Annotated in this window: 58 protein-coding genes and 1 rRNA gene (1 of these 59 running past the window's edge); 23 read left to right on the forward strand and 36 right to left on the reverse strand. The window is 70.6% G+C overall.

Annotated features, from left to right (window positions below):
* Positions 1–87 (reverse strand): 16S ribosomal RNA (locus AB0F13_RS18145); the annotation flags it as partial.
* 558 nt (positions 88–645) lie between these two features.
* Positions 646–1,308, reverse strand: coding sequence for a DNA-3-methyladenine glycosylase (locus AB0F13_RS18150; RefSeq protein WP_362082693.1), 663 nt, complete (start codon positions 1,306–1,308; stop codon positions 646–648).
* A 56-nt stretch (positions 1,309–1,364) separates the two neighbouring features.
* On the opposite strand from AB0F13_RS18150, the gene AB0F13_RS18155 reads away from it, so the two are divergent.
* Positions 1,365–2,147, forward strand: a complete 783-nt coding sequence (locus tag AB0F13_RS18155) for a sporulation protein (RefSeq protein ID WP_362082696.1) — start codon at positions 1,365–1,367, stop codon at positions 2,145–2,147.
* A gap of 75 nt (positions 2,148–2,222) precedes the next feature.
* Here AB0F13_RS18155 and AB0F13_RS18160 read toward each other — a convergent pair whose 3' ends face one another.
* Positions 2,223–2,654: a barstar family protein gene (locus AB0F13_RS18160; protein WP_362082699.1), complete on the reverse strand. Its 432-nt coding sequence runs from the start codon at positions 2,652–2,654 to the stop codon at positions 2,223–2,225.
* A complete protein-coding gene (locus AB0F13_RS18165) occupies positions 2,651–3,091 on the reverse strand; it encodes a ribonuclease domain-containing protein (protein WP_362082702.1) in 441 nt (146 codons plus the stop codon). The genes AB0F13_RS18160 and AB0F13_RS18165 overlap by 4 nt, the downstream gene beginning before the upstream one ends.
* A 142-nt stretch (positions 3,092–3,233) precedes the next feature.
* On the opposite strand from AB0F13_RS18165, the gene AB0F13_RS18170 reads away from it, so the two are divergent.
* The gene (locus tag AB0F13_RS18170; protein WP_362083109.1) at positions 3,234–3,773 is read left to right on the forward strand and encodes a YbhB/YbcL family Raf kinase inhibitor-like protein; all 540 of its coding nucleotides are present in this window, start codon (positions 3,234–3,236) and stop codon (positions 3,771–3,773) included.
* Positions 3,774–4,072: 299 nt separating this feature from the next.
* Here the strand turns inward: AB0F13_RS18170 and AB0F13_RS18175 are convergent, their stop codons facing one another.
* From AB0F13_RS18175 to AB0F13_RS18190, 4 genes are all read right to left on the reverse strand, one after another.
* Positions 4,073–4,846 carry a sulfite exporter TauE/SafE family protein gene (locus AB0F13_RS18175; protein WP_362082705.1) on the reverse strand — a complete coding sequence of 258 codons (774 nt, stop codon included), beginning with the start codon at positions 4,844–4,846 and terminating at the stop codon, positions 4,073–4,075.
* 181 nt (positions 4,847–5,027) lie between these two features.
* Positions 5,028–5,975 (reverse strand): SPFH domain-containing protein, encoded by a 948-nt coding sequence (locus AB0F13_RS18180; protein ID WP_362082708.1) that lies wholly within the window; start codon positions 5,973–5,975, stop codon positions 5,028–5,030.
* A 164-nt stretch (positions 5,976–6,139) separates the two neighbouring features.
* Positions 6,140–6,562 (reverse strand): NfeD family protein, encoded by a 423-nt coding sequence (locus AB0F13_RS18185; RefSeq protein ID WP_362082711.1) that lies wholly within the window; start codon positions 6,560–6,562, stop codon positions 6,140–6,142.
* Positions 6,563–6,629: 67 nt separating this feature from the next.
* Positions 6,630–7,439, reverse strand: a complete 810-nt coding sequence (locus AB0F13_RS18190; RefSeq protein WP_362082714.1) for an ABC transporter ATP-binding protein — start codon at positions 7,437–7,439, stop codon at positions 6,630–6,632.
* A gap of 92 nt (positions 7,440–7,531) precedes the next feature.
* Between AB0F13_RS18190 and AB0F13_RS18195 the strand changes: the two genes are divergently transcribed.
* Positions 7,532–8,338, forward strand: coding sequence for a hypothetical protein (locus AB0F13_RS18195; protein WP_362082717.1), 807 nt, complete (start codon positions 7,532–7,534; stop codon positions 8,336–8,338).
* 112 nt (positions 8,339–8,450) lie between these two features.
* Here the strand turns inward: AB0F13_RS18195 and AB0F13_RS18200 are convergent, their stop codons facing one another.
* The 4 genes from AB0F13_RS18200 to AB0F13_RS18215 form a co-directional block, all read right to left on the reverse strand.
* The gene (locus AB0F13_RS18200) at positions 8,451–8,840 is read right to left on the reverse strand and encodes a chaplin (protein ID WP_362082720.1); all 390 of its coding nucleotides are present in this window, start codon (positions 8,838–8,840) and stop codon (positions 8,451–8,453) included.
* 187 nt (positions 8,841–9,027) lie between these two features.
* The gene (locus AB0F13_RS18205) at positions 9,028–9,279 is read right to left on the reverse strand and encodes a chaplin (protein ID WP_362082723.1); all 252 of its coding nucleotides are present in this window, start codon (positions 9,277–9,279) and stop codon (positions 9,028–9,030) included.
* A gap of 176 nt (positions 9,280–9,455) precedes the next feature.
* Positions 9,456–10,106, reverse strand: coding sequence for a response regulator transcription factor (locus AB0F13_RS18210; RefSeq protein ID WP_362082726.1), 651 nt, complete (start codon positions 10,104–10,106; stop codon positions 9,456–9,458).
* Positions 10,099–11,277, reverse strand: coding sequence for a GAF domain-containing sensor histidine kinase (locus tag AB0F13_RS18215; RefSeq protein WP_362082729.1), 1,179 nt, complete (start codon positions 11,275–11,277; stop codon positions 10,099–10,101). Before AB0F13_RS18215 ends, AB0F13_RS18210 begins: the two co-directional genes overlap by 8 nt.
* A gap of 157 nt (positions 11,278–11,434) precedes the next feature.
* Between AB0F13_RS18215 and AB0F13_RS18220 the strand changes: the two genes are divergently transcribed.
* Together AB0F13_RS18220 and AB0F13_RS18225 are read left to right on the forward strand one after the other, a co-directional pair.
* Positions 11,435–12,133 (forward strand): nitroreductase family protein, encoded by a 699-nt coding sequence (locus tag AB0F13_RS18220; RefSeq protein WP_362082732.1) that lies wholly within the window; start codon positions 11,435–11,437, stop codon positions 12,131–12,133.
* Between the two features lie 360 nt (positions 12,134–12,493).
* On the forward strand, positions 12,494–13,195 hold the full coding sequence (locus AB0F13_RS18225) for a transglycosylase SLT domain-containing protein (RefSeq protein WP_362082735.1): 702 nt from the start codon (positions 12,494–12,496) through the stop codon (positions 13,193–13,195).
* 92 nt (positions 13,196–13,287) lie between these two features.
* Here the strand turns inward: AB0F13_RS18225 and AB0F13_RS18230 are convergent, their stop codons facing one another.
* Positions 13,288–15,870: an FHA domain-containing protein gene (locus tag AB0F13_RS18230; RefSeq protein ID WP_362082738.1), complete on the reverse strand. Its 2,583-nt coding sequence runs from the start codon at positions 15,868–15,870 to the stop codon at positions 13,288–13,290.
* A gap of 239 nt (positions 15,871–16,109) precedes the next feature.
* Between AB0F13_RS18230 and AB0F13_RS18235 the strand changes: the two genes are divergently transcribed.
* Together AB0F13_RS18235 and serB are read left to right on the forward strand one after the other, a co-directional pair.
* A complete protein-coding gene (locus tag AB0F13_RS18235; protein WP_362083112.1) occupies positions 16,110–17,759 on the forward strand; it encodes a streptophobe family protein in 1,650 nt (549 codons plus the stop codon).
* Positions 17,760–17,928: 169 nt separating this feature from the next.
* Positions 17,929–19,161 (forward strand): phosphoserine phosphatase SerB, encoded by a 1,233-nt coding sequence (gene serB / locus AB0F13_RS18240; RefSeq protein ID WP_362082741.1) that lies wholly within the window; start codon positions 17,929–17,931, stop codon positions 19,159–19,161.
* A 48-nt stretch (positions 19,162–19,209) separates the two neighbouring features.
* Here serB and AB0F13_RS18245 read toward each other — a convergent pair whose 3' ends face one another.
* The 6 genes from AB0F13_RS18245 to fabG form a co-directional block, all read right to left on the reverse strand.
* Positions 19,210–19,728 carry a histidine phosphatase family protein gene (locus tag AB0F13_RS18245; RefSeq protein ID WP_362082744.1) on the reverse strand — a complete coding sequence of 173 codons (519 nt, stop codon included), beginning with the start codon at positions 19,726–19,728 and terminating at the stop codon, positions 19,210–19,212.
* Between the two features lie 89 nt (positions 19,729–19,817).
* On the reverse strand, positions 19,818–20,039 hold the full coding sequence (locus AB0F13_RS18250; protein WP_362082747.1) for a hypothetical protein: 222 nt from the start codon (positions 20,037–20,039) through the stop codon (positions 19,818–19,820).
* 203 nt (positions 20,040–20,242) lie between these two features.
* Positions 20,243–20,359 (reverse strand): SGM_5486 family transporter-associated protein, encoded by a 117-nt coding sequence (locus AB0F13_RS18255; protein WP_362082750.1) that lies wholly within the window; start codon positions 20,357–20,359, stop codon positions 20,243–20,245.
* A 33-nt stretch (positions 20,360–20,392) separates the two neighbouring features.
* On the reverse strand, positions 20,393–20,734 hold the full coding sequence (locus AB0F13_RS18260) for a hypothetical protein (RefSeq protein WP_362082753.1): 342 nt from the start codon (positions 20,732–20,734) through the stop codon (positions 20,393–20,395).
* 161 nt (positions 20,735–20,895) lie between these two features.
* Positions 20,896–21,666: an enoyl-ACP reductase FabI gene (gene fabI / locus AB0F13_RS18265; RefSeq protein ID WP_362082756.1), complete on the reverse strand. Its 771-nt coding sequence runs from the start codon at positions 21,664–21,666 to the stop codon at positions 20,896–20,898.
* A gap of 5 nt (positions 21,667–21,671) precedes the next feature.
* Entirely contained in the window at positions 21,672–22,376 is a 705-nt protein-coding gene (gene fabG, locus AB0F13_RS18270; protein WP_362082759.1) for a 3-oxoacyl-[acyl-carrier-protein] reductase, read from the reverse strand.
* Between the two features lie 206 nt (positions 22,377–22,582).
* Here fabG and AB0F13_RS18275 point away from each other — a divergent pair, with 206 nt between their 5' ends.
* Both AB0F13_RS18275 and AB0F13_RS18280 read left to right on the forward strand, forming a co-directional pair.
* A complete protein-coding gene (locus AB0F13_RS18275; protein WP_362082762.1) occupies positions 22,583–24,112 on the forward strand; it encodes a TldD/PmbA family protein in 1,530 nt (509 codons plus the stop codon).
* A 178-nt stretch (positions 24,113–24,290) separates the two neighbouring features.
* Positions 24,291–24,515 (forward strand): hypothetical protein, encoded by a 225-nt coding sequence (locus AB0F13_RS18280; RefSeq protein ID WP_362082765.1) that lies wholly within the window; start codon positions 24,291–24,293, stop codon positions 24,513–24,515.
* A gap of 154 nt (positions 24,516–24,669) precedes the next feature.
* Here the strand turns inward: AB0F13_RS18280 and AB0F13_RS18285 are convergent, their stop codons facing one another.
* The gene (locus AB0F13_RS18285; RefSeq protein ID WP_362082768.1) at positions 24,670–25,632 is read right to left on the reverse strand and encodes an RICIN domain-containing protein; all 963 of its coding nucleotides are present in this window, start codon (positions 25,630–25,632) and stop codon (positions 24,670–24,672) included.
* A 476-nt stretch (positions 25,633–26,108) separates the two neighbouring features.
* On the opposite strand from AB0F13_RS18285, the gene AB0F13_RS18290 reads away from it, so the two are divergent.
* The 5 genes from AB0F13_RS18290 (at position 26,109) to tyrS (ending at position 33,635) form a co-directional block, all read left to right on the forward strand.
* Positions 26,109–26,516 (forward strand): peptidase inhibitor family I36 protein, encoded by a 408-nt coding sequence (locus AB0F13_RS18290; RefSeq protein ID WP_362082771.1) that lies wholly within the window; start codon positions 26,109–26,111, stop codon positions 26,514–26,516.
* A gap of 1,079 nt (positions 26,517–27,595) precedes the next feature.
* Positions 27,596–27,976 carry a hypothetical protein gene (locus AB0F13_RS18295; RefSeq protein ID WP_362082774.1) on the forward strand — a complete coding sequence of 127 codons (381 nt, stop codon included), beginning with the start codon at positions 27,596–27,598 and terminating at the stop codon, positions 27,974–27,976.
* 89 nt (positions 27,977–28,065) lie between these two features.
* A complete protein-coding gene (locus AB0F13_RS18300; RefSeq protein ID WP_362082777.1) occupies positions 28,066–30,573 on the forward strand; it encodes a DUF6185 family protein in 2,508 nt (835 codons plus the stop codon).
* A gap of 178 nt (positions 30,574–30,751) precedes the next feature.
* Positions 30,752–32,155, forward strand: coding sequence for a metallopeptidase TldD-related protein (locus tag AB0F13_RS18305; RefSeq protein WP_362082780.1), 1,404 nt, complete (start codon positions 30,752–30,754; stop codon positions 32,153–32,155).
* Between the two features lie 76 nt (positions 32,156–32,231).
* On the forward strand, positions 32,232–33,635 hold the full coding sequence (gene tyrS / locus AB0F13_RS18310) for a tyrosine--tRNA ligase (RefSeq protein WP_362082783.1): 1,404 nt from the start codon (positions 32,232–32,234) through the stop codon (positions 33,633–33,635).
* A 79-nt stretch (positions 33,636–33,714) separates the two neighbouring features.
* Here the strand turns inward: tyrS and AB0F13_RS18315 are convergent, their stop codons facing one another.
* The gene (locus tag AB0F13_RS18315; protein ID WP_362082786.1) at positions 33,715–33,993 is read right to left on the reverse strand and encodes a GlsB/YeaQ/YmgE family stress response membrane protein; all 279 of its coding nucleotides are present in this window, start codon (positions 33,991–33,993) and stop codon (positions 33,715–33,717) included.
* A 222-nt stretch (positions 33,994–34,215) separates the two neighbouring features.
* Between AB0F13_RS18315 and AB0F13_RS18320 the strand changes: the two genes are divergently transcribed.
* Positions 34,216–34,599, forward strand: a complete 384-nt coding sequence (locus AB0F13_RS18320) for a DUF3099 domain-containing protein (protein ID WP_362082789.1) — start codon at positions 34,216–34,218, stop codon at positions 34,597–34,599.
* Positions 34,600–34,828: 229 nt separating this feature from the next.
* Positions 34,829–35,056 (forward strand): hypothetical protein, encoded by a 228-nt coding sequence (locus tag AB0F13_RS18325; RefSeq protein WP_362082792.1) that lies wholly within the window; start codon positions 34,829–34,831, stop codon positions 35,054–35,056.
* Here the strand turns inward: AB0F13_RS18325 and moaA are convergent.
* From moaA to AB0F13_RS18340, 3 genes are all read right to left on the reverse strand, one after another.
* Positions 35,039–36,028: a GTP 3',8-cyclase MoaA gene (moaA, locus tag AB0F13_RS18330; RefSeq protein WP_362082795.1), complete on the reverse strand. Its 990-nt coding sequence runs from the start codon at positions 36,026–36,028 to the stop codon at positions 35,039–35,041. The genes AB0F13_RS18325 and moaA overlap by 18 nt on opposite strands.
* Positions 36,029–36,207: 179 nt before the next feature.
* Entirely contained in the window at positions 36,208–37,833 is a 1,626-nt protein-coding gene (locus AB0F13_RS18335; protein ID WP_362083115.1) for a cation acetate symporter, read from the reverse strand.
* Between the two features lie 17 nt (positions 37,834–37,850).
* Positions 37,851–38,138: a DUF485 domain-containing protein gene (locus AB0F13_RS18340; RefSeq protein WP_362083118.1), complete on the reverse strand. Its 288-nt coding sequence runs from the start codon at positions 38,136–38,138 to the stop codon at positions 37,851–37,853.
* Between the two features lie 523 nt (positions 38,139–38,661).
* Here AB0F13_RS18340 and AB0F13_RS18345 point away from each other — a divergent pair.
* On the forward strand, positions 38,662–40,212 hold the full coding sequence (locus tag AB0F13_RS18345) for a S8 family serine peptidase (protein WP_362082799.1): 1,551 nt from the start codon (positions 38,662–38,664) through the stop codon (positions 40,210–40,212).
* Here the strand turns inward: AB0F13_RS18345 and AB0F13_RS18350 are convergent.
* Positions 40,173–40,892: a lysoplasmalogenase gene (locus AB0F13_RS18350; protein ID WP_362082802.1), complete on the reverse strand. Its 720-nt coding sequence runs from the start codon at positions 40,890–40,892 to the stop codon at positions 40,173–40,175. The genes AB0F13_RS18345 and AB0F13_RS18350 overlap by 40 nt on opposite strands.
* Entirely contained in the window at positions 40,889–41,782 is an 894-nt protein-coding gene (locus tag AB0F13_RS18355) for a sterol desaturase family protein (RefSeq protein ID WP_362082805.1), read from the reverse strand. Before AB0F13_RS18355 ends, AB0F13_RS18350 begins: the two co-directional genes overlap by 4 nt.
* A gap of 266 nt (positions 41,783–42,048) precedes the next feature.
* Here AB0F13_RS18355 and AB0F13_RS18360 point away from each other — a divergent pair, with 266 nt between their 5' ends.
* The 4 genes from AB0F13_RS18360 to AB0F13_RS18375 all read left to right on the forward strand — a co-directional run bounded on the left by AB0F13_RS18360 (position 42,049) and on the right by AB0F13_RS18375 (position 46,562).
* Positions 42,049–43,071 carry a DEDDh family exonuclease gene (locus tag AB0F13_RS18360; protein WP_362082808.1) on the forward strand — a complete coding sequence of 341 codons (1,023 nt, stop codon included), beginning with the start codon at positions 42,049–42,051 and terminating at the stop codon, positions 43,069–43,071.
* A gap of 74 nt (positions 43,072–43,145) precedes the next feature.
* Positions 43,146–43,979: an SURF1 family protein gene (locus tag AB0F13_RS18365; RefSeq protein ID WP_362082810.1), complete on the forward strand. Its 834-nt coding sequence runs from the start codon at positions 43,146–43,148 to the stop codon at positions 43,977–43,979.
* Positions 43,980–44,008: 29 nt separating this feature from the next.
* On the forward strand, positions 44,009–45,802 hold the full coding sequence (locus AB0F13_RS18370) for a glycoside hydrolase family 15 protein (protein WP_362082813.1): 1,794 nt from the start codon (positions 44,009–44,011) through the stop codon (positions 45,800–45,802).
* 4 nt (positions 45,803–45,806) lie between these two features.
* On the forward strand, positions 45,807–46,562 hold the full coding sequence (locus AB0F13_RS18375) for an SDR family oxidoreductase (RefSeq protein ID WP_362082816.1): 756 nt from the start codon (positions 45,807–45,809) through the stop codon (positions 46,560–46,562).
* A gap of 9 nt (positions 46,563–46,571) precedes the next feature.
* On the opposite strand, the gene amaP is transcribed toward AB0F13_RS18375, so the two are convergent.
* The 8 genes from amaP to AB0F13_RS18415 form a co-directional block, all read right to left on the reverse strand.
* Entirely contained in the window at positions 46,572–47,168 is a 597-nt protein-coding gene (gene amaP / locus AB0F13_RS18380) for an alkaline shock response membrane anchor protein AmaP (protein ID WP_362082819.1), read from the reverse strand.
* A gap of 7 nt (positions 47,169–47,175) precedes the next feature.
* Positions 47,176–47,802 carry a DUF6286 domain-containing protein gene (locus tag AB0F13_RS18385; protein WP_362082822.1) on the reverse strand — a complete coding sequence of 209 codons (627 nt, stop codon included), beginning with the start codon at positions 47,800–47,802 and terminating at the stop codon, positions 47,176–47,178.
* Positions 47,799–48,152 (reverse strand): hypothetical protein, encoded by a 354-nt coding sequence (locus AB0F13_RS18390; protein WP_362082825.1) that lies wholly within the window; start codon positions 48,150–48,152, stop codon positions 47,799–47,801. The genes AB0F13_RS18385 and AB0F13_RS18390 overlap by 4 nt, the downstream gene beginning before the upstream one ends.
* Before the next feature lie 3 nt (positions 48,153–48,155).
* Positions 48,156–48,356, reverse strand: a complete 201-nt coding sequence (locus AB0F13_RS18395; RefSeq protein ID WP_362082828.1) for a hypothetical protein — start codon at positions 48,354–48,356, stop codon at positions 48,156–48,158.
* Between the two features lie 10 nt (positions 48,357–48,366).
* On the reverse strand, positions 48,367–48,816 hold the full coding sequence (locus AB0F13_RS18400) for an Asp23/Gls24 family envelope stress response protein (RefSeq protein WP_362082831.1): 450 nt from the start codon (positions 48,814–48,816) through the stop codon (positions 48,367–48,369).
* 146 nt (positions 48,817–48,962) lie between these two features.
* Positions 48,963–49,754 carry an enoyl-CoA hydratase/isomerase family protein gene (locus AB0F13_RS18405; protein ID WP_362082834.1) on the reverse strand — a complete coding sequence of 264 codons (792 nt, stop codon included), beginning with the start codon at positions 49,752–49,754 and terminating at the stop codon, positions 48,963–48,965.
* Between the two features lie 130 nt (positions 49,755–49,884).
* Entirely contained in the window at positions 49,885–50,106 is a 222-nt protein-coding gene (locus AB0F13_RS18410) for a helix-turn-helix domain-containing protein (protein WP_030366669.1), read from the reverse strand.
* Between the two features lie 387 nt (positions 50,107–50,493).
* A complete protein-coding gene (locus AB0F13_RS18415) occupies positions 50,494–52,092 on the reverse strand; it encodes an ABC-F family ATP-binding cassette domain-containing protein (RefSeq protein ID WP_362082837.1) in 1,599 nt (532 codons plus the stop codon).
* Between the two features lie 237 nt (positions 52,093–52,329).
* Between AB0F13_RS18415 and AB0F13_RS18420 the strand changes: the two genes are divergently transcribed.
* A complete protein-coding gene (locus tag AB0F13_RS18420; RefSeq protein ID WP_362082840.1) occupies positions 52,330–53,217 on the forward strand; it encodes a neutral zinc metallopeptidase in 888 nt (295 codons plus the stop codon).
* 22 nt (positions 53,218–53,239) lie between these two features.
* Positions 53,240–53,662, forward strand: coding sequence for a VOC family protein (locus AB0F13_RS18425; RefSeq protein ID WP_362082843.1), 423 nt, complete (start codon positions 53,240–53,242; stop codon positions 53,660–53,662).
* Between the two features lie 85 nt (positions 53,663–53,747).
* On the opposite strand, the gene AB0F13_RS18430 is transcribed toward AB0F13_RS18425, so the two are convergent.
* Together AB0F13_RS18430 and AB0F13_RS18435 are read right to left on the reverse strand one after the other, a co-directional pair.
* Entirely contained in the window at positions 53,748–55,163 is a 1,416-nt protein-coding gene (locus tag AB0F13_RS18430; RefSeq protein ID WP_362082846.1) for a hypothetical protein, read from the reverse strand.
* Between the two features lie 111 nt (positions 55,164–55,274).
* A protein-coding gene (locus AB0F13_RS18435) for a prolyl oligopeptidase family serine peptidase (protein WP_362082849.1) crosses the window boundary here: on the reverse strand, positions 55,275–55,364 show its 3' end. It continues 1,044 nt past the right edge of the window; only the last 90 of its 1,134 coding nucleotides appear in the window; its start codon lies off the right edge, out of view; its stop codon occupies positions 55,275–55,277.

Here is a 55,364-nt window from a genome sequence, read left to right on the forward strand (position 1 = left end):
CCACCCCGAAGGGCTTCATCGTTCGACTTGCATGTGTTAAGCACGCCGCCAGCGTTCGTCCTGAGCCAGGATCAAACTCTCCGTGAATGTTTACCCGGCAACCGGGTGACACTCGCGTTGAGCGGCACAACCAGGCGGAATAGGCCCGGTCGTGCACAGCGTCCTCGCTGTGTGTTGCCTACCCGACCCGAAGGACCGGTAGGACTTTCAAAGGAACCGCGTCCCGATCCTCACGGACCGGAGACGGGGTATTTTATAGTCTGGCGTTGACTTTTGGCACGCTGTTGAGTTCTCAAGGAACGGACGCTTCCTTTGTACTCACCCTCTCGGGCTTTCCTCCGGGCGCTTCCCTTCGGTATTTCGTGTTCCGACTCTATCAGATCCTTTTCCGTGCCCCTGCTTCGTAATGTCGCAGTCGGCTCGAATTTCGTTTCCGATTCCCCGTCGGCGGGGTGTTCACTACGTTAGCGGATTTCCCCGGCGGCTCCTAATCGAGCCGGATCGTCATCGTATTTCGGCATAGCGAAATACGACCCCGATCAAAGGGTGGTCCTCGTTGTAGTGGTTGTGCCGCCCAGCGGTACGCGCACACGGCGCTGCCCGTCTCAAGCGGCTCGCCTACGTTAGGCCCTCGCGGCTGCGGAGTCAAGCACCGTCCTTCGTACGGTCCTTTCCCCTGTTCCGCGGTACGTGCGCCCGGTACGAACTGACCGTCCGGTCGCCGTCCACCCAGAACCGCCACGGGTGGAGCGCGCCCTCACCGCCCACCCCCGTCCTGGGGCCGTTGCGCACCCGGTCGGCGGGGACGGGGTGGCCGGTCAGGACGGACAGGGGGCTGTCCGGGCCCGTACAGATGTCGATGCCGTTGAGGCCGCGATCCACGTCAAGAGCCGTGGCGAGGCGTGCCGGGCCCTGGGCGAGCTCGCGGTCGTGGCGGGCCTTGGGGCGGCGGCCGCGGGCGAGGTCGATGCCCCTGATCACTTCGCCGCCGCGCAGGAGGACACCGCTCGCGGTGCCTTCGGGGCCGCAGACGAGGTTCAGGCTGAACCACATCCCGTAGATGAAGTAGACGTAGGCGTGGCCCGGCGGGCCGAACATCGACGCGTTGCGTTCGGTGCGGCCTCGGTAGGCGTGCGACCCGGGGTCGGATGCACCGTTATATGCCTCGACCTCCGTGATGCGGACCTCGATCGGTCCCTCGGGGGTCGTACGGACGAGAGTGCGGCCCAGCAGCTCCGGCGCGACCTCCAGTACGGGACGGTCGAAGAACGCTCGGTCGAGTGGCATACGGTCAGGCGCGGCGATCATGCCGGTCGAGCGTACTGGAAGGGTCCGGGATTCGGTCCTGGCCCGGGGAGGTAGAGATGGTTTTCAAGAAGCTCATGGCGAGCCTGGGTGCGGGCGGGGCCTCGGTCGAGACCGTGCTGTTCGAGGAGAACGTGGTCCCGGGCGGCGTGGCGCAGGGTGAGGTGCGCATTCAGGGCGGCTCGGTCCCGCAGCGGATCGAGGGGCTGTCGGTGGGGCTGCAGGCTCGCGTCGAGGTGGAGGCCGAGGACGGCGAGTACAAGCAGGACGTCGAGTTCACGCGCGTGCAGCTGGGCGGGGCGTTCGAGGTGCAGGCGGGGGCGGTGCACGCGGTGCCGTTCGGGCTGGAAATTCCCTGGGAGACGCCGATCACCACCTTCCTGGGCCGGCACCTGACCGGGATGAGCGTGGGGGTGACGACGCACCTGGCGATCGCCCGCGCGGTGGACTCGGGGGATCTCGATCCGGTGAACGTGCACCCGATGCCGGCACAGCAGGCCATCCTCGACGCGTTCGGGCAGCTCGGCTTCTCCTTCAAGAGCGCCGACCTCGAGCGTGGCCACATCGGCGGGACGCGGCAGCGGCTGCCCTTCTACCAGGAGATCGAGTTCCATGCGCCGTCGCAGTACCGGGGGCTGAACGAGGTTGAGCTGTCGTTCGTCGCGGACGATCGTGAGATGGATGTCGTCCTGGAGATGGACAAGAAGCCGGGCGTGTTCAGCTCGGGCAGTGACACCTACCGGTCGTTCACGGTGGATCTGCACTCGTACGCGCAGACCGACTGGGCGGCCTACCTGAACCAGTGGCTGGCGGAGGTCGGCGGCCGGCGCAGCTGGCTCTGATGCGGGCGGGGCGGGGGTGCGCCCGTGGATGCGTCGGCGCATATGCCGGCGCGCCCCCGCGCTCGCGCGTCGTTCTCAGGCGAGCAGCACCGTCAGAGGCGCCTCGTCGTCGGCCCAGAAGTCGACGGCGTCGCTGAGGACCGCCTCGGCCGTCCGGGCTTCGGCGGGGGCGGACTTGCGGAAGGTTCCCCAGTCCTCGGCGAGCAGCAGGTAGCCGCGGGATTTGCCGGCCTTGCGCCACCAGGAGAGGTCCGTGAGGCAGTCGGCGAGGGCGTCCCAGTTGTGGCCGAACCAGTCGGGGAACTCCAGGTCCGTTGCGCAGTGGTCGAGGAAGGCCGCCTTGTCGTGGACGCCGTCGAGTCGTAGCCGGGCCGCCTTCCAGTCGGCTTCGGCCGCCAGTGCCATGACGTGTGACGGGGCGTCGGTGGGGGGCAGGTGGTAGACGCCGGGAGGCGTGGTGGCGTTGAGGATTCCGGGGAGTCCCGGGGCGGGCAGCAGGCTGGTCATGGGTGCACCACCGCTTCGAAGGTCTGGTAGTGGTCGCTGGTGTAGAAGCGCTCGGCGTGTTGGCCGGTGATGATGCGGCGGGCGCCACGGTTGCGCGAGCCCGGGGTGGGGACGGTGTACTCGTGGTAGTAGCCGCGGGCCTGCTTGGGGAGCCGGTTCTCGTAGTTGCCGAAGACGGTGCCGTCCTTCTCGTAGGGGAAGGGTCCTCCGACGGCGATGAGTTCGAGTGTGCGGCGGGCCTCGGGCGGCAGCCGGTCCTCGGGGACGGTCTTCATGCCCTTCGCCCAGGAAGGGACCGTGCCGGGTGCGGTGGAGGGGGTTCTCGTGGACGGCGTGGCCGTGGCGGCGGGGTTCTTCTCCGTCTTCTGGCTTCCCGACGAGCACGCGGGCAGCAGCAGGAGGGGGAGGGCGGCCAGCAGTACGGTCAGGGCGCGCATGACGTGGCGCGCCGGTCGCTGTCGTCCGATTTGTCGAAGTACATGAAGCACACTCCATATGGTCGCAGTCCGTACTGCCGTGCCCTGGTTAGGCTGGCGCATTGACCTGTCCGCGCGTACTGGAGGTGTCCCAGTGTCCGACGTGTCCGAGCAGAAGCGACGACCGCTGCCCCACGACTTTCATCCGCAGGTGCCCTCGTTCGCCGTGGTCAGCGAAGACGTGTCGCTGGGGGTGAAGCTGAAGAACGATCAGGTGTATGCGGGGGGCAATCTCTCGCCCGAGCTCCGCTGGGACGGTTTCCCCCCGGAGACGAAGAGCTTCGCCGTGACGTGCTTCGACCCGGACGCGCCCACGGGCAGCGGATTCTGGCACTGGGTTCTCTTCGACATCCCGGCCACCGTCACCGAGCTTCCCACCGGCGCGGGCAGCGGTGACATGAAGGGGCTTCCCGAGGGTGCCGTGCACGCGCGCAACGACTACGGCTCGCGTGACTTCGGTGGTGCCGCGCCGCCGCCCGGGGACGGGCCGCACCGCTACGTCTTCACGGTGTACGCGGTGGACCAGGAGAAGCTGGGGCCCGACGCGGACGCATCGCCGGCCGTGGTGGGCTTCCACCTGCGGTTCCACGCGCTTGCGCGGGCGCAGCTGATCGGTGAGTACGAGGCGTCGGCGGCGGACTGAGCTCCGTACACCGCGTCAGGCGCGGGTGGGCGTCCGGAAATTCCGTTGCGCATCGCAGCTCCGGATCGCACAGTGGTGTTGCTTGACTGTCGGCTACGCATGCGGCCGTCAGGCAGCAGGCACCGCAGTGGCGGGGGCGGTGTGGCGCTTCGCGCCGGCCGTCTGCCGGAGTCCGGCTCCATGCCGGGTGGCCGCGCCTGCTGCTGAACGCTCCGGGCCCGTGATTTCTACGGGGGAAGGGCCCGGAGCGTTACCCCCGTCCCTTCCCCCTCTCCCCGGCTCTCCGGGGCGCGGCGCCGCTATCTGAGCAGCATTTGGACGATCGCCACGGTGCCGACCGCGACGATGACGCCGCGCAGCACCGTGGGTGACAGCCGGCGGCCGATCTTCGCGCCTATCTGGCCGCCGATCGTGGAGCCGACGGCGATGAGCAGGGCGGCGGTCCAGTCGATGTCGGCGACGCAGACGAAGAAGAGCGCGGCGACGCCGTTGACGATGACGCCGAGGACGTTCTTGAGGGCGTTGACGCGCTGGAGTTCGTCGTTGAGGAGGACGCCCATCAGGGAGAGGTACATGACGCCCTGGGCCGCGCCGAAGTAGCCGCCGTACGCGCTTGCCAGCAGCAGTCCGGCGAGGAGGGCGGGGCCGCCGTCGGTGGGTGCCTGGGTGCCGTTGCGTTCGCGGCGGCGGGCGAGGGCGCGGGCGAGCCGGGGCTGGAGGATGACCAGCACGAGGGCGAGGGCGATGAGGGCGGGCACGATCGCGTCGAAGGCTTTCGACGGGAGTGCGAGCAGGAGGATCGCTCCGGTGAGGCCGCCGATGAGCGCGGTGACGCCGAAGCGGATGACGCGGCCGCGCTGTCCGCGCAGTTCGCGGCGGTAGCCGATGGCGCCGCTGAAGTTGCCGGGGACCAGGCCCAGGGTGTTGGTGACGTTGGCGGTGATCGGGGGCAGTCCGGTGGCGAGGAGCACCGGGAAGGTGAACAGGGTGCCCGAGCCGACGATGGTGTTGATGGTGCCGGCGCCGATGCCGGCGGCGAAGACCGCGAGCGCTTCCCAGATGGACAAGGCCATCTCCTTCAAGATCAGTGTGTCGCCTCCCCGCCGTGAGAGGTCGAGGGGCCGCACTGATCATGCACGAAACCGCTCATGCATGGATAGGGAAGGAACGCTCCTTCGGGAAGCGATCGCGGTGGGGACTGCTCGGCCGGCCGGGACCGCCGCGCGCGTCAGCCGGCCGGGGGCCGCCGCGCCGTCAGTCGATCGGGGGCCGCTCGCGGCGCGGGGTCTCCTTCGCGGGCTTCGGCCCGCCGCCTCCGCCACCCGCCATGGGGCCGAAGTTGCCGACGGCGCCACTGAGGCCCTTGAGGGCGTCGCCGATCTCGCTGGGAACGATCCAGAGCTTGTTGGCGTCGCCCTCGGCGATCTTCGGGAGCATCTGCAGGTACTGGTAGGCGAGGAGCTTCTCGTCGGCGTCGCCGGCGTGGATGGACTCGAAGACGGTGCGGATGGCCTGGGCCTCGCCCTCGGCGCGGAGCGCGGCGGCGCGGGCCTCGCCCTCGGCGCGCAGGATCGCGGACTGCTTCTCGCCTTCCGCGGTGAGGATCTGCGACTGGCGGATGCCTTCAGCCGTGAGGATCGCGGCGCGCTTGTCACGGTCGGCGCGCATCTGCTTCTCCATCGAGTCCTGGATGGAGGTCGGCGGTTCGATGGCCTTGAGCTCGACGCGGTTGACGCGGATGCCCCACTTGCCGGTGGCCTCGTCGAGGACGCCGCGCAGGGCGGCGTTGATCTCCTCGCGGGAGGTCAGGGTCCTCTCCAGGTCCATGCCGCCGATGATGTTGCGGAGGGTGGTGACGGTGAGCTGCTCGATGGCCTGGATGAAGCTGGAGACCTCGTAGGTCGCCGCGCGGGCGTCGGTCACCTGGTAGTAGATGACGGTGTCGATGTTGACGACGAGGTTGTCCTGGGTGATCACAGGCTGGGGCGGGAACGGCACGACCTGCTCACGGAGGTCGATGCGGTTGCGGATGGAGTCGATGAAGGGGACGACGATGTTCAGGCCCGCGTTGAGGGTGCGGGTGTAGCGTCCGAAGCGCTCGACGATGGCGGCGCTGGCCTGCGGGATGACCTGCACCGTCTTCATGAGGGCGATGAAGACGAGCACCACCAGGATGATCAGGACGATGATGATCGGTTCCATCGTGGCTCCAGCTCCCCGTGCCGTTGTCGTTGGTCTACAGCAGGCGTGTCGTCGATCGCGACGGTGACCGCCGATCGTTGATCGTCGTGGTGGAGTCTTTCAGAAGCCGGTGCCGCCGTGCAGGCGTTGAGGCCGACTCGTCCACTTCGCGACGATCCCGGCCTTCACATGACCACGGCCGTCGCGCCGTCGATCTCGACGACGTCCACGTGCTGCCCCACCTCGAAGCTGCGCTCGTCGTCGAGGGCGCGCGCCGACCAGATCTCGCCGGCGAGCTTGATGCGGCCGCCGCTGCCGTCGACCCGTTCGAGGACGACGGCCTGCCGGCCCCTGAGGGCGTCGATGCCCGACTTGTGCACAGGGCGGCGTGAGCGCTGCCGGTTGGCGATCGGGCGCACGACGGCGATGAGGGCGACGGAGACGACGGCGAAGACCACGACCTGGATCACCATGCCGCCGTGCAGGGCCGCGGTGATCGCGGCGGCGACGGCTCCGACCGCGAACATGCCGAACTCCGGCATGGCGGTCACGACCAGCGGAATGCCCAGCCCGACGGCGGCTACGAGCCACCACACCCATGTGTCCACATGGTCATGGTAGGGGCGCGAGCCGCTCGGCGGACAGGGCGCGGGGGCGTCCCGGGCGCCGGGGGCGTCAGGACATGGACAGGCCCTGGGCGGTCCAGCGGTCGCCGCGGCGCTCGACGACCAGGGGCAGGCCGAAGCAGTGCGAGAGGTTGCGGGAGGTGAGTTCGAGCTCGAGTGGGCCGGCGGCGAGCACCTTGCCCTGGCGGATCATCAGGACATGGGTGAAACCGGGGGCGATCTCCTCGACGTGGTGGGTGACCATGATCATCGAGGGTGCGAGCGGGTCGCGGGCGAGCCGGCCGAGGCGGCGTACGAGGTCCTCGCGGCCGCCGAGGTCGAGGCCGGCGGCGGGCTCGTCGAGCATCAGCAGCTCGGGGTCGGTCATCATCGCGCGGGCGATCAGGGTGCGCTTGCGCTCGCCCTCGGAGAGGGTGCCGAACTTGCGGTTCAGGTGGTCGGTCATGCCCAGGACGTCGAGGAAGGCGCGGGCGCGCTGCTCGTCGACCGCCTCGTAGTCCTCGTGCCAGGTGGCCGTCATGCCGTAGGCGGCGGTGAGGACGGTCTCCAGGACGGTCTGACTGCGCGGCAGCTTGTCGGCGAGGGCGATGCCGGCCATGCCGATGCGCGGGCGCAGCTCGAAGACGTCGACCGCACCGAGCTTCTCGCCGAGGATCCGGGCGGTGCCCTTGCTCGGGAAGAGATAGCTGGAGGCGACATTGAGGAGGGTGGTCTTGCCGGCGCCGTTGGGGCCGAGGATGACCCAGCGCTCGCCCTCCTTGACCGACCAGGAGACCTGGTCCACCAGAGCCCGGCCCTCGCGGACCACGGATACGTCCACCAGTTCCAGCACATCGCTCATGAGCGCGTTGTCTCCCATTGCAGTCGCGTCGTCGCTTGCGCCTGTCGGCGCAGTCCCCAGGGAAAAACCTACGCCACCGGTTGTCGGTGCCAGTCCTTAGGCTGGGGGCCATGCTCGATGAACATCGCTCAGGACGGCTCACCGCGTGGGGAAATGCCCTTCTTGCCGGATTTGCCGCACCGGATGACGCGGCTCACCACATCACCGGAAGTGACGCGGTCCACCGTGTCACCGGTCTGCCCGGCGAGTCCGGGCCGGTCGGGCTCACGCTGGCGCTGGGCCGGCTGCGGACGCTCGGGGCGACGGGGCTCCGGCTGGCGCTCCCGGCGCCGGGGCACCCCCTGGGGCTGAGCGGGCCGCCGGAGTTCAACGCCCGCGCCCTGGAGGCCGAGGAGGCGGTGCTGGCCCCGGGTGCCGCGCTGGGGCTCGTCCCGGAGGTGTACGAGGCCGGGCCCGCGGGCGATGTGCACGTGGAGGTCCTGTGGCACTGCCTGCCCGTGCAGGACGCCCCGCCCGCGGACGTGCCGTCGCTCTCGGAGGCCGAGCGGGAGCTGGCGGAGGCGCTGCGGGAGGCGACCGAGGTGCTCACCCGGCTGGACGTGGCCGGCTCCGGCCCGGTGGCGCAGGCGGCTCTGGAGGCGTACCGGGCGCGGGCCGAGCGTGGGCGTGAGGTGCTCGCGCCGGGGTACCCGTCGCGCGCGGCGCGGGTGCTGGAGCTGGCGCAGCGGGTGGGGGCGCTGATCTCCATCGCGTACGAGCCGGGGTACGGCGAGGGGCGTGAGCACGGTGGTGCGGTGAGCGCGTCGGAGATCGCCGCACGGGCGGCGGCGCTGCGGCCGGTGGAGCGCACGGCCCGGCGGGCGCAGGTGGCCGCGTACAACGCGATGGTCGAGGAGCGGGACCGGCGGGGGCACTGACGGCGCCGACGGCGCCTGCCGGGCACACAAGAGGAAAGGCCCCGCGGACCTGTCGGTCCGCGGGGCCTTTTCCTGCACATCCGCGCGTCACCGGTGGGACGCGGGGCGTCGATCAGTGACGGCCGTCGTCGTGGCCGCCGTCGTGGTGACCGTCCTCGTGGTGACCACTGTCGTGGTGGCGGCCCTCGTGGTGACGGACGCTCTCGTGGTGGATCTCCTCGTGGTGGACTTCCCTCCGGGGAGAGTTGTTCACGCAGGTGTTCCCGAAGGTCGGGTTCAGGAGGGCGATGATGTCGATGGTGTTGCCGCAGATGTTGATCGGGATGTCGATCGGCACCTGGATGACGTTGCCCGACACAACGCCCGGCGAGCCCTGCGTGACACCCGAGGCCTGCGAACCGGCGAAGTCGTCTCCGTCGTAGGCGACGGCGGGCACGACGGAGGCACCGAGGGCGACACCTGCGGCGGCCAGAGCGAGGGCGGCCTTCTTGGCAGTGTTCATGTGGTGGTCTTCCTTTTGATGACTGACCTGGTCGGGCCCTGCCACGGGCCCTGCACTGATGAACGCCAATGAACCGCCGATGGCACGGCCATCGGCGGTTTTTGCCCTCATTCGGACGATTGATCACCCTCGGATGTCGGCTCCGCCGGAGCGGAGCCGACCGCCCGACTGGGCGGGTCGCGCCTGATTACTCGTTGACGCAGGTGTTGCCCGCCGACGTGTTGAAGGAGCCGACCACGCTGAGGGTGTTGTTGCAGAGGTTCACGGGCACCTCGACCGGCACCTGGATGACGTTGCCGGAGGCAATGCCCGGGTTGCCCTTCGACTCGGCGAGCGCGCCGACGTGCCCGCCGCCGTGCGCGGAAGCGGCACCAGCACCGGCGAGGGCGAGACCGCCCACGGCGAGCGTGACAGCAGCGGCCTTCTTGATGTTCTTCACTCTTCCAATGACCTTCCTGAGAGTGTTGCCAGAGCGTCGCCACGGCCGGCAGCCGCGGTTACGCCATGGAGAACGGGTCAGGGCCATTCGGGTTGCGCCATCAGACGGGTTATCACACGACCGCATGAATCTCTGATCAGAACGCGACGTTCCGTTACCGCCCGCGCAGTGCGCTCTCAGGCCCCTATGCCATGGCGGACGGCCCACAGCGCCGCCTGCGTACGGTCGGCGAGGTCGAGCTTCATCAGGATGTTCGAGACGTGCGTCTTGACGGTCTTCTCGGACAGCACGAGCGCCCGCGCGATCTCGCGGTTGGACCGGCCGTCCGCGATCAGGGCGAGCACCTCGCGCTCCCGGTCGGTGAGCGCGTTGCCCCTCCCCTGCCCCCCGCCGCCCGCCTCGTCCCGGGAGAGCAGGGCGTCGGCCACCTCGGGCTGCAGCAGTACGTGCCCGGCGTGCACGGACCTGATGGCACCGGCCAGGGCGTCGGGGTCGACGTCCTTGAAGACGTAGCCCGCAGCTCCGGCCCGCAGGGCGGGGATGACCGTGCGCTGCTCGGTGAAGCTGGTGACGATCAGCACCCTGGCGGGGTTGGCCAGCTCCCGGAGCCTGCGCAGTGCCTCGATGCCGTCCGTGCCGGGCATCTTCACGTCCATGAGGATGACGTCCGGGCGCAGCTCCTCGGCGCGGTCGACGCCCTCGGCGCCGTCCGCGGCCTCCCCCACCACCTCGATGTCGCCCTGGACCTCCAGGAAGGTACGCAGTCCCCTGCGGACCACCTGGTGGTCGTCGACCAGGAGCACCTTGACGATCCGTTCCTCAGCCACCGGGCACCTCCATTTCGATCGTGGTGCCCTTGCCGGGCTCCGAGACAACGGTGAGCGTGCCGCCGACCCCGCCCGCCCGGTCCCGCATGGACACCAGGCCCAGGTGGCGGCCGGCCCGGCGGACGGCGGAGGGATCGAAGCCGTCGCCGTCGTCGGTCACGCGCAGGGCCGCGCCGTGCCCGAGGCGGGCGAGGGTGACGTCGACGGTGGCGGCGCCGGAGTGGCGCAGGGCGTTGTGCAGGGCCTCCTGCGCGACGCGCAGCAACGCCTCCTCCTGGGCGGCCGGCAGGGCGCGCAGGCCGTGGGCGGTGAAGGTGACGCGGGCCGCGTGGGCCCGGTCGAGGACGTTGACCTGGGTACGCAGGGTGGCGACGAGCCCGTCCTCGTCGAGGCCCGCGGGGCGCAGCTCCACCACCGCGGCGCGCAGTTCGTCGGCGGCCTCCGCGGCGAGCCGGGCGACCTCGTGCAGCTCGCCCTTGGCGCGGGCGGGGTCGCGGTCGACCAGGGCGGTGGCGGCCTGGGCGGTCAGGCGCAGGGAGAAGAGTTTCTGGGAGACGGCGTCGTGGAGCTCGTGGGCGAGGCGGGCCCGCTCCCCGGCGATGGTCAGCTCGCGGCTGCGCTCGTACAGGCGGGCGTTGGTGAGGGCTATGGCGGCGTGCTGGGCGAGGACGCGCAGGAGCTCCTCGTCCTCGGCGGTGAAGGCGCAGCCGTCCTCGGTCGCGGGGCACACGGGATCCGGCGGTGCCGCCCCGGGGGAGCACCGCTTGTTGGCGAGGAACAGGGCACCGAGGATCTCCTCGCCGTCGGCGACCGGCATGCCGAGGAAGTCGCTCATGTCGGGGTGGGCGGTGGGCCAGCCCTCGAAGCGGGGATCCTTGCGGACGTCGGCCAGGCGCTGGGGGGTGGCCTCCTGGAGCATGGCGGCGAGGATGCCGTGCTGGCGCGGCAGCGGGCCGATGGCCTTCCACTGTTCGTCGTCGATGCCGTCGACGACGAACTGGGCGAAGCCTCCGTGGTCGTCGGGGACGCCGAGGGCGGCGTACTCGGCGTCGAGGAGCTCGCGGGCGGAGGCGACGATCGTCTGGAGGACGTCGCGCACCTCCAGGTGCCGGCTCATGGCGAGGAGCGCGGTGCTCACGGCGGTCAGGCCGGAGCGTGGGCCGTTGGTCATGGCCTCACGGTACCCAGGGGCGGGGGGCGGGGTATCGGGCCTGCGGTGGCAGGGCCGTGGGGCGGGAGGCCTAGGCCGAAGGGCCTTCGGGCGGGGCCGCGGGACCGAGTTTCGCCATGTACGCCTCATCGGCGTGCGGTGCGGGCAGACTCCGGGCATGTCTATACCAACGCAGTGGACACCCACTCACGGCGATCCCTACCGGCCGGTGCCCTACCGCCCCGAGCGGATGCCCGCCGAGGAGTCCCTGGCCCGTGCGGCCGCCCTGCGGGAGCGGATGGAGCGGCGGCGGACCGTGCGGCGGTTCTCCCCCGACCCCGTACCGGAGCAGGTGGTGCGGGACGCGATCGCGTGTGCCGCCACCGCCCCCTCCGGGGCGCATCAGCAGCCATGGACGTTCGTCCTCGTCAAGGACCCCGGGGTGCGGCGGCGCATCCGTCAGGCCGCGGAGGAGGAGGAACGCCTCTCCTATGAGGGGCGGCTCGGCGAGGAGTGGCTGGCGGCGCTGCGGCCGCTGGGCACGGACGAGGTCAAGCCGCACCTGACGGACGCGCCCGCGCTGATCGTGGTCTTCCAGCAGCGGTACTGGCTCGGCGAGGACGGCGGCAGGCGCAAGCACTACTACGTGGACGAGTCGGTCGGCATCGCGGTGGGGATGCTGCTGTCCGCCCTGCACCTTTCGGGGCTCGCGGCCCTGGTGCACACGCCGAGCCCGATGCGCTTCCTCTCCCAGGTGCTGGGGCGGCCGGTGAACGAGAAGGCGTTCGCGGTGATCCCGGTGGGCTACCCGGCCCCGGACTGCGAGGTCCCGGACCTGGTGCGCAAGAGCCTGGACCAGGTGCTGGTGGAGGTCTGACCGCACCTCCGCCCTCGCGCATTTTCCGTTAGCAAACGCTCCGCACAGTAGCGGCCACACCGCGTGAGCGCGAGCGCCCTGCGGTGTGAGCCCGCTCATGGGACGCACATCACGTACGAAGCCGCCTAGTACGACCATAAAGCGGCCATAAGTCACCCTCCGAGCAGGCACGGGGGCGCCCTGCCGGGACCTTCGTCCCGGCCCTTACAACGAAGCGAGGTAGTACATCGCACCTTTGCCACACGTTTTTGCAGCCGCTAACAATTGCCCAGCCGCAGGGCGCCGTCGAATCGACGCGGCGCTTTTTTCGCGCCGATCCGGGCCACTGCGACTCACGCGATTGGAAGAGGTTCAGCTCATATGCGCTCCCCCATCTCCGGTTATAGCCGTCTCACGAAGACCCACAAGTTCTCCGCCGCCGGCATCGCCGCGGCCGGTGCCGCAGCCCTGGCCTTCGCAGTCGTCCCGAACGGCTCCGCCGACGCCGAGCAGACCGTCGCCGTGAAGCCGGTCGCCTGGAACGCCTCCTCCTTCGGTGAGACGCAGCAGAACGAGCTGACCAAGCAGTCGGACAACGCCGCCAAGCAGGCCAAGGCCCAGGCCGAGGCCAAGAAGAAGGCCGACGCCGAGGCCGCCGCCAAGGCGAAGGCCGACAAGGAGCGTGCCGACAAGGAGGCCGCGAGCCGCTCGCAGGCGCGCAAGCCCGTCCAGGCCGCTCCTGCCCCGGCGCCCAAGACCTACGCCAACAACCTTGACGGCTGGATCAAGGAGGCGATGGACGTCATGAAGACCAAGGGCATCCCGGGCAGCTACAACGGCATCTACCGCAACATCATGCGGGAGTCGACCGGCAACCCCAACGCCATCAACAACTGGGACTCCAACGCCGCCGCCGGCATCCCCTCCAAGGGCCTGCTCCAGGTGATCGACCCGACCTTCAAGGCGTACCACGTCGACGGCACCTCCTGGAACATCTACGACCCGGTCGCCAACATCACCGCCGCGTGCAACTACGCGTGGAAGGTCTACGGCTCCATGGACAACGTCAACTCGGCGTACTGAGTCCGGCCTCTTCCCGGCGCTGAGAACACCGCACACGCCGAAGGGCGGCACCCGTTCAGGGTGCCGCCCTTCGGCGTGTGCGGTGCCGGCCGTTACTTGCGCATCACCTCGGGCTCGTGGCGGCGCAGCAGGCGCGCGACCACGAAGCCGCACAGGACGCCGATGGCGATGAGGGCGATCATGTCGATGCCCCACTGCGCGGCGGTGTGCTCCCAGAGCGGGTCGAAGTTGGTGGGGGCGTTCTTGTCGAACGGGGCCATGATGTGCGAGAGGTCCAGGGTGGCGCCGGCCGCGGCGATGGCCCAGCGGGCCGGCATCAGCCAGGCGACCTGCTCGATGCCCGGAGAATCGTAGATCTTGAACATGATGCCCGTGAAGACGACCTGGACGATCGCGAACATCACCAGCAGCGGCATGGTCTTCTCGGACGTCTTCACCAGGGACGAGATGACCAGGCCGATCATCATCGAGGTGAAGCCCAGCGCGGTGATCACCAGGCAGAGCTCGACGGCGGGCAGGGCCTTGAGGACCACACCCTCCGTCGGCAGCTTCCGCACCGAGAAGCCGATCGCCGAGATCATGACGGCCTGCACCGCGGTGATCAGGCCGAGGACGACGACCTTGGACATCAGGTACGCGGACCGGGACAGGCCGACGGCCCGCTCCCGCTCGTAGATGACCCGTTCCTTGATCAGCTCACGGACGGAGTTGGCCGCACCGGAGAAGCACGCGCCGACCGCGAGGATCAGCATGATCGTGCCGGCGTCCTGGTTGAAGTGGCCCTTGCTCGGTGCGGCGAGCCCGAAGTCGGACGGGATCACCGTGCTCACCCCGCCGAGGACGGCCGGGAGGAACAGCATCAGGCCGATGAAACCGCGGTCGGAGGCGATGACCGAGACGTACCGGCGCATCAGCGTCCACAGCTGCGAGCCCCAGCTCTGGGCCTTGGGCGGGCGCACCATCTGCGGCTGTACGTGTACGGACTGGGGGGCGACGGCATCGATGTCGGCGGCGTACATCTGGTAGTGCTGCGAGCCGCGCCAGCGGCCCGACCAGTCGTAGTCGCGGTAGTTCTCGAAGGCCGAGAAGACGTCCGCCCACGTCTCGTAGCCGAAGAAGTTGAGCGCCTCCTCCGGCGGGCCGAAGTAGGCGACCGAGCCGCCCGGTGCCATGACGAGCAGCTTGTCGCAGAGCGCGAGCTCGGCGACCGAGTGGGTGACCACCAGGACCGTGCGGCCGTCGTCGGCCAGGCCGCGCAGCAACTGCATGACGTCGCGGTCCATGCCCGGGTCGAGGCCGGAGGTGGGCTCGTCCAGGAAGATCAGCGAGGGCTTGGTCAGCAGCTCCAGTGCGACCGAGACGCGCTTGCGCTGGCCGCCGGAGAGCGCGGTGATCTTCTTGTCCTTGTGGATGTCGAGCTTGAGCTCGCGCAGCACCTCGTCGATGCGGGCCTCGCGCTCGGAGGCCGCGGTGTCGCCGGGGAAGCGGAGCTTGGCCGCGTAGCGCAGCGCCTTACGGACGGTGAGTTCCTTGTGCAGGATGTCGTCCTGCGGGACCAGACCGATGCGCTGGCGCAGCTCGGCGAACTGCTTGTAGAGGTTGCGGTTGTCGTAGAGGACGTCGCCCTGGTTGGCGGGCCGGTAGCCGGTCAGCGCCTTGAGCAGCGTGGACTTTCCGGAACCGGAGGGGCCGATGACGGCGATCAGCGACTTCTCGGGGACGCCGAAGGAGACGTCCTTGAGGATCTGCTTGCCGCCCTCGACGGTCACCGTGAGGTGGCGGGCGGAGAAGGAGACGTCACCGGTGTCGACGAACTCCTCGAGCCGGTCGCCGACCAGCCGGAAGGTGGAGTGACCGACACCGACGATGTCGTTGGGGCCGATGACCTGCTGGCGGACCGGCTGACCGTTGACATAGGTGCCGTTGTGGCTGCCGAGGTCGACGATCTCGAAGCCGCCGGCGGTGGCGCGGAACTCGGCGTGGTGCCGGGAGACCTGGAGGTCGGAGACGACCAGCTCGTTGTCCAGCGCACGACCGATGCGCATCACCCGGCCCACGGCCATCTGATGGAAGCTGGTCGGGCTGCGGTCGCCGTAGACCGGCGGTGCGCCCGCGGCGCCGCCCGGTGCCTGCGGGGACGGTGCGGCCTGCTGCGGGACGTACGACTGCTGCGCTTCCTGCTGCTGCCAGGATCCCTGCTGCTGCGGGGGGTGCTGGTACTGCTGCCCGGGCCAGCCGTGGCCGGCGGCCGGCTGCCCGGGGTGGCCCTGCCGGCCCGGCTGCTGGTACTGCTGCGGGGCCTGCTGGCCCTGCTCCAGGGGCGATGCCAGCGCCGTCTGCGCGCTGTAGAGGTCCGCGGCCGGGGCCGCCGCGGCGCCGGACAGGTTCAGCCGCGGGCCGTCCGTCGCGTTGCCGAGATGCACGTCCGAGCCCGGGCCGATTTCCATCTGGTGGATCCGCTGGCCCTGCACATAGGTGCCGTTGGTGCTGCCGTGGTCCTCGATGACCCAGCTGTGGCCGCCCCAACGGATGGTGGCGTGCCGCCAGGAGACGCGGGCGTCCTCCAGCACCATGTCACCCTGCGGATCACGTCCGAGGGTGTATGACCGGGACGGGTCCAACGTCCAGGTCTGTCCGTTCAATTCCAGTACGAGTTCCGGCACTCCATGCCCCACTACTTGTCCCCCGATGAGCCCCCTGCATGGGGAGTCTAGGGATGGCGAACATCGGGAGGAACTATTTCAGGCGCAGTCCCCCAACCGGAAGTCGGGAGTGACGCGACCGTGTACCGGGCCTGTAACAGGCGCCGTTGACCGATACGAAACCCGCCCCGACAGTAGTAACCGGCCCGGGATGCGATGGATGCGTACGGATCATGAGCATCCGGGCACTGGCAGGCACCCGGGGGGCCGTGATGACCATGGGCAGCAGCAGGCGCGCGGCATGGGGCGCGGACCTGCTTCTCACCGCGATAGCCGCTGTGAGCTGGTCTTTTCTGACCATGGCCGGGGTCGCGGCCCTGGGGTTGCACCTCCTGGGCGCGGATGTGGCGGGCTCGCTGGGGCCGATGACCGCGGCAGTGGTCGTCCTCGCGGTCGGCGGCTCGGTCACCCCCTCGGGCTCGGTCGAGGCGTTCGGGCTGACAGGCGCGGGGGCGCACACCAGCATCGACATCGCGCCACTGGGCGTGAGCCTGACGGGGGCGCTGCTGCTCGGCTGGGTCTTCGCCCGGTCCCTGCGCGGCCTGGGGGCGACCGTGCGCGGCGGGGAGCTGGCCGCGCGGGCGGGCGCGGTGGCCGCCCTGTTCCTGCTGCTTCTCGGCGGGCTCGCCTGGGCGGGCTCCTCCACGGTCACCATCGACGGCGGCGGGCTGGGCCTCGGCGGCCCGGGGAGCGGGAACAAGAGGCCGCGGCTGGAGATACCGGGCCTCGGGGACATCGGGGACATCGGCGGCGGTCTGCCGGACCGGATCGCGGGCCTGGCCGACGCCAAGGCCTCCGTCGGCTTCTCCGTACAGGCCGGGCCGTCGCTGCTGGGCGGGCTGGTCTGGGTGCTCGCGGTCCTGCTGATCACGCTGCTGGTGGCCCGCCGGGCCCCGCTGCCGCGCGCGGTGCGGGCGGCGCACCGGACTGTCCGCCCGGCGGCCTCGGCGCTGTGTTCCGTGCTGGTGCTGTCCGTCGTGGCCGGCCTGGCGGCGGCGGTGACCGCGGCCGCGGGCGACGGCCACCCCCGCCGGGTGATCGGTGCCGCGCTGCTCGGGGCGCCGAACGGGGTGTGGCTCGGGGTGCCGCTGGGACTGTTCGTGCCCTTGCGGGGCTCGGCGAGCGGGTCGCTGCTGCAGGTGCTGCCGCACCCGATCGACGACGTGCTGCGCGGCGGTACGGACCGGGCCGTGACGGTGGGCCGGCTGGCGGAGCTGCAACCGCTGGTGTGGCTGCTGCCGGTGGCGTGCGCGCTGCTGATGCTGACGGCCGGGGTGCTCACGGCGGCCCGTACGCCCAGCGGCGAGGAGCGCCCGGTGGCGTTCGCCGCGCGGTGCGGGGCGGCGCTGGGGGCGGCCGCGGCCGTGGCGCTGCCGCTGCTGACGCTGACGACCCGGGTGCGGGCGGACGCGAGTCTGTCGGTGCTGGGCATCGACGCCATGGGGGCGGGTCTGGAGCTCGGTGGGAGCGTGCCGTACGCGGCGGCGCTGGGCGCGGTGTGGGGGTTCGGCGCCGGGGTGGCCGGCGGGCTGCTGGCGTGCGCGACGGGCGCGGCGGGCCGGCGGGCCTCGCCCTGGGCCCGGGGGCCGCGGCCGGACGGTCGTACCTACCCCGACCTGGCGTACCGGCCGGGGCCGTACACGCCGTCGCCGGGTTACCGGCCCGCGCGGGACGAGACGAATCCGTATCTGCGGCCGCCGGGGGAGGATCCATTCAGTGCGCCGACGCAGACGAGCCGTGCCCCCGGGCCTCCGCCACGGCTGCGGCGGCCGCCGCAGCGGCCCGGGTACCGGTACGGCTCCTCGCCGGTGCCCCCGCCGGACGACCGGCCGCCACCGCCGCTCGGTGGGCGCCGCGGGTAGGGACCTTTCCTCTCCCCGCGCCTTCCCTCCCCCAGCTACCGCTGGGAGGTGCCTCAGGGGCTCCGCCCCCGGACCCCCGGTCCTCGAACGCCGGACGGGCCGGTTCTCGTTCCGCCCAGCGGGACACGTGTACGGGTCCGGCCCGGAGCCCGATACCGTAGGCATCACCATGAGCGCATCGCAGACCCCGCCTGTCACCGCCGTCACCGGCGACGATGTCCCCACCCTCCTCGTCAAGATCTTCGGGAAGGACCGGCCGGGCATCACCGCCGGGCTGTTCGACACCCTCGCCGCCTACGCCGTGGACGTCATAGACATCGAGCAGATCGTCACCCGTGGCCGGATCACCCTGTGCGCGCTGGTCACCGCTCCCTCGGGGGACGGCGTGACCGAGGGTGACCTGCGGGCCACGGTGCACAGCTGGGCGGACTCGATGCACCTGCAGACCGAGATCATTTCGGGCCGGGGCGACAACAGGCCGCGCGGTACGGGCCGTTCCCATGTCACCGTGCTCGGCCACCCGCTCACCGCCGAGTCGACGGCCGCCATCGCCGCCTGCATCACCGACACCGGCGGCAACATCGACCGCATCTTCCGGCTCGCCAAGTACCCGGTGACGGCGGTGGAGTTCGCGGTCTCCGGCACGGAGACGGAGAAGCTGCGCACCGCGCTGGCCACCGAATCGGCGGCGCTGGGCGTGGATGTGGCCGTCGTGGCGGCCGGTCTGCAGCGGCGGGCGCAGCGGCTGGTGGTGATGGACGTGGACTCCACCCTCATCCAGGACGAGGTCATCGAGCTCTTCGCGGCCCACGCCGGCTGCGAGGCCGAGGTGGCCGGGGTGACGGCGCGGGCGATGCGGGGCGAGCTGGACTTCGAGCAGTCGCTGCACGAGCGGGTGGCGCTACTGGCGGGGCTCGACGAGTCGGTGGTGGAGAAGGTACGGGCCGAGGTGCGGCTCACGCCGGGCGCCCGGACCCTGATCAAGACCCTGAAGCGGCTCGGTTTCCAGGTCGGGGTGGTCTCCGGCGGCTTCACGCAGGTCACGGACGATCTGCGGGAGCGGCTGGGCCTGGACTTCGCGTCCGCCAACACGCTGGAGATCGTCGACGGCAAGCTGACCGGCCGGGTGACCGGGGAGATCGTGGACCGGGCGGGCAAGGCCCGGCTGCTGCGCCGCTTCGCGGCGGAGGCCGGGGTACCGCTGTCGCAGACGGTCGCGGTCGGCGACGGGGCGAACGACCTGGACATGCTCAACGCGGCGGGTCTGGGTGTCGCCTTCAACGCCAAGCCCGTGGTGCGGGAGGCGGCGCACACCGCCGTGAACGTGCCCTTCCTGGACACCGTGCTGTATCTGCTGGGCGTCACCCGCGAAGAGGTCGAGGCGGCCAACACCCACGAGTGAGGGTGCCGGGGACGCGGGCGGCCGCACTTCCGGTCGTCACCGTACGTCCTACTCGTGCGGGGCCCAGAAGGCGACCAGGCGGGCCGCACCGTGCTCGACGGTCTTCCACGAGCCGCTGAACTCGAGCACCGCGATCGCGGCCGTGGGGAAGCCGGAACGGTTCATCCGCGGCAGCAGGTCGCCCTCGGACTCGCCGGCCAGCGCGTCGGCCAGGGCGTGCATGCCGGGGTTGTGCCCGATGAGCACCACGTCGTCCACCTCGTCGGAGACCTCGTTGAGCAGCGCGATCAGCTCGCCGAGCGAGGCCTCGTACATCCGGTCCTCGTAGACCGTCCGGGGGCGCTCCGGCAGCTCGTGGACGGCGAGCTTCCAGGTCTCCCGGGTGCGGGCGGAAGTCGAGCACAGGGCCAGGTCGGGGGTGATGCCGGAACCGGCGAGCCGGCGGCCCGCGACGGGGGCGTCCTTGCGTCCACGGTCGGCGAGCGGCCGTTCGTGGTCGGACTCGTCCGACCATTCGGCCTTGGCGTGCCGGAGGATGATGATCCTGCGGGTCGTCTCGGAGCTCATGCCGTCCAGCTTCGCATGAAACGCACGGTGAGGCGCGGGGTGTTGGCAGGCTTACCCCCGCAGGGTGGCGGCCCCTCGCACGCGGGCGCTCACGGCGCCAGGCGCTCGGCCGAGTGCCGCACGAGCTGGACCACGCGCGCCATCGAGCCGCCCCCGGCGCCCGGGCCACTGTCCGCCGAGGCGGGCGACGCCGGCAGGCAGAACAGCGCGACGAACGCGGCTATGGGCAGCGCCAGGGCCCACCACGGCAGCCGGGTCTGCGGCCGGGCCCGGGAGCTGGCGGGGGTAGGGACCTGCCTGCCGGCGGACATGCGGATCGCCTCCGAGCGTTCGGTTCACCGCCACGTCGCGGTGTCCTACGAACCTACAAAGAGCACCTCGCGCCGCCCATCCGGCAACCCACCCACTTACCCCTGACGCCGTCCCCCTAGGGGACGGTGGGGGCAGCCCCACCCCGGGCAGCGGGCCTGCGGCGCCGCCGCGCGGGTCGGGGAGAGGCGTCAGGGAAGAGGCGTCAGGGAGAGGCGATCGTCGCGATCACGCTGATGACGACGGTGATGCCGAGCATCACGCCGAGGATGGTCAGCAGGGCCTTCTGGCCGTTCTTGGGGTTCTCGTCGAGGACGGGCATGGCACCAGTCTCCCACCCCCTTGCGGACCGCCGTCATCCGGGCGTATGGGTCACCCAGGCGCGGCGTATCCCCAGCCAGCAGCGCTGGGCGAGCGTGACGTGGCGGGCGGGTCCGACGGTGACGGGCGCGGTGTCCATGGCGGGGTCCCACCAGCGGGCGCACTCCAGGTGCAGCTGGACGCGGTCGAGTACGGCATTGCCGTTGAAGCAGTGGGTGGTGGCGTGGGACCCGTGGACGCGGGTGTGGCACTCCGCCTCGTGCGGGGCTTCCGGCGCCACGGGTCCGGCGGGAGCGGCGCTCGCGGTCGGCGCACCACCGAGGGCTACGGTCGCCAGCAGGAGCAGCGCCGCCGTGCGGCGAGCGGGGAAGCGCATGGCCCGTACCTCCTCCCTGGAACCCCAGTGTGCGGGCGTATGCCGCGCCGCACGACCCGGGAACGCGCGATGCCCGTCCCGGGGGGTTCCGGGACGGGCATCGGTTCACGCGTCGGCGCACCGGTTCATTCGTCGGCGCCGTTCGGCGGCGTTCGGGGCGGTCAGGCGCCCATCATGTGCACGCCACCGTCGACGTGCACGATCTCGCCCGTGGTGCGGGGGAAGAAGTCCGACAGCAGACCGACCACGCCGCGGCCGGCCGGCTCGGGGTCGGCCAGGTCCCAGCCGATGGGGGCGCGGTGGTTCCATACGTCCGCGAGCTCCTCGAAGCCCGGGATGGACTTGGCGGCCATCGACTTGATGGGGCCGGCGGAGACCAGGTTGCAGCGGATGCCCTTGGGGCCGAGGTCACGGGCCAGGTAGCGGTTGGTGCCCTCGAGGGCCGCCTTGGCCACGCCCATCCAGTCGTACTTCGGCCAGGCGATCTGCGCGTCGAAGGTCAGGCCGACGACCGAGGCGCCCTGCGGCATCAGCGGCAGGCAGGCCATGGCCAGCGCCTTGTACGAGTAGGCCGAGACCTGTACCGCCGTGGAGACGTCCTCCCAGGTCGCCTCCAGGAACTTGAAGGCGCCCTGCGGGCCGAAGGCGATGGAGTGCACGATGCCGTCGAGACCGGCGTTGTCACCCTGGAGTTCACGGACCTTGTCGGCCAGCCCGTCGAGCTGCTCCTGGTTGGTGACGTCCAGCTCGATGACGGGCGCCGGCTTGGGCAGCCGCTTGGCGATGCGCTCGACCAGCGACAGCCGGCCGAAGCCGGTCAGGATGACCTCGGCGCCCTCGTTCTGGGCGACCTTCGCCGCCTGGAAGGCGATCGAGGACTCGGTGAGGACACCCGTGACGAGGATGCGCTTGCCTGCGAGGATTCCACTCATGGCGATCAGTGACCCATGCCCAATCCGCCGTCGACAGGAATGACGGCTCCGGTGATGTATGCGGCGTCCTCGGAGGCGAGGAAGCGGACCGAGGCGGCGATCTCCTCGGGCTGCGCGTAGCGGCCCAGCGGGACGTTGCCGACGATTCCCGCGCGCTGCTCGTCGGTGAGCACGCGGGTCATGTCGGTGTCCACGAACCCGGGCGCGACGACGTTGACGGTGATGTTGCGGGAGCCCAGCTCGCGGGCGAGCGAGCGGGCGAAGCCGACGAGGCCGGCCTTGGAGGCCGCGTAGTTCGCCTGGCCGGGCGAGCCCATCAGGCCGACGACGGAAGAGATCAGCACGACGCGGCCCTTGCGGGCGCGCAGCATGCCCTTCGAGGCGCGCTTGACGACCCGGAAGGTGCCGGTGAGGTTGGTCTCCACCACCGAGGAGAAGTCCTCCTCCGACATGCGCAGCAGCAGCTGGTCGCGGGTGACGCCGGCGTTGGCCACCAGCACCTCGACCGCGCCCTGCTTCTCCTCGATCTCCTTGTAGGCCTGCTCGACCTGCTCCGAGTCCGTGATGTCGCACTTCACGGCGAGGAAGCCGGCGGGCGGTTCCCCCGAGCGGTAGGTGATGGCGACCTTGTCGCCCGCTTCGGCGAACGCGCGGGCGATAGCGAGGCCGATGCCACGGTTTCCTCCGGTGACGAGAACCGAGCGGCTCAAAGGATCACCCTTCCGTTTCGTTCCAATAGGTGTTGCTGAATACACCGAACGTATAGGTAGAGGTCGCGGAAGAGACAATCGACCTGCGACAGGGGCGGCCCGCAGTCCCTGTTGGATCTCTACAGAACCGGGTACGCCGGTTGCCCGGCCGCGGGCCGCCGACGGCATGGTTCACTGCGGACACACACCGAGAAGGAGAGTGGACCGTGCCGCATGAAATCGACCCTTCGTTTCTCGCGCTGCCGCTGCGCCCCTTGGCCGACGCGGCCCTCGCGCGGGCGCGGGCGCTGGGTTCCGAGCACGCGGACTTCCGCTTCGAGCGGGTGCGCAGCGCCTCGTGGCGGTTGCGGGACGCCCGGCCGTCGGGGTCCTCGGACGCCACCGACCTGGGATACGCGGTGCGTGTGGTGCACGGTGGGACGTGGGGCTTCGCCTCGGGTGTGGATCTGACGATGGACGCCGCGGCGCGGGTGGCGTCGCAGGCGGTGGCGATGGCGAAGCTGTCGGCCAAGGTCATCGCCGCCGCCGGGTCCGACGAGAGGGTGGAGCTGGCGGACGAGCCGGTGCACGAGGAGCGGACGTGGGTGTCGGCGTACGACATCGACCCCTTCACGGTGCCGGACGCCGAGAAGACGGGGCTGCTCGGGGAGTGGAGCGAGCGGCTGCTCAGGGCGGAGGGCGTCACGCACGTGGACGCGACGCTGACGACCGTGCACGAGAACAAGTTCTACGCGGACTCCGCCGGAACGACGACCACCCAGCAGCGCGTGCGGCTGCACCCGCAGCTCACGGCCGTCGCGGTGGAGGAGGCCACGGGCGGATTCGACTCCATGCGCACCCTCGCGCCACCCGTCGGGCGGGGCTGGGAGTACCTGACGGGCACGGGCGGCTGGGACTGGGACGCCGAGCTGGCGGAGATCCCCTCGCTGCTCGCCGAGAAGATGCGCGCGCCGAGCGTGCGGGCGGGCTCGTACGACCTGGTGGTCGACCCGTCCAACCTGTGGCTGACCATCCACGAGTCCATCGGCCACGCCACCGAGCTGGACCGGGCGCTGGGCTACGAGGCCGCGTACGCGGGCACCTCGTTCGCGACGCCCGACCTGCTGGGCACGCTCAAGTACGGCTCGAAGATCATGAATGTGACCGGGGACCGCACCGCCGAGCACGGCCTGGCGACCGTCGGGTACGACGACGAGGGCGTCGCGGGCCAGTCCTGGGACCTGGTCAGGGACGGCGTCCTCGTCGGCTACCAGACGGACCGGCGGATCGCGAGCCTCACCGGACTGGGGCGGTCCAACGGCTGCGCGTACGCCGACTCGCCCTCGCACGTGCCCGTGCAGCGGATGGCGAACGTCTCGCTGCGGCCCGCGCCGGACGGGCCGTCGACGCAGGAGCTCATCTCCGGGGTCGACAACGGCATCTACGTGGTCGGCGACCGGTCGTGGTCGATCGATATGCAGCGGTACAACTTTCAATTCACGCAGCAGAGGGCCTACGCGATCCGCAACGGCCGCCTGGCCGGGCAGCTCCGGGATGTTGCCTACCAGGGAGTCACCCCCGAGTTCTGGGGCTCCATGGAGGCGGTCGGAGGACCCCGGACCTACGTGCTGGGTGGGGCTTTCAACTGCGGAAAGGCCCAGCCGGGGCAGGTTGCCGCGGTGTCTCACGGGTGCCCGTCCGCACTGTTTCGGGACGTGAACATCCTCAACACTTCGGATGAGGCAGATCACGCCTGACAGGGCGTCCGCTCGGGGTGCGAAGTCTGCACCGGGTCGACACGGCGTCACGGCGAACCCCTTGCGCTGGAACGCACTCCAAGGCGCCCAACCGCGTTCGGTACCGAACGTTTCTCGACTCGTGCGGCAGCACAGGACTACGAGGGCACGGTCCGAACGCCCTTGCCCAGGAGGAACTATGCGAGCATCTCGCGCACTCATCGTGGCCGGAGCCGCGATGGCCATGCTGCTGGCCGGCTCTGGAGGCGCCTCGGCTGTAGGGGTCGAGTACGGCGTCACTTCAGGCAACGGCTCCATCCTGGGCGGCAATCAGGTCATCGCGCCTATTTCGATTCTGATCACTGTCTGTGGCAACGCCGTCGCCGTTCTCGGCATCAGTGGCTCGGGCTGCCTCAAAGGCTGAGCCCAGCAACCCCGGACAGGACAGGTACAGGCCCAGGGCGGCGCCGAGCCGGCCTATCCGCAGCATCGAGGGGGGCAGCGCTCCGCCTCGGCCTTCCGCACTCGGGCGGAAATGGCCGAAGGTGGGGCAACAGTCAACCGTCAACCGTCAACCGTCAACCGGTCGAGAGGAGTCGCCAGGATTGGTTCTTGCCGCCGATGCAGGACCACTGCTGCAGGTGCGTTCCCTGGCTAGGTGCGGTCAGGGCTGGGTTGTGGGCATCGAGGCACTTATGGCTGTGGTACGAGCGGATTTGCCACGTGTTATCTGCGCGGCGCTCCAGGTACCACAGCTGGTTGGATCCACCGTGGCAGGGCCACTGTATGATCCTGGCCCCGTCATGAGTCCCAAACCCCTGGACGTCCAAGCATTTTCCGCTGTTCTTTGCCACGATCTCGAATTTGTTCTGGAATACTCCGCCGTTACTGGTCCGAGGTGCTCTGAACTGAAATCGTTGATTGTCTCCTCCGGTCCGAACCCAAACGATCAGCTTTGCCGCGTTGTCGGTGCTGCCGCGAAAGACGTCGGCCACAAGTACATGCCGACCGTCGCGCTCCCGGGTGTCCGCACTCTGCATCAGGTAGTTGCTCTCCGGGTGGAGGAACGGGTGCGGGACAGGATTCCACCAATTGTTCCGGTCGGCAGTCGCCACCCAGTTGCTGGGCGCTCGTTCCGCGTCCCCACGTGCATTGTCCCGCGCGTGAGGCGCGACGCAGACGTTGTCGCCGGGGACCGCGTTGCGGGCAACGAAGCCTGACTTGCATCGGCCCGTAGCGGGATCGCGGTAAAAATTACTGAAATAATTCTCAAGGCCAATATCGCTCTGCCTTGAGGCGCCGATGCAGACGTGATCGTTGGGTGTGGTGAGGCGCCATTTGGTGCCCCCTACACAGGCGTCGGGGCTGGGGGGAGCCTCTGTTGTCGCCGCCAGGGTTGTGGCTGCGCCCGCTTGGGTGGCTCCCAAGACGGTGCTCATCAGGATTCCGGCCGTGAGGAGCCCGGGCCTGGTCTTCTTGCGAAGAACAGTCTTTGCTCTGACGCGGGACCGCACGTCCCCAGAACGCTTCGTTTCGAACATGGCTCTGCCACCTTCGCGTCTTGCAACGTAACGCAGCTCGATGGCGGGACCGTTCCGCGATGCACGATTCAGGCATCGGGAACGCGACTGATGCAGCCGGCTGGCTGTCCCGGTTCCAAGCACCCCTCATTTGCGGTGCCCGTACTTGGCTACCGTGCTTCTCCCACCAGGGTGCACCCTCGCCTTTGCATACGCATGTTCGGTCCCGTACTCGAACGGTATGCCCGCACACGCCGCGGGGCCCCTTGTGCCAGACGGTGCTCCGCGCCGCCCTGCACCCCGAGCACCAGGCAGTGCCGGACCTCACGCCGCCCACCGTGCCGGGCTTCCGATCGGACAGTCCCTGGCTCCGGCTCAGCTCACGCCCCACGCAGGCGGACTCTGTGGTCATTCGGTGCAGACCTCGTACGGCGCAGGCGCAGCATGGGCGCGTCTTTTACCGTTGCCCTCAAGGAGTACACAGCAAAGGAGCGTTGATGAGGAAGAAGCTCTCTGCACTGCTCGTAGCGGTGGCCGCCGCAACCGCCGCTGTGGTGCCGGTCTCCACGGCACACGCGGCCGACGGGTACGACCGGTGCCCCGACGGTTACTACTGCCTGTTCTCGGGCCTCGACGGAACCGGTGACATGATCAAGCTCAGGGGGAACACCCCGGATCTCGCGGCGCTCGGCATGAACGACCGGGCCAAGTCGGACTGGAACCGGACGCCCTCGACCATCTACCTCTGGTCCGATGCGAACTACAGCGGCTGCACGGCGGTGACCTCTGCCGGCCCGACCGGCAAAGGCAACTTCTTCCCTACGTACCAGGACTTCTTCAGCTCGGTGCAGTTCGACGGCCCGGGCGGCCCGAGCTGCGGCACACCGCCCGGAGAGGGCGGCTGAGCTTTACGGGCCGGTCCGGCTCCACCTGCAAGGGGCGGTGATCCGGCCTCGCAGTCCCGGCACCGCCAGGTGATCACGACTGGTGTCCGATGGCGAGGGGACAGATGGGGGGCGGGCTCATAGGTCGAGGTGCCGGGGTCGTGGTGGCTGGGCGCCGTACTCACGCCGTCGCGGATGCGGGCGCACGAGGAGACCGCGCCACCGGCCGTGGCCGAGGAGGAGCGGGTAGCTGCCCCGATGTGGCCGGGCCCGGTGGGGGCGCTCCGCTCAGCTCGCCACCATCGTGGCCGGGCGTCCGGTCGACGGATCTGTGGGTGGTGCTGCGTTATTGGTTGTGGTGACGGCGGACCTGTCGGGCGAAGCGCCGTACGGCGAGTTCACGGGCGATGCCGGGGCGAAGGTAGTGACTCAGGGCCAAGCTCACCCGGCCACAAGCGTGGGCCACGGCCCGACGACCACATCCCCCACGAGCACCCCGCCCACCAACAGCAACGCGCCTATGGCGACAGCAAGCGCCTGCTCCTCATCGCGCCGCATCATGTACCTCCCTTTGACCGCGAGAGGCACACGAGGTTAGCGACAAGAACCGACAACAGCCGAGGAATTTGCGGTACATGAGCAATCCATGCCGGGAGGCACGAGTGGGGGCACGTCTCTCAGCCCGCCCGCCGCAGGTCACCCGCGTTCCGCACCAGTTCCGCAACGGCCCGGACCATGTCCGTCGGCCACATCAGCCGCACGACTCCCGAACCGTCGGCCCGCGCCTGAGCCCTGGACGTCGAACCGCCCATCTCCACACCCGCACCCACAGCACGGCATCCGGCCCCTGCGGGGGGCAGCGAGGGAGGGACGACGAGGCCGGTCAACGGCCTCAGACCACCCTCGGCTCATCGCCGTGCTCCGGTGGCACCGCACCCCGCGCCATGGCGTGCCCCCTGCCACTGCTCTCGCAGCCCGAGAACACATCAGTGCCGGCTCAGCCGCGGCCTCCGGAAAGCTTCACTTGCTGTTGCGGGCCACCTCATGGGCACTTACGGTACTCACATCAATACTCTGAGTAGTCAATGTGGAGGTGGCGAATGAGCACCGAGAACATGAAGCCGGCGCCGGGACTTCCGCGGTTCGAGGAGGCCGAACCTCTCGGACCGCAGGACGCGGAATTCGTGCAGGATCTGGTCGCGGTCCTGGAAAAGCACGGCAACGTGGAGCGCTTCGGTCTGTGCCTGCTGCACGGCCACTTCCCGCTGGCTGCGGACGAGATCCTGGTCGAGACAACCGATGCGGAGACACGCACCCTCCGCACCAGCGTGGAGAAAGCGAGCCGGACCCGGCACAACAAGCCCTCCCAGTGGCGCTTCCTGCCCCGCGTTCACCACTCACGCCGCGCCGAGTTCGCCGGCGGTCCCTACGAGGTCGTCCTGGTATGTGACCCCTACAGCGGATGCCCGCCTCGGAAATGACCTCCCGGGTATGGCGGTGGATCGCACTCGCCTTCGTAGTGCTCGGGTGGTGGGCAGCACAACCGGCACAGGCAGACGCCGTCGAGGCGATGAGTTGCGGGAAGCTTCACCCTCAGAAGGTCGATGTTGACTCCGGGCTTCGCTTCCTCCACCAGAATCCCGATTTCATCGAGGTGCGGCAGGTAACCCGCGTCAAGGTGCCGGAAAAACAATGGGACCTCGCTAACGACCTGACACTCAGCCCTGATACCCCCAAGTATCGAAATGCTCTGCACTGCCTGCTGCACAGCAACAACACATCGCGTACAGCAACCGGTAAATGGCATCCGGAGTGGCGATCCAGTACTTCCCAGGCGACCAAGAGAGAGGGCCTGGTCACTGCGCCTTACGAGTCATGGAATCTGATCAGTTCCCCCGGCGTCTTCGAAGTGGGTCCATGGACAGTCACCGTCGAACCGGACAAGGACTGGACGGTAACCTTCCGCTCGCCCCACGCTCTGCGCGAAGCCTCGTGGGAGAAGATTGCGGTCGATCCAGGCAGCCTGAAACTCAGCGACGCCCCCGCAGCGTCGAGCACCAATAAAGAGAGCAGGGTCTGGAGCGGACGCAAAGCCCTGGATGACGTCAAAATCGTGCCACCGCAGGACCTCGCCCTGGGCCTGAGCAGGCGCTTTGCCTGGATCGGTTCGCTAGGCGTCCTCTCCTGGTGGGTCTGCGCCTCAATCGTGATCGCCTGGTCGGCATGGCCTTTCCTTCGCCCTGACAAGAGGAAGCCCAACGGCAGCTCCGAGACGGCCGCTTCCAGAATTGTGGCCCGCACAGTTTTGCAATGGGCGGTGCTGAGTGCAGCCCTTGGCTTGACATTGCTGCTGCTCCTGCACCCCTCTCCCAGCTCCCCCAGCGTAAATCGCTGGCGCGCCCTCGTCGGGATTTCCTCAGGTTTCACTCTCGCTCTCCTCGCACAACCATGGCTTTCATGGAATCAAGAACCCAACGGCAGCCACAGAGGACCGAAGAGGCGCAAGATGGTGGTCGTCGCCACCTCCGTAGCGACAGCGGCAGCGATCGGCCTGCTGGTGACCCTTGCCCCGCACCGTTTCGGCCTCCCGCCGAATCTGACGCCGACAACCCCGCCTCCGGCTTCGGGGATTGCCGGGCTAGCCCTGTTGGACGTGTCCATGCTGTGGCTGTGGCTGACCGCCATGGCTGCCTGGGCCTGGCGTTTTGCACGAGAAGGCAGGTTGGGCGAAGCCCCGACCGCAACCAAGCCCCCGCATCCCAAATCCTTGGGCGTAGACGGAATCAGGCCTCCCCTCCGCCGTATCGCTGCAATCGGAGTCGCGCTCGCCGTGGTGGCCGTCGTGGTGGTAGCTTGCCGGGCACTGTCCTTTGAACTCGGCTGGAAACGCGCCAACTGGATGGGGGAAGCAAGCGCGGTTCTCGGGGCCGACCACCGAAGCATCCTGGGACGGCAACTGGCGGACTTCGCATCCATGGGCCCTACATGGGTATACGCCTACACATGGGTACTGACTGGAATCGCACTTGTAGCGCTTCTCCACAACACCTCCCGAGGAAAGCCAGAAACGCCCCTTGAACCGAAAGGTGTTCATCTCCTCCCGTTGACCGGCGTCTTCGCCATCGCCGTATCTCTGAGGGGGGCGTCATTTGCTGGAAGCTCGGCAGCACTGTACGGAATCTGGCTACCTTTTAATATGATCGCCCTCTACGCCATGGTGTTGGCAGGGCGCAGATGGTCGGTGCTGAGCCGAGTTGATCGAGAAACAGAGACGAATTGCGTCGTGGCAGAACTCAGCACCTCGTCAGGGCATAGAAAGCTGATGGAAGATGCCCGCAGCTGCCGCGATCTGCTCCACCGACTGCACCTGGTTGATCACGGGCGCGCAGAGGGCACCACAAGACGAAGTCTGGAGACGCAACTCCACACACTGCACCACTGGCGGCCCGCCGAATGTCACCGCGACTGCCTGCCAGACCCTGTATCCGTGGTCGATGTCGCCCTCAGCTGGGGGCCGAAACACCATTGGTGGGACAACGCCCTCAACGCTGCGCGTTGGGCCTCTATCTTCGGAATCCTCCCGAGCATGGTCACCTCCTGGTATCAGAAGGCATACGGTGCCAAACACTGGACGTTCACACTCAACTTGCCTACGGGCATTCCGGATACAGTCGGGACGTTCCTGACACAGGAAATCTCCTTCGCCGGTGCGGGACTGGTCCTGGGAGCGTTGTGGCGCGTACTGCCAGGAGAGCGCGGGCCCATGCGGGCTTTCAACCTGTTCATCGCCTGGCTCATCCCCATCGGCGTGGTTGCCGCGCTCAGCCTGGGCATCGGCCGCAGGGAACTGGGCTTGGAAGTCCTGAACGTCGTGCTGATGCTCATGGTGCTGACGCTGACGAGCATGTGGGTGGACACCGACACCTTCAGCCATGAACGGCACTTCTGGACAAAACGCCTTGGTCTGCTGACATCGGTCTACCAGGTGCACGGCCTTTCCGGGCAGGTCGCCTTCCTGGTCGTGCAAGCGGCGGCTGCGGTGACGATTTGGCACCAGATCGTCACTCCATCGAAGTGACCGACGGCCCATGACGCCCGCGCGTCGTGCGGGTTGGCGGCCGGTGCCGGCGTTGACAGCGGCTCCGGCCCCTCGGCCGGAACGACCGCTGCTCGGTAAGCTCAGTAGGCTCTGACCCGAGTCGCCACGAGGTCATTCACCAGGACCCCGTACTGGATACCACGCAGGAGGCCGGTCGATGAGCACGCGCACGAACAAGCCCCACGAGATCGTCGAGCGCGCCCTCGAGCTCTCCCGTGCCGACGGCTGTGTCGTCATCGCCGGGGAGCACTCCACCGCCAATCTGCGCTGGGCCGGCAACGCGCTCACCACCAACGGCGTCACCCGGGGCCGCGCCGTCACCGTCATCGCGACCGTGGACGGCGGCGAGGGCACGGCCTCCGGGGTCGTGACCCGCTCGGCCGTCACCGCCGGCGACCTGGAGCCGCTGGTGCGGGCGGCGGAGGCCGCCGCCCGTGAGGCGGGGCCGGCCGAGGACGCACAGCCGCTGGTGTCGGACGTGCCGCACTCCCCCTCCTTCACCGACGCGCCCGAGGAGACCTCCTCCGCGGTCTTCGACACCTTCGCCCCGGCCCTCGGCGAGGCGTTCGCCCGGGCCCGGTCCGCGGGCCGCGAGCTGTACGGCTTCGCCCAGCACGAGGTCGTCTCCAGCTATCTGGGCACCTCCACCGGCCTGCGGCTCCGCCACGACCAGCCCACCGGCACCCTGGAGCTGAACGCCAAGAGCCCGGACCGCACCCGCTCCGCGTGGGCCGGCCGGGCCACGCGGGACTTCACCGACGTGGACCCGGGGGCGATGGACGCCGAGCTGGCCGAGCGGCTGGCGTGGGCGCGGCGGAAGGTCGGGCTGCCCGCCGGGCGGTACGAGACGCTGCTGCCGCCGACTGCCGTGGCCGATCTGCTGATCTACCAGCAGTGGTCGGCCACGGCGCGGGACGCGGCCGAAGGCCGCACCGTCTTCTCCCAGGCCGGCGGCGGCACCCGGATCGGGGAGAAGCTGTCCCCGCTGCCGCTGACGCTGCGCAGCGACCCGCACGCGCCGGGCCTGGAGTGCGCGCCGTTCGTCCTGACCGGCAGCTCGGGGGACGACGCGTCGGTCTTCGACAACGGCCTGCCGCTCGGCCCCACGGACTGGATCCGCGACGGGGTGCTGGAGCACCTGCTGACCACCCGGCACAGCGCGGGCCTGACGGATCTGCCGGTGACGCCGTACACGGACAATCTGCTCCTGGAGGCGGGCGGCACCCGCTCCCTGGCGGAAATGGTGGCCGCGAGCGGGCACGACGGGCCGGCACTGCTGCTGACCTGCCTGTGGTACATCCGCGAGGTGGACCCGGCGTCCCTGCTGCTGACCGGGCTGACCAGGGACGGCGTCTATCTCGTGGAGAAGGGGGAGGTCGTCGGCGAGGTCAACAACTTCCGCTTCAACGAGTCGCCGGTGGGGCTGCTGTCCCGGGCCACGGAGGCGGGCCGCACCGAGCCGACGCTGCCGCGCGAGTGGGGGGATTACTTCACCCGGGCGGCGATGCCGGCCCTGCGGATCCCGGACTTCAACATGAGCTCGGTCAGCCAGGGTGTATGACCGCGCCAAAATCGGTGGCGCCGAGGAAATAGACTCGGTCTGTCCTTTGTCCGACAACCACTACAGGAACGTCACGATGACACGCCTCGGCGACTCCGTCGCGCGCGCCAGCGCACTGCTGGCGCAGGACCTCTCCACCGAATCGACCGTGGAGCAGCTGCTCACGGAGACCAAGGCGCGGCGCTATCTGGACCTGACGGACCTGCCGGCGAAGGACCAGGCCGAGCTCATCGCCGCGCGCACGGTCGAGGTGCTGCCCGCCGTGAGCAAGCTCGCCGAGCGCATCGAGGCGCGGCAGTCCGAGGGCAAGGGCCTGCACATCAAGCTGGGCATCGACCCGACGGCGGCCGATGTGCACCTCGGGCACGCCGTGCCGATCATCGTCCTCAGCCGCTTCCAGCGCATGGGGCACGACGTCACCCTGCTCATCGGTGACTTCACCGCCAAGATCGGTGACCCGACGGGCCGCACGGCGGAGCGCCCGCCACTGACGGACGAGGACATCGCCGCGAACCTCGCGGGTTACCGCGAGCAGGTCCGGCCCTTCTTCGACTTCGAGAAGGTCCGCTTCCGGCAGAACAGCGAGTGGCTGGCGCCGTACACCTTCCCGGAGCTGCTCGGCGTGCTGGCGCAGGTGCCGGTCTCCCAGCTGCTCCAGCGCGAGGACTTCCGCAACCGTCTCGCCTCGGGCTCCGGCCTGACCATGACGGAGCTGCTCTACCCCATCGCCCAGGCGCTGGACTCCGTGGCGCTGGACTGCGACGTGGAGCTCGGCGGCGCCGACCAGCTGCTCAACCTGCAGATGGGCCGGAAGCTGATGGAGGTGCACGGCCAGAAGCCGCAGCTGGTCGTCACCATGCCGCTGATCGAGGGCACGGACGGCACCGGCGCCAAGATGTCCAAGTCCAAGGGCAACTACGTGGGCCTGTCCGCGCCCGCCCACGACGTCTTCGGCAAGATCATGTCGGTCCCGGACCGGCTGATGGAGCCGTACCTGAAGGCGTGGACGGAGTGGACGGACGCGGAGATCGCCCTGGTCCTCTCGCGCATCGGGGAGAAGTCGCTGCACCCGATGGACCTGAAGAAGGTCCTCGCGGGCGAGGTCGTGGCCGCGCTGTACGGCGTGGAGGCGGCGATGGCGGCGCGCGCCGGCTTCGTCGCGCAGTTCTCCAAGAAGAGCTTCACCGACGTCGAGACGCCGGTGGTGGACCTGGCCGAGCACGGCGAGGAGCCCGCCACGGCCGTGCTCAGCAAGGTGCTGGGCTTCCAGCCGAGCGCTTCGGCCGCCCGCCGGGTCGCCAAGCAGAACGGCCTGCGGCTGGTCCTTGAGTCCGACGGCGGCCAGGAGGCCGTCGTGCTGGCCGAGGCCGACGCGATCCGCCCGCTGGGCGAGGTGGCCCGGGAACTGCTCGCCGGGCGTGCGGTGAGCGGCGTCTACCTCAAGGCCGGCCGCAAGATCGCCGAGCTGCGCGGGCTGTAGGGGCCTCATGACTCCCGGGGCGGCCGGTGCGTGTGATGCGCACCGGCCGCCCCGTTTCGCGACCGTCCCGGGCCGGGGCTCAGGTGGTCCGGCGCCTGCCGCCTCGCATCCCGACCCACAGCCGGTCGCCGATCGCTACCAGGATCACCGCGCCGGCCAGCTGCAGCAGATGCCGGATCCAGTCGATTCCCTTGGTGTGCTCGACGCCCAGCGCCGAGGCCGCCCAGTTGCCGAGCAGGGCGCCGATCAGGCCGAGGATGATCGTGAGCCAGAGCGGGACCTGCTGCTTGCCCGGCAGGATCGCCTTGGCGATCAGACCCAGGACCAGTCCGACGATGATTGCCCACAACCAGTTCATGCCGCCTCCTCGTGGATAGCGATGTGGCGTGCTCCGCCATTCTGGGTCCGTCCCCCCTACGGCGCACGTCGGAGTGGCCTGTACGCCGTATGCGCACGTCGGGCGCCTGCCGGGAAGCCGACGGGAGGGTGCCCCGGTCTCGTACCCGGCGCTGGCTCGGCGTAACGTTGAGTACGTAGGTGCCCGAAGGGCGTCGGCGCGGCAGTCGGGTGGTGGAACGTGATGCGGAAGCTGGGCGGTACGGAGGTCTTCCGGATCACCGGGGCCCGGCAGGGCCTGGCCGAGGACGTGCGCGGCCGGCAGCGGCGGTACGTCATCTCGATGGTCATCCGCACCCTGTCCGTGGTGCTGACCGTGATCCTGTGGAACATCGAGCGCTACGTGGCGATGGGCACGCTCGTCCTGGGTGCCCTGCTGCCCTATGTGGCCGTCGTGATCGCCAACGCGGGCCGGGAGAACGCCCCTTCGCTGCCGGGCACGTTCGTCCCGGCGCCGACGCGCCCGGTGCTGACCGCCGGTCCGGCGGGGGCTGCAGGCGGCGCGGCGGAACCCGCCGCGGAAGGCGACCGGTCCTCCCGGCACGATCAGGAGCCCGATCACGGCTGATCCTCCGCTTCCGGCGGGCACCCGGAGGACGGTGTGACAAGCTCAAGAAAACCTCAGATCAATCATGTGGATCGGTGCCCCGCGCCGGGCACCCCGTGACATACTTCGTAGGCGCTCCGCATCCCCCGTCGGAGCGACAGACCGACGCCGGGCGGCTCCCCCCGTGGCTGCCCGGCGTCGCCGTGTCTGCCGGGGTCGTCACGATCTCCGGGGCCGTAGAGTCTTCGGGGTGAACTCCCCCGAGAACGCAGTGATCTGCTCCGCCAAGGGCTGCCGCGCCGCCGCGGTGTGGGTGCTGGCGTGGAACAACCCGAAGCTGCACACCCCCGAGCGCCGCAAGACGTGGCTCGCCTGCGACGAGCACCGCGAGCACCTGTCCAACTTCCTTGCCCTGCGCGGTTTCCTCAAGGACGTGGTGACCTTGGCGGAGTGGGAGGCGTCAGCCTCCGATCGCTGACATCGGGCGCGCGGGCTGCAGGAAGGCCGGGTCGTCCAGGCCCGAGCCCGCCTTCTTGCCCCACATCGCTGTCCGCCACAGCCCCGTGATCTCCTCGTCCGTGGCCCCCGAGCGCAGCGCACCGCGCAGGTCGGACTCCTCGGTGGCGAACAGGCACGTGCGCACCTGCCCGTCGGCGGTCAGCCGGGTGCGGTCGCAGGCGGCACAGAAGGGCCGGGTGACCGAGCCGATGACGCCGACGCGGGCCGGCCCGCCGTCGACGATCCAGCGCTCGGCGGGGGCGGACCCCCGCTCGTCGTCGGCCTCGGGGCTGAGGGTGAAGCGGGTGCGCAGGCTCGCCAGGATCGCTTCAGCGGTGATCATGCCGTCGCGCTTCCAGCCGTGCTGGGCGTCGAGGGGCATCTGCTCGATGAAGCGCAGCTCGTAGCCGCGCTCGACGGCCCAGGCGAGGAGGCCGGGTGCCTCGTCGTCGTTGCGGCCGGGCATCAGCACCGCGTTGACCTTGACGGGGGTGAGCCCGGCGGTGTGCGCGGCGGCCAGGCCGTCGAGGACGTCCTGGTGGCGCTTGCGGCGGGTCATGGCGGTGAAGACCTCGGGCCGCAGGGTGTCGAGGGAGACGTTGACGCGGTCCAGGCCGGCGTCCTTCAGAGCCCGCGCGGTGCGGGCCAGGCCGATGCCGTTGGTGGTCAGCGACAGGCGGGGGCGGGGGGCCAGGGCGGCGCAGCGCTCGACGATGCCGACGAGGCCGGGGCGCAGCAGGGGCTCGCCACCGGTGAAGCGGACCTCGGTGACGCCGAGGCCGGTGACGGCGATGCCGACCAGGCGGACGATCTCGTCGTCGGTGAGCAGGTCGGGCTTGGCGAGCCACTGCAGGCCCTCTTCGGGCATGCAGTAGGTGCAGCGCAGGTTGCAGCGGTCGGTCAGGGAGACACGCAGGTCCGTGGCGACGCGGCCGTAGGTGTCGATGAGCACGGGCGCCTCCGGCGGACTCGGACCTGAACATTCGTTCGCTGTCCGCAGCGTACGTGATGGCCGCGGCCACGGGTCTTTCCGGGGCTTCGCCCGGACCGGAGTCCGGGGCGCCGGGCGGGCTGGTCTCAGCCCGCCCGGCGCCCCGGGACAACAGCGGTCCGGCGGGTGCGGGAAGAACGTCAGTGCGCGCCGAATCCGGTGAGGGCGCGGACCTCGAGCTCGGCGTACTTCTTCTCGTCCGGCGCTTCCTTGGACAGCAGCGAACCCGCCCAGCCGAGCAGGAAGCCGAGTGGGATGGAGACCAGGCCTGGGTTGCCGAGGGGGAAGTAGTCGAAGCTCAGCCCCGGGAAGAGGGCCTTGGGGTTGCCGGAGACGACCGGGGAGAGGATGACCAGGGTGACCGAGGAGACCAGGCCGCCGTAGATCGACCAGAGGGCGCCCCGAGTGGTGAAGCGCTTCCAGAACAGGCTGTAGAGGATCGTCGGCAGATTGGCGGAGGCGGCGACCGCGAAGGCGAGGGCCACCAGGGCGGCGGCGTTGAGCCGGTGGGCGAAGATGCCCAGCGCGATGGAGATCGCGCCGATGACGACCGCGGCGAACTTGGCGGTGAGGATCTCCTCCTTCTCGCTCGTCCGTCCCTTGCGGATGACGTTGGCCCACAGGTCGTGGGCGAAGGACGCCGACGAGGCCAGGGTCAGGCCGGCGACGACGGCGAGGATGGTCGCGAAGGCGACCGCGGAGATCACGGCGAGCAGGATCGCCCCGCCCGTGGAGCCGGCGCCGCCGCCGACCTCCTGGGCGAGCAGCGGTGCGGCGGTGTTGCCGGACTCGTTCGAGGCGGTGATCGCCTTGGGGCCGACGAGGGCCGCGGCGCCGAAGCCGAGGGCGATGGTCATCAGGTAGAAGGCGCCGATGATGCCGATCGCCCAGTTCACGGACTTCCGGGCGGCCCGGGCGGTGGGCACCGTGTAGAAGCGGATCAGGATGTGGGGCAGTCCGGCCGTGCCGAGGACGAGCGCCAGGCCGAGTGAGACGAAGTTGAGCTTGGAGGTGCCGTCCTTGCCGTACTGCAGTCCCGGCTCCAGGAAGGCCCTGCCCTTGCCGCTCTCCTCGGCGGCGCGGCCCAGGAGGGTGGAGAGGTTCCAGTTGAATTTGTTGAGCACCAGGATGGTGATCAACAGGGTTCCCGCGATGAGCAGGACCGCCTTGACGATCTGCACCCAGGTGGTGCCCTTCATGCCGCCGACGGTCACGTACAGCACCATGACCAGGCCGACCAGGACGATGATCCAGCGCCGCGAGCCCTCGCCGCTCGCGCCGAGCAGCAGGGCCACCAGGGCGCCGGCGCCGACCATCTGGGCGAGCAGGTAGAAGATCGAGACGACGATGGTGGAGGTGCCGGCGGCGGTGCGTACGGGCCGCTGCCTGAGCCGGTAGGCGAGCACGTCGGCCATGGTGAAGCGGCCGGAGTTGCGCAGCGGCTCGGCGACGAGCAGCAGGGCGACCAGCCAGGCGACGAGGAAGCCGATGGAGTAGAGGAAGCCGTCGTAGCCGAAGAGCGAGATGGCGCCGGCGATGCCCAGGAAGGACGCGGCGGACATGTAGTCGCCGGAGATGGCCAGGCCGTTCTGGAAGCCGGTGAAGGAACGGCCGCCCGCGTAGAAGTCGGTGGCGTCCTTGGTCTGGCGCCCGGCCCAGACGGTGATGCCGAGGGTGATGGCGACGAAGACGGAGAACAGCGTGATGATCAGGGTGCGGTGCTCACTGGCGCCGCCTGCGGCGAGCGGGTGGGCGGTGACGTTCATCAGGGTGGTGCTCGGGCTCATTCCCCCGCCTCCATACGGGCCTTGAGGGCCTCGGCCTTAGGGTCGATCTTCGCTTCGGCGTGCTTGGCGTACCACCAGGCGATCAGGAAGGTGGTGAGGAACTGCGCCAGCCCGAACACGAAGGCGATGTTGATGTTGCCGACGACCGTGGTGTCCATGAGCCCGCCCGCGTAATTGGAGAGCAGGACGTAGAGCAGGTACCAGGTGACGAAGGCGAGGGTGAGCGGGAAGGCGAAGGAACGGTGCGCCCTGCGCAGTTCACCGAATTCGCTGCTCGCCTGCATGGCGGTGAAGCTGTCGGCCTGAGCGGGGATGGCGGGGCGAGCGGGCCCGTCCGGCCCCTCGGCTGTGGAAGGGGTCGTGCCCACGGCCTCTTCTGAGTCCACGGTCTCTCCTGACAAGTGACATGCGGGGCGCGAGCCAAGCCTGTGACTCGGATCACGCATCGTAGAGGGACACCGCAGTATGCGACAGGGGGCGGTTCGCTGAATGTCGCAGCGCCCACCGGGCGGGGCAAAGCCGCCCGCCGCCGGGCTCGTTGACCCTGGTGCGGGCATCGTCCCGGGTCCTGCGCGGCCGTCCCCCGGCCGGCGCCCCTTCGGGAGCGTCAGGTTGACGGCTCCCCTTCCGGCGGTGCGCGCGGGCCGGCCCCGGCCGTGGGATCACTCCACGTGGAGCCCCTGACTCCACTGTGTTTCTCGGAGAATTCATTGCCCGGGGCCATGATCGGCGATAGCTTCACTCGTCATGCACCCGCCCACGCACACCTGTGCGGCCGGGCGGATTTCCGGATGATGTGGAGTACCCGTGGCTCATCTGCGATCCAGACGCCGGCACGCCCTGCTGGCGGCCCCCGTCGGACTGGCGCTCACCGCCTCCCTCGGCTTCCTGCCCGGCGCCGCCTCGGCCGCCCCGCAGGACGGCCCCGCCACGCAGGCGGCCGTCACGACGGACGGCCCGCTGCTGTCGTACGTCGTGAACACCTCCGCCGACCGCGGCACGCTCGGCAAGGTGAAGAAGGCCGTGACCCGGGCCGGTGGCACCGTCGTGGCCTCCTACGACAAAATCGGCGTCATCGTCGCGCACTCGAAGAACCCCGGGTTCGGCGAGGCGCTGCGCGCGGTGCCGGGTGTGGAGTCGGCGGGTGCGACCCGCACCGCACCGCTGAAGACCGCGGCCACCACCGAGTACGGCAAGCCGGAGAAGCTGAAGCTGTCGAAGGACGGTGCCCGCTCGCTGGCCGCCGGCTCGGCGGCCAGCGGCAAGGAGCCGCTGGAGGGCCTCCAGTGGGACCTCGGCGCCATCGGCGCCGACAAGGCAGCCAAGGTCAACCCGGGCAGCAGGAACGTCACGGTCGCCGTCATCGACACCGGCGTCGACGACACCCACCCGGACATAGCCCCGAACTTCTCCCGGAGCCAGTCCGCCAGCTGCGTCTCCGGCAAGGCCGACACCAGCGCCGGCGCCTGGCGCCCGTTCGACCCGAACGAGGACTACCACGGCACGCACGTGGCCGGTTCCATAGCCGCGGCCCGCAACGGCGTCGGCGTGGCCGGTGTCGCCCCGGGCGTGAAGGTCTCCGGCATCAAGGTCAGCACCCCGAAGGACAGCTTCTTCTACGCGGAGAGCGTCGTCTGCGCGTTCGTCTTCGCCGCCGACCACGGCGTCGCGGTGACGAACAACAGCTACTACGTCGACCCGTGGCTGTTCAACTGCCCCGACAACGCGGACCAGAAGGCGATAGCCGACGCGGTCGGCCGGGCCGCGAAGTACGCCCAGGACAAGGGCGCGGTCAACGTCGCCTCCGCGGGCAACTCCAACTTCGACCTGGCGGCCAAGGAGATCACCGACAACTCCAGCCCGAACGACTCCAAGCCGGCGCCGCGCACGGTGGACCCGAAGAAGTGCCTCGACGTTCCCGCCCAGCTCCCGGGCGTCGTCACGGTCGCGGCCACGGGCGTGAAGTCGCAGAAGTCGTTCTACTCCAACTACGGCAAGGACGCGATCGACGTCGCGGCCCCCGGCGGTGACACGTACCAGGTGCCCGAGCTGCCCGCCAAGGACGGCCGCATCCTGTCGACCATGCCGGGCGGCGACTGGGGCTACCTGCAGGGCACCTCGATGGCCGGCCCGCACGTCGCGGGCGTGGCGGCGCTGCTGAAGAGCGCGCACCCGAAGGCGAGCCCGCAGGAGATCCAGTGGCTGCTGAAGGCGCAGGCGAAGAACCCGGGCTGCCCGACGGCGGCGTACGACCCGGACGGGAAGGGTAGCTGGAAGGCCACCTGCTCCGGCACCAAGCACGTCAACAGCTTCTACGGCTACGGCATCGTCGACGCCCTGGCGGCGGTCCAGGACTGACCCGGCCGGTGAGCGCTGGAGGGGCCGGGCGGCCGCTGCCCGGCCCCTTCTTCTTTGCCTCCGTCGCAGGCCAGGACCCCGTAGGTCAGCAGGGACTGCGCCGCCAGGTACGTGAGCATGATCCAGAACTGCGGTGCCGGTGCCTGCGGCCAGCCGGCGAGCCCGCCGGCGATGAGCGTGTCCGACAGCAGGAACAGTGCCCCGCCCGCCCCGGACCGCCACCGTGCCCGCGTCGCGCCGAGCGCCATCGCGGTCAGCAGCAGGCTGTAGAGCGCGACGGGTGCCCGCAGTCCCGCTTCCAGGCCGGGCCACAGCAGTGCCAGCGCGCCGAGCCAGGCGGCGGCGTACGCGCCCGCGAGCCGGTGGGTGCGGGCGCCGCCCGGGCTGCCGCGGCGGGCGAACAGCAGGAGGTAGCACACGTGCCCGGCCGCGAACGAGCCCATTCCCAGCAGGAAGAGAGCGTCCTGGCCGGTCTGCAGCAGGATGTCGCCGCCGCAGCCGAACAGCAGGGCCACGGCGAGCAGGCGCGGGCCGCCGCGCGTGAGGACGCACATCGCCAGCAGCGGCATGAGCACGGGCTTGGTGAGGTGGGCGAGCGCCGGTACGCCCGCCAGGAGGGCCGCGAGGTGCGCCGCCGAGGCCGCGGCGAACGCGGCCGGTGCCGCACGGCCCCCTCTCACGCGACCTTCTCGGCGACGCCGGCGGTGCTCGCGGCGGGCCCGTCCGCCCGCTCCGCGGCAGACACCGGCTGCCAGCCCGGCCCGCGGAAGATCCGCCCGGCCCGCTCCCGCCAGCCGCGCGCCGCCTTCAGGTCGCGGGCGATGGCCGCGTACTCGTGGGTGGCGACGCGCAGTGGGTTGTAGGTGTCGATGTTCTTCGTCAGTCCGTAGACGGGACGCTCCCCCTCGGGGACGAACGAGCCGAACATCCGGTCCCAGACGATGAGGATCCCGCCGAAGTTGCGGTCCAGGTAGCCGCCCTGCGAGGCGTGGTGGACGCGGTGGTGGGAGGGCGTGTTCAGGACGTACTCGAAGGGCCGGGGCAGCCTGCCGACCCGCTCGGTGTGCACCCAGAACTGGTAGACGAGGTTGACCGACGAGCAGAACGCCACCGCGGCCGGGTGCACGCCGAGCGCGATCATCGGCACGTAGAACGGCCATACCGTCAGCGAGGTCCACGGCTGGCGCAGCGCGGTGGTCAGGTTGAAGTTCCGGCTGGAGTGGTGCACCACGTGGCAGGCCCACAGGATCCGGACGACGTGGTGGCCGCGGTGCGACCAGTAGTAGAAGAAGTCCTGCGCGAGCAGCATCAGCGGCAGCGTCCACCACAGGACGGGCAAGCGCAGCGGGGTCAGCTCGTACAGGACGGTGTAGAGGGCGACGATGGGGATCTTCCAGAGGGCGTCGAAGGCCAGGCTGCCCAGGCCCATGCCGATGCTGGTGGCCGCGTCCTTGGCCTCGTAGCCCTCCGCCTGGTCGTCGGGGTGCAGCCGGTAGCTCACCAACTCCAGTGCGGTGAGCAGGACGAAGGCGGGGACGGACCACAACACGACATCGGGAAGGTGCGGCATGGCGGCACCATAAGGGCGTCGGCGGGGGTGCCGCTAGAGGTTGTTACCTCCGGGTACCGAAGTCGGTTACCTGCGGTTCGGTGGCGGTGCCACGAATGCGGTGCCGACGAGCAGGGGTCCACCTTCCGGGTGACAGCGATTCCCGGGGCGCGGGCCGGACCGGCGGTGGGAGGGGCACGCCCGGCGCGCGGAGCCCCGGCCTGATCCCGGGTCACGGCACCGGCCGGATCCCGCGTTGTCAGCGGTGGCCCGTAAGCTCTTGGACCATGCTCGAAGACCACACTGCCGCCGCCTCGCCCACCCCGTGGCCGACCGCGTATCCCGAGGGATACGCGGTCGTCGACGTGGAGACCACCGGGCTCGCCCGGGACGACCGGATAGTGTCGGCAGCGGTCTATCAGCTGGACGCCCGCGGCGGGGTGGAGGACCAGTGGTACACGCTGGTCAATCCCCAGCGGGACCCCGGGCCGGTGTGGATCCACGGGCTCACCTCCGAAGTCCTCGCCGACGCGCCGCTGTTCCCGGAGATCGCCGGGGAGTTCGCGCGGCGGCTCGACGGGCGCGTTCTCGTGGCGCACAATGCGGCCTTCGACTGGTCGATGATCGCACGGGAGTACGCCCGCGCGAGCGCCGCCGCCCCGGTGCGCCAGCGCCTGTGCACCATCGCGCTGTCGAAGGAGCTGCGGCTGCCGCTGCCCAACCACAAGCTGGAGTCGCTGGCCGCCCACTACGGCGTCGTGCAGCAGCGCGCCCACCACGCGCTGGACGACGCCCGGGTGCTCGCCGAGGCGTTCCGGCCCAGCCTTCACCTGGCGGCCGAGACGGGGCTACGGCTGCCGCTGCTGGCCTGCCAGCCGCTGACCGAGTGGTCCGACGGCCCGGCGACGGCACCGGCGGCGACCCGCTCGGCGAGGGTCGGGTACCAGCCGTCCTACCGGCCCACCACCTGGCGGCCCAGCCGGAAGCGCCCGGCCTGCCCGCACCCCAACCCCGGCCGGTACGAATCGGGCGAACAGCTCATTCAGGGCATGCGGGTGGCGTTCTCCGGCGACACCTCCATCGACCGCGAGCTGCTGGAGGACCGGGCCGTCGACGCCGGGCTGCATGTGGCCACCAGCGTCTCCCGGCTCACCAGCCTGCTGGTGACCAACGACCCCGACTCCCCCACCTCCAAGACCACCAAGGCCCGTTCCTTCGGCACACCCGTGATCGACGAGGCCGCCTTCATACAGCTGCTGTCGCATGTGACCCCGGCCGGGACGCAGCAGCCCGGAACAAAAGGCGCATGACTGGGGCAGACCACCATAGTCGTCGCGTGGCACCCGCCCGTCGGGGGGCGAACCCCACCAGGTACCGTCAAAGCGTGTACCGCTTCCTGTTGTCCCGGCAGTGGGTGATCACCACACTCGTGGGACTCGCCCTCATCCCGGTGATGATCAAACTGGGCTTCTGGCAGCTGCATCGCCACGAGCACCGGGTCGCGCGGAACGACCAGATCGCCCGGAGCCTGTCCGCCGCTCCCGTCCCCGTGACCGAGCTCACCTCGCCCGGCCACGTGGTGACGCGCGACGACATATGGCGCACCGTCACCGCGAGCGGCACCTACGACCGCCAGGGCGAGGTCGTCGCCCGGATGCGGACCGACTCCGACGGCAATCAGGGCTACTTCGTCCTCACCCCCCTGGTGATGACCGACGGCAGGGCCGTCCTGGTCAACCGCGGCTGGGTGCCGGCCGACGGCGACCTCACCAGGTTCCCGGAGGTACCCCCCGCCCCGGCGGGCAGCGTCACCGTCACCGGCCGGCTCAAGGCCGACGAGACCACGGCCAGCGGCATCAAGAACACCGCGGGCCTGCCGCCCCGCCAGGTGATGCTCATCAACAGCGAGCAGCGCGCCGCGGCACTGCACCGACCGCTGCTCGGCGGCTACCTCGAACTCACCGCCCCCGCGGGCAAGGACCAGCCGAAGACCGTCTCCGCCCCGGACCACAGCAGCATCGGCCCGCACATGGCGTACGCCGTGCAGTGGTGGCTGTTCGCCGCGTTCGTCCCCGTCGGCTGGTTCATCCTGGTCCGCCGGGAGCGCCGCGACCGCGCGGCGGCGGCCGCCGCCGGCGCACAGCAGGCCACCGGCGCACGGGAAGCCGCGGACGAGGGCGGCGAAGACATCGCCCGGACAGCCTCGGCACCGGAGTAACACCCGTCCGATCAGGGAAGACGCCTCGCGTGGCAGCACTCATCGAGGACTACGCGCTCATCGGCGATCTCCAGACCGCCGCCCTGGTCGGCCGCGACGGCTCGGTCGACTGGCTCTGTCTGCCCCGCTTCGACTCACCGGCCTGCTTCGCCGCGCTCCTGGGCGGCGAGGACAACGGCCACTGGCGGCTCGCCCCCGCCGAGGGCGGCCCCTGCACCCGGCGCGCCTACCTGGAGGGCTCCCTCGTCCTGGAATCCGTCTGGGAGACGGCCACCGGCACCGTCAAGGTCACCGACTTCATGCCCCAGCGCGACCACGCCCCCGACCTCGTACGCATCGTCGAGGGCGTCAGCGGCAGCGTCGAGATGCTCGGCGTGCTGCGGCTGCGCTTCGACTACGGCCACGCCGTGCCGTGGATACGCCGCACCGACGGCCACCGCGTCGCCGTCGCCGGGCCCGACTCGGCCTGGCTGCGCAGCGAACCGGAGGTGCGCACCTACGGCCAGGACTTCAGCACCCGCTCCGAGTTCACCGTCACCGCCGGGGAGAAGGTCGCCTTCGTCCTGACCTGGCACCCCTCCCACGAACCCCGCCCCGCTCTCGTCGACCCGCACGAGTCGCTCCGGCACAGCCTGCAGGACTGGCGGGAGTGGAGCGAGCGCTGCCGCTACCGGGGCCCGTACCGCGAGGCGGTCCTCCGCTCCCTGATCACCCTCAAGGCGCTGACCTACGCCCCCACCGGCGGCATCGTCGCCGCCCCCACCACCTCCCTGCCCGAGGAGATCGGGGGCGTGCGCAACTGGGACTACCGCTACTGCTGGCTGCGCGACTCCACCCTCACGCTGAACGCCCTGCTCTCCGTCGGCTACGCGGACGAGGCCGCCGCCTGGCGCGACTGGCTGATGCGCGCGGTCGCAGGCGACCCCGCCGACCTGCAGATCATGTACGGGCTCGGGGGCGAGCGCCGGCTCCCGGAGACGGACGTGCCCTGGCTGGCGGGGTACGAGCGGTCCTTCCCGGTCCGCATCGGCAACACCGCCGCGACCCAGTTCCAGCTCGACATCTACGGCGAGGTCATCGACTCCCTGCACGTCGCCCGCGGCAGCGGGCTGGGCGCCGACCCGCACGCGTGGAACATCCAGCGCTGCTTCCTGGAGTTCCTCGCGGCGCACTGGCGCGAGCCCGACGAGGGCCTGTGGGAGATCCGTGGCCCGCGCCGGCACTTCGTGCACTCCAAGGTGATGGCATGGGTCGCCGCCGACCGGGCGGTGCGCGCCCTGGAGGCCGACCCCGAGCTGGACGGTGACCTCGACGGCTGGCGCACGATGCGCGACGAGGTCCACCGCGAGGTCTGCGAACGGGGCTACGACGCCGAGCGCGGCACCTTCACCCAGTACTACGGCTCGCACGAACTCGACGCGGCCACCCTCCTCATCCCCCGCGTCGGCTTCCTGCCCCCGCACGACCCGCGCGTGGTCGGCACGGTCGACGCGGTCCGCCGGGAGCTGTGCCGCGGCGGCCTCGTGCGCCGCTACACCTCCGAGTTCTCCCCCGGCGGCCCCGTCGACGGGATCCCCGGCGGCGAGGGGACCTTCCTCGTCTGCTCGTTCTGGCTGGCCGACGCGCTGCACATGACCGGGCGCACGAAGGAGGCCCGGGAGCTGTTCGAGCGGCTGCTCGGGCTGTGCAACGACGTGGGACTGCTGGCCGAGGAGTACGACCCCCGGGCCGGCCGGCAGCTCGGCAACTTCCCCCAGGCGTTCAGCCACATCGGCCTGGTGGGGACGGCTCTTCTGCTGTCCGGGGAGAACACGGCAGACTGAGGTCATGGATCTTGGACTGAAGGACCGGGTGTACGTACTGACCGGCGCCAGCCGTGGGCTGGGCTTCGCCACCGCCCGCGAACTGGCGGCCGACGGCGCCCGGGTGGTCGTCTCCGGGCGCGACGAGAAGGCAGCGGCGGCGGCAGCGCGGGAGCTCGGCCCGACGGCCGTGGGGGTCGGCGCGGACAACGCCGACCCCCAGGCGGCGGCGCGGCTCATCGCCGTGGCGCGCGAGCGCTTCGGGCGCTTCGACGGCATCCTCATCAGCGTCGGCGGCCCGCCGCCGGGCTCGGCGGCAGACAACGACGACGCCCAGTGGCAGGCCGCGTTCGAGTCCGTCTTCCTGGGCGCGGTCCGGCTGGCCCGGACCGCCGCGGCGGAGCTGTCCGAGGGCGGTGTGATCGGCTTCGTCCTGTCGGCGTCGGTCCACGAGCCGATCCCGGGCCTGACGATCTCCAACGGCCTGCGCCCGGGCCTCGCGGGCTTCGCGAAGTCGCTGTCCGTGGACCTGGGACCGCGCGGGATCCGGGTCGTGGGGCTGGCGCCCGGCCGCATCGACACCGACCGGCTGCGCGAGCTCGACGCGCTCTCGGGCGACGCCGAGGCGACACGGGCCCGCCGCTCGGCGTCGATCCCGCTGGGGCGCTACGGCACCCCGCAGGAATTCGGCAGGACCGCGGCGTTCGTGCTCTCCCCTGCGGCGTCGTACCTGACGGGCGTGATGCTGTCCGTGGACGGCGGCGCCCGGCACGGCTTCTGACCCTCCGTCTCACCCCACGCGCTCCGCGCGGTGGCGCACCGCACCGAGCCGGATCTCCGCGGGCAGGCGGGCCAGGCCGGCCGAGACCCTGCCCTGCTGCAGGACCTCGGCGCAGAGCCGGTGCACGGCCGTGGCGGGGGCGCCGCGGGGCGCCAGGATCAGCCGGACGTGCGCCTCGGGCGCCGTGCGCCGGCCGACGAGGGTGACCAGGACGTGGTCCACCCCGTCCAGGGCACCGGCCTGCGCGGCCAGCGCGTCCTCCAGCGCCCTGCCCCGCACGAGCGCCACCTGCCCGTCGCCGCAGTCGACGACCACTTCGCGCAGCCGGCGCGGACGCCACTGGACGAGCAGCCACCACAGGGCCGCCAGCACGACGACGGCCAGGGCGATGATGGCCACCGGCCACCACCAGCCACTCCCGCGCCACCTGCGCCGGTCAGCGTCGGTGAGCAGCACGTCGTGCGGCCCGTCGAAGGGCCAGGCCGAGGGCAGCGTGAAACTCCAGCGCCGCTGCAGGTCCAGCGCTCCGATCAGCACGGCGGCGCCGAGCGCCAGCAGCACCACCCCGGCCAGCCCCACCAGGATCCGGTTGACGGTCTTCAGCACCGCGCGCTCACCTCTTCACCGGCCGGCGTACGCGCACGGACAGCGACGGCTCCCGGGACAGTCCCAACTCCCGTACGCCGTCGGCCAGTACACAGTTCACGTCCGTCCGCACCTCGTCCAGGTCCCGGAAGTGGGACTGCGCACGGGCCCTGACCACGCGGCGGCCGACGTCGACCTGTACGGACTGCACCCCGGCCACTTCCATGGCACGGTCGCGCAGCACCAGCGCCGCCGCCCTGCGGTCGAGCCCGGCCCGTACGTCCGGGACGGCGCGCCGCATGGGCAGGACCTTGCGCAGGCCGGGGGTGACGGCCAGGGCGATCAGCCACAGCCCCAGCAGTACGGCCGCGACGGCGCCCGTAATCAGCCAGCCGTCGTCGAGGGGGCGGGTGGCCAGCTCGTGCGCGAGGTTACGACGCCAGCTCATGGCGGGGCGGCCGGTCCGGACGGAGACGACGTCGTAGAGGAGGACGCCGACGGCGCCCAGCACCACGGCCACGACGAGCGCGGCGGGCAGGCGGCGCGCGGACCAGAAGCGGTGCGCGCGGGCGCCGGCGGGCGCGCTCCCCTGCGGCGGCTCCTGCGGCGGCTGCTCCTGCGGCGGTTGTTTCTCCAGGGAGACGGGGCCGCTCACCGGACCCGCTCCCTGCCCGCGTGGTCCGTGTGCGGCGAGTGCAGCCGCTCCACCGTGATCACCACCTCCGGGACCTCCATGCCCGCCAGGCCGCGCACGCGCTCGACGACCCGCCCGCGCACCGCGCGGCAACGCTCGCCGATGTCCACCGGGTAGTCCAGCTCCAGATGGACCCGTACCCGGGCCGAGCCGTCGTGGACGACCACCAAGGCGTGCGGGGGCTCGTGGTGCTCCGCCGCCGTGCCGCTCAGTGCCTCGCGCGCCGCCCGCGAAGCGATCTTCGCGACGACACGGTCGGCGATACGGGTCGCTCCGCGCTCGGCGGGCTCCACCGCGCGTCCGTCCTCCACGCCCTACCTCCCGCGCCCGTCACGGTCGCGAGGACGCAGGAGCCGCGAGAATTCGCCCGGCTCCAGGTCGCCGTCGAGGAACCGTCCCGCCACGAACCCGATGGCGCCCAACACCGCCACCAGCAAAAAGGCCCCGAATCCGCCGAAGTAACCGGCGAACCCGAGCGCAATGCCGGCCATCAGGCCGGCCACGGCCATGCTCATCGCGCGCTCCTTATTGGATCCTGGGCCCGGGCTCTTCCTCTTCCTCGTCCGGCAGCTTCACGTCTGTCACCGCGATGTTGACCTCGACGACCTGCAGGCTCGTCATGCGTTCCACCGCCGCAATGACGTTTTCCCGCACCGCGCGGGCCACATCCGCGATCGCGAAGCCGTAATCCACGACGATCTCCAGGTCGAGCGCCGTCTGGACCTCACCGACCTCCGCCTTCACGCCCCGGGCGACGGACCTGGTGCCGCCGGGCACCCGGTCACGCACGGCCCCGAAGGTGCGGGAGAAGCCGCTGCCCATCGCATGGACGCCCACCACGTCGCGGGCCGCCATGCCGGCGATCTTCTCCACGACGCCGTCGGCGATGGTGGTGCGGCCCCGGTCGGCGGGGGCGATCTTCGCCACCTTGCTCCGGTCGCCGGCCTGGCTGGTCTGGCTTGTGGTGTCGCTCATCGTCGATCGCCTTTCTTCCAGTCCTTTTGCCACCCTAGGCCGGGTTACCCCGGCGCGCCCAGGCGATGCGGGGGAAAGCGGGGAGAGGGAGCGGCGGAGCCCGCCGTCCGAGTGGAGCGGGCTCCGCCGGGACGGCGCAGCGGGGGTTACTCCCCCATTCCCGCCAGGTCGCGCAGGCGGCGGGCCTGGGCGGCACGCTCGGCGACGCGCTGGTCGTCGTAGGTGCGGCCCGCGGCCCCCGCGAGCAGCGCCTTGGTCTCGATGAGCGCGTCGCGCGGCGCGGCCAGCAGGGCCGCGGCCAGGTCGTCCGCGGCGGCGCCCAGCTCCGTGAGCGGGACGACGACGTTGGCCAGGCCCATCCCTTCGGCCTCCGCGGCGTGGACGAAGCGCCCGGTCGCACAGATCTCCAGCGCGCGGGCGTAGCCCACCAGCGAGACCAGCGGATGCGTCCCCGCGAGGTCGGGCACCAGGCCCAGGCTGGTCTCACGCATGGCGAACTGCGCGTCCTCCGCGCACACGCGCAGGTCGCAGGCGAGGGCGAGCTGGAAGCCCGCGCCGACGGCATGGCCCTGGACGGCCGCTATGGAGACGATGTCGCTGCGCCGCCACCAGGTGAACGCCTGCTGGTACGTGGCGATTTCGACGTCGAGCGCCTCGTCCGTACCGCGCGCGAGATCGAGGAAGGACGGCTCACCGTCGAAGCCCTCGGGGGTGAACGCCTGGCGGTCGAGCCCGGCGGAGAAGGACTTGCCTTCGCCCCTGAGCACGACGACGCGCACAGTGCCCGGCAGCAGCCGTCCCGCCTCGGCCAGCGCGCGCCACAGCGCAGGCGACTGGGCGTTGCGCTTGGCGGGGTTGGTGAGGGTGACGGTGGCCACCGCGTCATCGACGGTGAGCTGTACGCCATCCTGGTCGAGCAGGGTCTTGCGGGCAGTCATGGGGGCCTCCGGATCGGCCGCAGTCGCGTTGGTCGACTGCACAGTAACCACCCGGAGGACCGGCCGGCCGACCGGGTGGTGACTGCCCTGACTGCTGTGCTCCGACTGCTTGTGCTCCCAGTGCGCGGCGTCAGGCCGAGGCGGCCTTCTTGCCGCGCGTGGCTCCGCCGCGACCCCGCAGGATCACGCCGGATTCGCTGAGCATCCGGTGAACGAAGCCGTAGGAGCGACCGGTCTCTTCGGCCAGCGCCCTGATACTCGCACCGGAGTCGTACTTCTTCTTCAGGTCTGCCGCGAGCTTTTCGCGCGCGGCGCCGGTTACCCGGCTGCCCTTCTTCAGAGTCTCGGCCACCCGTGCCTCCTCATGGGAGATGCGCCTCTTGTCTCTCATGATCACCCCTTGGCGGCCTCATGGCCACCCATTCGGCAAGGTCCATGCGAAGTCGAGGGGAACGAGCGTCCGGGATTTCCGGCCGCGGCAGCGCCCGGAGCAGGGGATTCCGAGCGATCCGGCTCGTACGGCCGTACGGGTGGCGGGGTGAATCGCCAGGTCAGGCGGGGGCCCTCGCGCACGGCGCGAACGGCGCCCCGCACCTCACACAGCGCACGCGCCGGTGCACCCAGCGGCATCGGGGTACGAGCCGTACTCACTCAGATGATGGATCACCTGTCGGCCGAATGATCGGGACGACACTGATCAAGAGACCGGCCGGGCCGCGCGGGCCGCCCGTCCGGCGGATCAGGCGAGGGCCACCAGGTCGGCGTAGTCCGGGCCCCACAGGTCCTCGATGCCGTCCGGGAGCAGGATGATCCGCTCGGGCTCCAGGGCGTCGACGGCACCCTCGTCGTGGGTCACCAGCACCACGGCGCCCTTGTAGGTGCGCAGCGCGCCCAGGATCTCCTCGCGGCTGGCCGGGTCGAGGTTGTTGGTGGGCTCGTCCAGCAGGAGCACATTGGCGGAGGAGACGACCAGGGTGGCCAGGGCCAGGCGGGTCTTCTCGCCGCCGGAGAGCACGCCGGCGGGCTTGTCGACGTCGTCGCCGGAGAAGAGGAAGGAGCCCAGCGTCTTGCGGACCTCGACGAGGTCGAGGTCGGGCGCGGAGGAGCGCATGTTCTCCAGGACCGTACGGTCCGGGTCGAGCGTCTCGTGCTCCTGGGCGTAGTAGCCGAGCTTGAGGCCGTGACCGGGGGTGACCTGGCCGGTGTCGGGCTTCTCGGTGCCGGCGAGCAGCCGCAGCAGCGTGGTCTTGCCCGCGCCGTTGAGACCGAGGATGACCACGCGCGAACCCTTGTCGATGGCCAGGTCGACGTCGGTGAAGATCTCCAGCGAGCCGTAGGACTTCGACAGGCCCTCGGCGGTGAGCGGCGTCTTGCCGCAGGGCGCGGGCTCCGGGAAGCGCAGCTTGGCGACCTTGTCGGAGGCGCGCACGGCCTCCAGGCCCGAGAGCAGCTTCTCGGCGCGCTTGGCCATGTTCTGCGCGGCGACGGTCTTGGTGGCCTTGGCGCGCATCTTGTCGGCCTGCGAATTGAGGGCGGCGGCCTTCTTCTCGGCGTTCTGCCGCTCGCGCTTGCGGCGCTTCTCGTCGGCCTCGCGCTGCTGCTGGTAGAGCTTCCAGCCCATGTTGTAGACGTCGATCTGCGAACGGTTCGCGTCCAGGTAGAAGACCTTGTTGACGACGGTCTCGACGAGGTCGACGTCGTGGGAGATGACGATGAAGCCGCCGCGGTAGGTCTTGAGGTAGTCGCGAAGCCAGACGATGGAGTCGGCGTCGAGGTGGTTGGTGGGCTCGTCGAGAAGGAGCGTGTCGGCGTCGGAGAAGAGGATCCGGGCCAGCTCGACGCGGCGGCGCTGACCACCGGAGAGCGTGTGCAGGGGCTGGGTGAGGATGCGGTCGGGCAGGCCCAGGCTGGCGGCGATGGTCGCGGCCTCCGCCTCGGCGGCGTAACCGCCCTTGGTCAGGAACTCCGTCTCCAGGCGCTCGTACTTCTTCATCGCCTTCTCGCGGGTGGCCCCCTTGCCGTTGGCCATCCGGTCCTCGTTCTCGCGCATCTTGCGCAGGACGGAGTCCAGGTCGCGCGCGGAGAGGATGCGGTCGCGGGCCAGGACGTCGAGGTCGCCGGTGCGCGGGTCCTGCGGGAGGTAGCCGACCTCGCCGGAGCGGGCGATGGTGCCCGCGGCGGGGATGCCCTCGCCGGCGAGGCACTTGGTGAGGGTGGTCTTGCCCGCACCGTTGCGGCCGACGAGGCCGACGCGGTCGCCCTTGGCGATGCGGAAGGTGGCGGACTCGATGAGGACGCGTGCGCCGGCGCGCAGCTCGATGCCGGAGGCGGTGATCACGGGGTTCTACTCCTGAGCAGGGTGGACGGCGGTGGGACGGGATGGGGTCGCTATGACGCCGTCTAATGCACGAGGAGGAATGCCATAGGGACCAGTCTAACGGGGGCGCGCAAGCCGGTTTCCGGGGTCGCCCGCCAGGTGCTCACCGCCCCCACGCGCCGAAAAGGGCGGGGAAAGGGTGATTCGCGGATACTCGGGGTGGAAAACCTGGCGGGAGAGCCGGAGAGGCGGTGGTGCATGCAGTTCGACGACGACGCGGACCTCGACACCTCCCAGGTCCAGGACCGGCGCGGCCGGATCCCCGGTGGCGGGCTCACGATCGGCGGCGGGGTCGTGGGGCTGCTCGCCCTGGTGCTGGGGCTCTTCTTCGGCATCGGCCCGAGTGAGCTCGGTCTCACCTCGCAGGAGCCGGGGGCGCGGGGCACCGCCAGTACGGACACGCAGGTCTCCGGCAGCTGCCGTACGGGGCGGGACGCCAATACGCGCCAGGACTGCCGGATCGTGGCGGTCGTCAACAGCGCACAGTCCTTCTGGAGCCGGGAGTTCACCCGCCGTTCAAGCACCTACACGCCCGCGTCCACCGTCTTCTTCACCGGCCAGGTCCGCACGGCCTGCGGGGCCGCGACCTCGGCGGTGGGGCCGTTCTACTGCCCGGGCGACCGCAAGGTCTATCTGGACCTGGGCTTCTTCGACGACCTGCGGTCGAAGTTCGGGGCGAGCGGCGGCCCGTTCGCGCAGGCCTACGTCGTCGCCCACGAGTACGGCCACCACGTGCAGAACCTGACCGGCGTTCTCGGCCGCTCCCAGGACCGGCGCACGGGCGCCGACAGCGACTCGGTCAAGGTCGAGCTGCAGGCCGACTGCTACGCCGGGGTCTGGGCGCGGCACGCGACCACGACGCCCGAGAAGTCCACGGGACGGCCGCTGGTCGAGCAGCTGACGCGGGCCGACATCGACGACGGCCTGTCCGCTGCCGCGGCGGTCGGCGACGACCGCATCCAGGAGAGGTTCCAGGGGCGGGTCACCCCGGAGAGCTGGACGCACGGCTCCGCGGCGCAGCGCCGGCAGTGGTTCTCCACCGGCTATTCCACCGGTGACATGGAGCGCTGCGACACCTTCCGCTGAACCAACCCGAGGAGTGATCGTCATGGCGGATACGAGCACGATCGCGCCGGCCATCTGCCCGGCACTGCTGTACCGGGACGCGAAGGCGGCGATCCGGCAGCTCACCGAGGCGTTCGGTTTCCGGCGTACCGCGATCTACGAGAGCGAGGACGGCACGGTGCTGCACGCCGAGCTGGTCTACGGCAACGGCATGGTGATGATCGGTTCCAGAGGGCGGGGCGGGGTGTTCGACGAGGCCATGTCGGATGCGGGGCCGTGCGGCATCTATGTGGTGGTCGAGGACACCGACGCCCACCACCGGCGGGCGGTGGAGCACGGCGTGCAGATCCTGATGCCGCCGACGGACCAGGAGTACGGGTCGCGGGACTACATGGCCCGCGATGTCGGCGGCAACCTGTGGAGCTTCGGCACGTACGCCCCGAAGGGGCCGGAGATCGTGGGCTGAGGGGGCGGGGGGATCCTGCCCCTGCCCCGCCCCTTCACCTCCCCCGGCTACCGCTGGGAGGTGCCCCCGGACGGGCTGGTTCTGATCAGGCCCCGCCGCGGTGGACCTGGAACGCGGCACGGCGCACGGCCTTGGCGAGGGCCGGGTCCGGGTGCGCCGCGGCCAGCGCGACGAGCACCTGGACCGTGCGGGGATGGCCGACGGCCCGGACCTCCTCCAGCAGGCCGGGCACCGTGCCCTGCACCGCCGATTCCAGGTGCCGCACCAGCAGCCGGCTCTCGCCGTGGTCCGCCACGGCGGCCGCGGTGTCCACCCACAGCCAGGTCGCCTCCTCGCGGGTGAGCACCTCCGCGGCCTCCTCGGGGTCGTGCCCCTCGTGCTCGGCGAGCCACAGCAGGGCGTACGGGCGCAGGACGGGCTCCCCGGCCGCGGCCCGCACCGCCGGTTCGGCGGGGGCGCCCACGGCGCGCAGTGCCTCGAAGGCGAGGCCGCGCACCATCGCGTCGTCGCCGCGGGCGGTGCCGAGGAGTTCCTCGACGGCGCTGCGCACGGGACGGGCGGCCAGCCAGGCGCGGTACTCGGCACGGGCGGGACCCGGGGTCAGGTCGGCGCAGCCGCGCAGCATGGCTTCGGCGGACAGCTCGATGTTCCCGGCGGGGCTCTGGGCGGCGACGCAGATCTGTTCGAGCTTGACCCACACGGCCCAGTTGCCGAGCGGTGTCAGGACGGCCTCGGCCCGGGGGCCGGAGCCGCCGCGCACGACCAGGGCGCCGACGGAGGCGAGGGCTTCGAGGGCCCAGTGGAGCAGCTCGGGCAGCGGGTCGCCGCCGGTGGCGGGGGCCGGCGGGGCCGGGGGCACGTGCGGGGGCCCGTAGGGGACCTCGCAGCGCTCGGCGCGGATCTCGGCGACGCGCTGCTGGAGCAGGTCCAGGAGCATCGCGACGGAGACGGGTCCGGCCGACAGGTGCATGACGGACAGCAGCTGGGGGGCCGCCTCGACGACCTCGGCGGCGACGGTGGAGTCGGTGCCGGCGGGCTCGGGGTGGGCGAGGGACCAGGCGTCGAAGAGGGCGACCCAGCCGCGCAGCACGGCGCTGTCGTCGCGGTCCCAGGCCTGCAGGCGCCAGCCGGGGCGGGCGGTTCCGCCGTGCAGTTCGAGGAGTCCGGCGAGGCGGGCCCGGTCCCAGTCGGCCCGTACCTGGCTTGCCGTCAGCCCCAGGGCGGCGGCGGCCCGCTCGACCGTTTCCTCGCTCAGCCCCCCGGCCGTGCCCGGCCGCAGTGTGGTGCCGTGACCGCACTCGGCGGCCGCCCAGCGGGCCAGGCGGACGGCGCCGGCCAGCCCGCCTCTCGCCTGGTGGGCGAGTTCCGGCCGGGCCGGGGTGCCCGCGGGCGGGCGGGGAGCCGGGCGGGAGCCTCGGTTCGCCACGGCCCGGCGGGCGGCGGCGATCGGCTGTCGGGGGACGAGTCTGAGCCGGGAGTCGCGCGGAGTACGGGACGTCACAGGAGCAGTCTTGCCGTTCACGCTCCGAAAACCCAATCGGAATCAACTATCCGGCCGCCGACGAGCGGTGACGGCCGGTGGCGAGGGTGCCGGCGGGGGGCCGCGGGCGCCCTACATGAGGGGGGTCAGGAAGCGCCGCAGGGCCTCTTCGTAGCCCTGCGGATCGGCGTTCCAGGACCCGGCGTGACCGGCTCCGCGCAC

The sequence above is a fragment of the Streptomyces sp. NPDC026206 genome (genome assembly GCF_040638465.1).
GTDB lineage: Bacteria > Actinomycetota > Actinomycetes > Streptomycetales > Streptomycetaceae > Streptomyces.

Coding starts and splice junctions, on each gene's coding strand:
- AB0F13_RS18150 (WP_362082693.1), bottom strand. CDS start 1,308: ATGATCGCCGCGCCTGACCGTATGCCACTCGACCGAGCGTTCTTCGAC.
- AB0F13_RS18155 (WP_362082696.1), top strand. CDS start 1,365: ATGGTTTTCAAGAAGCTCATGGCGAGCCTGGGTGCGGGCGGGGCCTCG.
- AB0F13_RS18160 (WP_362082699.1), bottom strand. CDS start 2,654: ATGACCAGCCTGCTGCCCGCCCCGGGACTCCCCGGAATCCTCAACGCC.
- AB0F13_RS18165 (WP_362082702.1), bottom strand. CDS start 3,091: ATGCGCGCCCTGACCGTACTGCTGGCCGCCCTCCCCCTCCTGCTGCTG.
- AB0F13_RS18175 (WP_362082705.1), bottom strand. CDS start 4,846: ATGGCCTTGTCCATCTGGGAAGCGCTCGCGGTCTTCGCCGCCGGCATC.
- AB0F13_RS18180 (WP_362082708.1), bottom strand. CDS start 5,975: ATGGAACCGATCATCATCGTCCTGATCATCCTGGTGGTGCTCGTCTTC.
- AB0F13_RS18190 (WP_362082714.1), bottom strand. CDS start 7,439: ATGGGAGACAACGCGCTCATGAGCGATGTGCTGGAACTGGTGGACGTA.
- AB0F13_RS18195 (WP_362082717.1), top strand. CDS start 7,532: ATGCTCGATGAACATCGCTCAGGACGGCTCACCGCGTGGGGAAATGCC.
- AB0F13_RS18200 (WP_362082720.1), bottom strand. CDS start 8,840: ATGAACACTGCCAAGAAGGCCGCCCTCGCTCTGGCCGCCGCAGGTGTC.
- AB0F13_RS18215 (WP_362082729.1), bottom strand. CDS start 11,277: ATGACCAACGGCCCACGCTCCGGCCTGACCGCCGTGAGCACCGCGCTC.
- AB0F13_RS18220 (WP_362082732.1), top strand. CDS start 11,435: ATGTCTATACCAACGCAGTGGACACCCACTCACGGCGATCCCTACCGG.
- AB0F13_RS18225 (WP_362082735.1), top strand. CDS start 12,494: ATGCGCTCCCCCATCTCCGGTTATAGCCGTCTCACGAAGACCCACAAG.
- AB0F13_RS18235 (WP_362083112.1), top strand. CDS start 16,110: ATGACCATGGGCAGCAGCAGGCGCGCGGCATGGGGCGCGGACCTGCTT.
- serB (WP_362082741.1), top strand. CDS start 17,929: ATGAGCGCATCGCAGACCCCGCCTGTCACCGCCGTCACCGGCGACGAT.
- AB0F13_RS18245 (WP_362082744.1), bottom strand. CDS start 19,728: ATGAGCTCCGAGACGACCCGCAGGATCATCATCCTCCGGCACGCCAAG.
- AB0F13_RS18250 (WP_362082747.1), bottom strand. CDS start 20,039: ATGTCCGCCGGCAGGCAGGTCCCTACCCCCGCCAGCTCCCGGGCCCGG.
- AB0F13_RS18255 (WP_362082750.1), bottom strand. CDS start 20,359: ATGCCCGTCCTCGACGAGAACCCCAAGAACGGCCAGAAGGCCCTGCTG.
- AB0F13_RS18260 (WP_362082753.1), bottom strand. CDS start 20,734: ATGCGCTTCCCCGCTCGCCGCACGGCGGCGCTGCTCCTGCTGGCGACC.
- fabI (WP_362082756.1), bottom strand. CDS start 21,666: ATGAGTGGAATCCTCGCAGGCAAGCGCATCCTCGTCACGGGTGTCCTC.
- AB0F13_RS18280 (WP_362082765.1), top strand. CDS start 24,291: ATGCGAGCATCTCGCGCACTCATCGTGGCCGGAGCCGCGATGGCCATG.
- AB0F13_RS18285 (WP_362082768.1), bottom strand. CDS start 25,632: ATGTTCGAAACGAAGCGTTCTGGGGACGTGCGGTCCCGCGTCAGAGCA.
- AB0F13_RS18290 (WP_362082771.1), top strand. CDS start 26,109: ATGAGGAAGAAGCTCTCTGCACTGCTCGTAGCGGTGGCCGCCGCAACC.
- AB0F13_RS18295 (WP_362082774.1), top strand. CDS start 27,596: ATGAGCACCGAGAACATGAAGCCGGCGCCGGGACTTCCGCGGTTCGAG.
- AB0F13_RS18300 (WP_362082777.1), top strand. CDS start 28,066: ATGAGTTGCGGGAAGCTTCACCCTCAGAAGGTCGATGTTGACTCCGGG.
- AB0F13_RS18305 (WP_362082780.1), top strand. CDS start 30,752: ATGAGCACGCGCACGAACAAGCCCCACGAGATCGTCGAGCGCGCCCTC.
- tyrS (WP_362082783.1), top strand. CDS start 32,232: ATGACACGCCTCGGCGACTCCGTCGCGCGCGCCAGCGCACTGCTGGCG.
- AB0F13_RS18315 (WP_362082786.1), bottom strand. CDS start 33,993: ATGAACTGGTTGTGGGCAATCATCGTCGGACTGGTCCTGGGTCTGATC.
- AB0F13_RS18320 (WP_362082789.1), top strand. CDS start 34,216: ATGCGGAAGCTGGGCGGTACGGAGGTCTTCCGGATCACCGGGGCCCGG.
- AB0F13_RS18335 (WP_362083115.1), bottom strand. CDS start 37,833: ATGAACGTCACCGCCCACCCGCTCGCCGCAGGCGGCGCCAGTGAGCAC.
- AB0F13_RS18340 (WP_362083118.1), bottom strand. CDS start 38,138: ATGCAGGCGAGCAGCGAATTCGGTGAACTGCGCAGGGCGCACCGTTCC.
- AB0F13_RS18355 (WP_362082805.1), bottom strand. CDS start 41,782: ATGCCGCACCTTCCCGATGTCGTGTTGTGGTCCGTCCCCGCCTTCGTC.
- AB0F13_RS18360 (WP_362082808.1), top strand. CDS start 42,049: ATGCTCGAAGACCACACTGCCGCCGCCTCGCCCACCCCGTGGCCGACC.
- AB0F13_RS18375 (WP_362082816.1), top strand. CDS start 45,807: ATGGATCTTGGACTGAAGGACCGGGTGTACGTACTGACCGGCGCCAGC.
- AB0F13_RS18395 (WP_362082828.1), bottom strand. CDS start 48,356: ATGAGCATGGCCGTGGCCGGCCTGATGGCCGGCATTGCGCTCGGGTTC.
- AB0F13_RS18400 (WP_362082831.1), bottom strand. CDS start 48,816: ATGAGCGACACCACAAGCCAGACCAGCCAGGCCGGCGACCGGAGCAAG.
- AB0F13_RS18405 (WP_362082834.1), bottom strand. CDS start 49,754: ATGACTGCCCGCAAGACCCTGCTCGACCAGGATGGCGTACAGCTCACC.
- AB0F13_RS18420 (WP_362082840.1), top strand. CDS start 52,330: ATGCAGTTCGACGACGACGCGGACCTCGACACCTCCCAGGTCCAGGAC.
- AB0F13_RS18425 (WP_362082843.1), top strand. CDS start 53,240: ATGGCGGATACGAGCACGATCGCGCCGGCCATCTGCCCGGCACTGCTG.